Below are 57,671 nucleotides of genomic sequence, written 5' to 3' on the forward strand. Positions count from 1 at the left end.
ATTATTGAATTCGGTGACCGCTTAAGCAATCACCTTTAATTTACGAAAAGCAATTACACAAAATTATTTACAGGCTCCAAAAAAATTCAAATTATAGATAATTTACTCGAAATTGACTTATCAACAGCTACCTCTGGGCAAATGCAAGATGCTCTGTTAAAAATCATTGAGGCTATGCGTAGTAAATAAGATTATTCCATATATTTACCTCTCTCGCTAAGTTAGAGGTAAATCATAAAACCTGATGCTCCAACAGCATCTCCAACCCACTCTCTTTCCCCATAAAACTTAGCCGTTGCTTCTCCGCTTTAAGCTGTTGCTTCACCGCAGATGCATCCGCATCAATCTGCTTATATAAATTAGCAATATTCAATTGTCCTTTGGATTTCTGCACCGCAATTTTGGCTTTATTTGACCAAACCAGTGAGTTAATCAATTCCTGAATTTGATTTTGCAAGGCTTGGCTTTGGGCTTCTAAAGCCTGTTGGTAAAACTTCACTTGCTCCACACTTAAACCTTTATTTGTACCCTGTTTACTTTGTTCTACTTCAAGCTGCAGTTTCAGTAAAAAGAATAAATCTTCCTGTTCATAAGCCGCATTAGCACGTTGTAAAAGTTCAGTCTTTTCTGCTTTCTTAGATTCATCAGGTTCACGGTCAGGGTGAATAATCGAGGTAATTTTTAAATAAACCATTTTAAGCGATTGATTCACCATCTTTTCAGCTTGAGCTTGCTTATCTTGCTGACGTTTTAACTTGGCCTGCTCTCGTACTTGTTGATATTGTTCGCTGTTCCAATTTTCATCATAACTTTCATTTTCAGTATCTAAAGTTTCAGGCACATCAAAAGACGTTTCCATTTTCTTTTTAGATTTCTGCTTAGATTTTTTATTCTGGCTATATTCACTTGCCTGTGCATAGTAAATATACATCTTTTCCACTTCATCTACCTGCATTTGGGTTAACAAATGCGAACCTTGCAACAAGCAAGTGAGTGCCTGAATTTTATCTTCAACAGTTACCGTATCTGACTTACTTAAATGGTAATGACTGAGGCTATTCCACAGCGTCTGCATCTGCTCATACAGCGTGCGATATAACTCACGATAAGCAGGCATCAACGCCTTTTGACTATAAGCACGAATTTCATCTTTGGCATTTTGCCAAGCAAGCAATAACCGTTTTTGCTGTTCAATCTGCTCAATCAACACATTTAGTTTTTTATGCTGTGGTGTAACTTCAAGCACCGTTTGAGGTGTAGCGCTTAATGCAAAAGTCATAGTTAAAATTAAAGTAAAAGGTAAATTGTATTATGCCGTCATGCATACAACTCGCATAGTCACGGCTTGATTGGTTTCTCCCGTAGCAGAGCCACTTATAAACTTCACAAAAACACTAAAAAATGAGTAAGTTAAAGTTGCTACATTGCTAAAAGCATCTTAATGAGTATAACGCATGGACGTGCAGCAGATTTTTATTCACGACACCACTTGGGTCTTTGTTGCCGAATTGATTATTCGTGCCGCACTCATGTTTGGCATGATCATTATATTTTTACGGCTAACAGGTAAACGTGGCGTACGCCAACTGTCTATTTTTGAATTGGCTATTATTTTATCGCTCGGGTCTATTGCTGGCGACCCGATGTTTACCGAAGATTTGCCATTGGTACATGCTTTAGTGGTCATGGCGGTGGTGATTGCCATGTATCGCCTCATTACATGGTTAATGATGAAATACCAAGCCTTTGAAGATTTGGTGGAGGGCAAATCACTTTATATTGTAGAAGATGGTGAACTGGTTTTAGAAAAGATTAAACTGGGCAAAATGTCGCATGATGAATTCTTTGCAGAAATGCGCCAGCAAGGAGTTGAACATTTAGGTCAGGTGCGTGTTGGTTTACTGGAAAGTGATGGCAAATTCAGCATGTTATTTTTTCTAGGCGAAGCAACACGATACGGCTTGCCGTTATTCCCTAAAGCCTACCAAGCCATTCACCGTACAGAACCGCATACCTACTATGCCTGTATGTATTGTGGTCATGTCAGTTTACTCGAACATGCCAATGTCGTCTGTCCACGTTGCAGCAAACAGCAATGGACACAAGCCATTAATACGCCTTATCGCGCTTAGTAGATTCACACGGGATCGGTTTAAAAACACCCATGCGACTTAAGCTGTCGCAGTATTGTCATAATTTAGATTTATACTGTACCCGCTGCTTCGGTGATGCACTGAATGCGCAAATAATAATTTGCATCCATCATAAAAATTTAGTTACGTATCATGCACAATGTAGATGCGTCTTATACTCCAGCGACTCCGTCAGGGTCGCTTTTTTATTGATATTCACTTAATACACATATTTCAGAAGTCAAAACAGGGCGCTGTCATACAACACCCTGTTCTGTAAAAATTTAAAACTTATATTCAAACCCTGTGCCCACCACAGGCTGTTTGGTTTCTGCTGGCCCTTGTTCTAAGGTCAGTAAACCTGCATAAGCATAAGTTTTCAGCTGTTTATTCAATGCATACTCTGCCCCTGCGAATAGTTGCTGTGCATCAAAGTCTGCTTGTGCGCCCTTAAAGCGAGTTGTATTTTGGCTGTATTGTGCTTTCAGTGTCCATGCCTTTATAGCAGACAGATTATATTCAGCACCAATTAACCACCCTTCAGAATCATCAATTGTGGCGGCTCGCGTATCATTCCCCGCAACTGCAGCAACTTCCGAAGTTTGATATAAAGTCTTTAGTACAACTCCATGATTTAAATTCACTCGGCCAATTGCACGTAGGGTATCTGCTGCTGCAAAAATGGCCTTAACTTCCCCAATTTCACCCTGTTTGGTATTTAAAATACCCCCGCCTGCAAAATTGGATGGAATTGCTTTGTCATACCCCACACCAAGCAACACTGTTTGGTTGTCATAAACCAGTGAACTCGAAAAAGCATCTCCTAAACCACGACCTGCTACTTTAGATGCGCCCTTGCCTTTGGCAATACCAGAAGCTTCACCTGAAGCCAATAGTAGCGTAGCTTTTAGCTGTGCATCATTCAGTTTAAATGCAGGCGATTCATAAACCACCACATTATCTATGCGGTTTTCACCTGTAAAAATGCCCGCTACATCGGCTTTGTTATCGACATAGTTATTAACGTTATCTACCGCACCAGAAAGTTGTTTCAGCGGTGTATCAATTTTGCCGACTTTGACCGTCCCCAATTGCGCATCTTTAAGCCCAACAAATAAATTGCGTGGCACAAAAGTATCTGAATTGGATTCTCCATCATCTACATGAATGGTGAATTCTGCCTGATACAGTGCATTTAAACGCTCTGTAACTTTTTCTTCCCCTTTTAGCCCAACAAAAGAGCTATTTGAATTAATTTCCACCACATCACGCTGATTCACCCCTGCCCGATTATCTTCTGACAGATAATCAATCGAGACATCAATCTCGCCATAAAATGACGGCGCTGCAAAGACAGCACTAGAAAAAAGACTAAGCGCAAGCGCTGTTGCAAGTTGAGTTTTCATGTTGTTTCATCCTGAGAAATCATTTGCAACAGATGTTACAGCGCTGTCATATTGATAAAAATAAATTAATTTTTATAAATTTATCTTATATTTATCATTAAACTTGCTGTTCTTGATTGCCAATTTAATCAATAATCAGGATGGGGTAATTTGGCCTTTTTTGACCATTTCAAAATCGGAACAAGACATAACAATGCCACCACACAAATCAGCATCAGGTAATGGGCATAGCCTAAAACATCGCCCAAAATACCGCTCAATGTATATAACACTCCACTGATGGTTGCCATAATGGCCACCTGAAATGTGAAATCTGTGCCTGCGTATTGCTTACGGCTGTATTGCATAATTAAGGTCAGCATGACCACCAATAACATGGCAGAACATAAGTCTTCTGCTGCATTAATACTATAAATGAGCCAGTGTGGAACGTGAGTTTGCTGTTCATATTGCCAAGCCAAATAAGCATAGGCCGCTAAACTCAAAATTTTCAGTACCGAAAAAATCAGTAAGGCTTGCATGCGTGAGTACCATTTCAGCATCAAGCCCGCAATGCCTGCGCCTAACAAAGCCGCTAGCGCACCTAACATGGTCACATAAATACCAATTTGAGAAAAACTTAAACCTAAATCGACCATTAACGGTTTCAGTAATGGGCCAGAAAGACCATCAGCAATTTTAAAACTGAGCAAGACCCAGAGCCATGCGTACAACACAGGTGTTTCTACAAAATATTGTAGATATTCCCGAATAGCAGCAAGACGTGCGCGAAATGACATTTTGACCAAAGGTTGAGCAAGTGCTCGTTTGGAAGCATGCTGTGGTTCTTTAAACAGCAAAATGGGTAAAGTATTTAAAAAAACCAATGCCGCCAAAATCAAAAAAGTTTTTTGCCAGTCTAGCCAGTCCAATGCCCACAGAATTGCACCACCGCCAACAATAAAGCCAAGTCGAGAGCCAACCACCTGAAAAGTATTGCCCCAATGTTGCTGCTTGGCCTGTAAAATATTGACGGCCAAACCATCGGTGGCAATATCCTGCGTAGCACCGACTAAATTCATACTCAGCAAAGCCACAAAAAACACCCACAAATAAATAGGATGATTTAAAGACTCAATGGGTAAAAACGACAGCCCAATCAGTACCAACACGCTAAGCCACTGACAAGGTAAAATCCAGCTACGGTAATGCCCTAGCGGTTGATAACCCAAACGATCAACCAAAGGTGCCCAAAATACCTTAATTGACCACGGCAACATCAATAAACCAAAACCACCGATATGCGCTAAAGACACACCTTGCGCCCGTAAAATAACAGGCAAGGCATGGGTCATAAACCCAACAGGTAAACCCTGCGCCCAATATAAAGAGAACAGTAACAAATAGGTCTGGCGCAAGTTGGGCATGGCTTCTCAATCAAAATATTGGTAATCAATCAAAATAGCGCAGTACTGCACTAAAATTTTGAATCATGGATTGTTATTTTTCATCATTTTCATCATCAGATTTCGACTATTTTGCCAATGAATCAGACAAAGCGAAAGTCTAATATCTTGAATAGATTTAGATGCATGCGTCATGATATGGCATCTACATCGTTGTTCTTTATGCACGTCAGGATGACACTGCCCCCATGAAAATGACCAATCCACTTTCACGTACGACACGGCAATTTCCACAATTACCAGACCAAGTTCCGCAACGTGGTACAGCCTCGAGCCGTGCTGTATTTAAAAATATCTTTTTGGCTCAAGGCTGGCAAATGGTGGGTGAATTTCCAAACTTGCCCAAAGCCGTTGCTATTATTTCTCCGCATACGTCAAACATTGATGCTTGGCACGGTTTCACCGCACTACTTGGTCTGGGTATTCAAATTACCATTTTTGGCAAACATACGTTGTTTGAAACACCGCTCAAACCACTTTTAAACTGGATTGGGGTAATTCCTGTGGTGCGTCATTCTCCACAAGGTCATACGCAGGACATTATTGAAATTGTGCGGCAAAAAGAAAAAATCTGGATTGGTATGGCACCCGAAGGTACACGCAAACAGGCTGAAAATATCCGCAGTGGCTTTTACCATATTGCCCATGGTGCCAACATCCCCATTGTGATGTTCTCTTTTGATTATGCCCACAAAACCATTCATATTTTGGGGGTGTTTCATCCTACAGGGAATTATGGTCAAGATTTAGAAGCCATTTATCAACACTATACCGGTAAGTTTTCGGCTAAAAATCCGCATTGGCTGGCCAAACCGTTACAAAAGCTTTTGAAAAAAGGCTAGTCAAAGTTTTCATTTTTTGTTGAGATGGTCACCAGTTTGTTTGATCTGATTATAATTGGCTGATATGCGATTTCTTCATTATTCTTTGCTGGGCGTACTTGCCCTGAGTTTAGCGGGCTGCGATAAAACGACAAAAACACCACCAAGTACGACACCGATTCAGGCTCGTGAACCTGTCATTGCACTGGCACTTGGTGGTGGCGGTGCCAAAGGTTTTGCCCATATTGGTGTAATTAAAGTTTTAGAATCCCACGGTATTAAACCTAAAATTATTACAGGCACCAGTGCTGGCAGTTTTGTGGGCAGCTTATATGCCAGTGGTAAAAGTCCTTATCAGCTTCAGCATATTGCCCTGACGTTTAAAGAATCTGACATTCGTGATTTAACATTAAGCCGTCAAGGTTTTGTTGCAGGACAAAAACTACAAGATTATGTCAATCAACACGTGGCCAACAAACCTATTGAAAAGTTTCCAATTCGTTTTGCTGCCGTTGCCACACGTTTAGATAATGGCCGCAAAGCCGACTTTATTAAAGGCAATGCAGGTCAAGCCGTTCGTGCATCTTGCAGTATTCCGAATGTCTTTGTACCTGCCACCATTGGCGGAACACAATATGTCGATGGCGGTCTGGTCAGTCCGATTCCTGTAGAAACAGCCAAAGCCATGGGGGCAGACTTGGTGATTGCTGTTGATATTTCAGCACGTCCAACAGGTAATCAACCTGTAAATATGTGGGGTTTACTCGATCAAACCCTAAATATTATGGGGCAGCAAAGTATCAATCAGGAACTGGCTCAAGCCAATATCGTGATTCAACCCAAAGTCGGTCATATTGGCACGCTCGATTTAAAAGCCAGTAACCAAACTATTTTGGAAGGTGAAAAAGCGGCACAACTTAAAATTCGTGCCATCCAGCAAGCGATTCAGAACTTTAAAAAATCACCGGCTGCATTAAAACCAGCACCACGTCCGAAATTTTAAATTTCAGTGATTTTTTTAATATTCAGAAACTTATTGATCTGTTAAAGTGATGAAAGTGCAAAATATCATCTAACCATGATGCCAGCACACATCACACTAACAGTTTCAATTCACAGTAAAAATACGCGAGTAGATGTATGGAATTCGTTCTTGAACCTTGGCACTGGTTTGTACTAGGCGTTCTGTTAATGCTCTCCGAACTCATGTTGCCTGCTTTTGCCGCCTTATGGTTTGGCGTCGGGGCAATCATGGTGGGTATTTTATATTGGATGTTCCCCATGATGAGCACCACCACGCAATTGGTGATGTGGATTATCCTATCGGTACTCTGTACTTTGGCTTGGTTTAAATTTATTAAGCCCCTATCTACCGATAAAACCAAAGCAGGCCTGTCACGCGAAGCCACCATTGGACAAATTGGCATGGTGATTCAAATTAATTTGGAGCATGACCAAATTAAAGTCCGTTTTCCAATGCCTGTACTTGGTTCAGATGAGTGGAACTGCCGTACCACCAGCCCTGTGCAAGTGGGTGACCGTATTCGCGTGATTGATATTTTGGGTAATGATTTAGTGGTGCAGCCGCATCACAGCACACATGACAACGAAAAAGTGAGAAATTAAAATGTCTGGTGGTTCTATTATTGTTTTAGCGATTTTAGCCTTTGTCAGTATTACTATTTTTAAAGGTGTGCGCATTGTTCCGCAAGGTTATAAATGGATCGTGCAGCGTTTGGGTAAATACCACACCACCCTTGCTCCTGGTTTAAACTTCGTCATTCCGTATGTAGATGAAGTGGCTTATAAAGTCACCACCAAAGACATTGTCTTAGACATTCCATCTCAGGAAGTGATCACCCGTGATAACGCAGTACTGCTTATGAACGCTGTGGCTTATATCAACCTGACTACACCAGAAAAAGCGGTGTACGGCATTGAAAACTATACTTGGGCGATTCAAAACCTAGTGCAAACTTCGCTGCGCTCGATTGTGGGTGAAATGGATTTAGATGATGCCTTGTCTTCACGTGATCACATTAAAGCCAAACTGAAAGCAGCCATTTCTGACGATATTTCAGATTGGGGGATTACCCTTAAAACTGTAGAAATTCAGGATATTAAACCATCACACACCATGCAAGCGGCTATGGAAGAACAGGCTGCGGCTGAACGTCAACGTCGTGCGACAGTGACTAAAGCAGATGGTGAAAAACAAGCTGCTATTTTAGAAGCCGATGGCCGTTTGGAAGCCTCACGTCGTGATGCAGAAGCACAGGTTGTCTTGGCTGAATCTTCACAGCGTGCAATTGAAATGGTCAGCTCAGCAGTGGGTGATAAAGAAATTCCTGTAGCGTATTTGTTGGGTGAACAATATGTAAAAGCCATGCAAGATATGGCGAAATCCAACAATGCCAAAACTGTGGTTTTACCTGCCGATGTCTTGAATACCATTCGTGGCGTGATGGGTCGCAACAATTAATTCAATTTATAAATCAATTCAATAGGCAGCTTTTAAGCTGCCTATTTTTATGCAGAAGAAGAAATAAAACTGAAATATTTTTTAATGTATGGTTAAATTTCGCGTTTATTGATGGAAGCAACTTGGTGGATGAAGCGCATGTACAGACCACTTTGAGCGGCTGAGCTGCCCGGCATCACCCTTTGCATTTTTCTATCGACTGTCCAACCCAAAAATGGATACCCTATGAGCGCACTCAACCCCACCATCATTACCTTCCTATTTTATATTATTGCCATGCTTATGATTGGGCTATTGGCCTACCGTGCAACCCGCAACTTCTCCGACTATATTTTGGGTGGTCGTCGTTTAGGAAGTCTGGTCACGGCATTATCTGCAGGCGCATCCGATATGAGTGGCTGGTTGCTCATGGGTTTGCCTGGCGCTATTTATCTGTCTGGTTTGTCTGAAATGTGGATTGCCATTGGTCTGATTATAGGTGCATGCCTCAACTGGCTATTGGTTGCAGGTCGCTTACGGGTACATACCGAAGTGCAAAATAATGCACTGACCTTGCCCGACTATTTTTCAAATCGCTTCAATGACCAAAAGAAAGTGCTGCGCATCGTATCTGCCTGCGTGATTTTAATTTTCTTTGCCATTTATTGCGCATCAGGCATGGTCGCAGGTGCACGCCTATTTGAAAGCATGTTCGATCTGTCTTATAGCACAGCATTGTGGATTAGTGCGATTGCCACCATCAGCTATGTGTTTATTGGTGGCTTTTTGGCTGTCAGTTGGACAGACACCATTCAAGCAGGCCTCATGATTTTTGCGCTTTTGCTCACGCCAATTATCACCCTGCTCAGTTTTTCCGACCTCAGCCAAGTCACACTTGCTTTAGAAGCAGCACGCCCTCAAGCCTTAAATATTATGGGAGATTTAAGTTGGGTCGCGATTCTTTCTCTGATGGCATGGGGTTTAGGCTATTTTGGACAACCACATATTTTAGTGCGTTTTATGGCCGTAGATTCTGTGAAATCTATTCCTAAAGCACGTCGTATTGGTATGACTTGGATGACCCTGTGTTTAGGCGGTGCTGTTGCAGCAGGTTTTATTGGTATCGCTTACTTCCAACAACATCCTGAGCTTGCAAGTGTGGTCAATGCCAACCCTGAAACCGTATTTATGGAACTGACAAAAATTTTGTTTAATCCATGGGTGGCAGGTGTGGTTTTGGCTGCAATTCTAGCAGCAGTCATGAGTACCTTAAGCTGTCAGCTTTTGGTCTGCTCAAGTACCTTAACCGAAGACTTTTACAAATCTTTCTTACGCAAAAATGCCTCACAGAATGAATTGGTTTGGGTCGGTCGTGGCATGGTACTGATGATTGCATTATTGGCCATTTGGATGGCAGGTAACCCTGAAGCAAAAGTACTCGGGCTAGTGTCTTATGCATGGGCAGGGTTTGGTGCTGCATTTGGCCCGCTCATCATTCTTTCTTTGTTCTGGAAACGTATGACGTTAAATGGCGCATTGGCGGGGATGGTTGTGGGTGCAGCCATGGTCATTCTTTGGAAAAACTTAGGCGCAGATACGGATGTTTACGAAATTATTCCAGGCTTTATCTGTTCATGGCTTGCAATTGTGGTGGTGAGTTTATTGGGCAAAGCACCAAGTCAGGAAGTAACAGCGCGTTTTGAACAGGCTGATCAACAATATAAAGAATTAAGTTAAGCTAAATTTATAAACCTAGATATAAAAAACCAGTGCCTTGAACTGCACTGGTTTTTTATTGCTAAGGGGTACTTTAAAACTCAAATCACGTCAATGAATCTGTCGTTTTCTCTACTGACCCTTTCTTTTTCACTTTGCTAAAACGCTTGGCTGGCCAGCTCATGGTAAAACGTGCTCCGCCTAAATTTGGACTTTGATCGACTTCAATTTTACCGCCAAACCAGTACGCAATACGGCTCACTATCGACAGCCCCAAGCCATAACCACCCGATGCACGGGTACGACTGTCATCTAAACGCGCAAAGGCTTCAAAGACACGTGTGCGATCTTGTTCCGGAATTCCTGGGCCATCATCTTCCACACAAACATAGGCCATTCCTTGCGGATTAATACCACCACTGACCAACACTTTATGGTCACAGTAACGCACGGCATTGCCCACCAAGTTTTGCACCACACGATGTAGGTAGCGGCGTTCTGCTTCCACTTCTAAAGTATCTGGTGGGGCAATCAACTGAATATCTTTCTGGGTTTTTAAGGCTTCAGTTTCAGTGGCAACCTGTTCCAAGACTTCCAGTAAAACAATCTTTTCAATTTCTAAAGATGGCATGCCCTGTTCCAGCTTGGCGTATGTCATGATCTCATCAATTAAGGTATTCAGTGCCTCAATATCTTTATCAATCATTTCCATTTGCTGTAAACGGTACTCGTAGTCATCTTCCTCTGCCAGCATTTCCATGCCAAAACGGATGCGTGCTACAGGTGTGCGCAGTTCATGCGATACCGCACGCATCAGCTCACGCTGCGCTTCAATCAAACGCTGAATATGGTCTGACATGCTGTTATAGCTAGATGCCAAACTTGCCATTTCATCGGCACCATCTACGGGTAAACGCATGTTTAAATCACCCGATTTGGTACGGTTTAAGGCATAGTTCACTTCACGAATTTTACGCTGCATTGGCAAAATCAGACCATATACACCCAAACTCAACATAAACATACTCAGTAAGGTAATCCCTGCTGCCAACTGGAATGGCATCCAGTTAAACAACGGTACAGGCCCTAAAACCAGCACTTCTGAGGGTGAGTTCGGCATTGGCGAGACAATTGAAATGGTGGTTCCACGCACTGTGGCATTGTCACGATATAAAATAATGCTATGGTCGAGTCTTAAACGCCCAATCTGTTCAGAATCGAGCGGTAATTCCTGAATATTTTTAATATTGATCGGGTAAGAAAAATGCTGCTGAATCTTGGCCAGATATTCTTTTTCTTGACCTGGGTAATACACCAAATAATCTAAAACAAAAATAGGCAATGCTTTCATTTGCCGTTCTGTAATTTTATCTGCCTTGATGTATAAATAATGATTAGGATCATCTTTCATGCCTAAAATAATATAGGCAATCATATTTTTGGCATCATAGCGCACAGCGGCTTTACGCTCTTTTATTCGTCTCAGCTCTGCGCGCGACAAATCAACTTTGTCTGCCTGCACATAGTAAATGGGTAATTCCAGCAAATCGGAAGCATCAGAAATCCAGTCTTTCTTTTGCTGTTCATTTTGCTGCCGTGCAATGCCTTCACTGATGATATATGCCATACCATCGGTCAAAGATTCACGATATTCCTGCGCACGCTGATAGTTGATAATTTGCACCAATAAGTAGCCCAGAATAGCGACTATGGCGACCAAAATTACCAACCCTGCATAAATACGCAAGAATATACTGTGTTTAAGCACTAAACCCGTCCTATGTGACTTATTTTTATATCTGAGTCAGGGTCTGACTCAGTGAAACGTAAATTACATGCCATTGGTTTCTTTGACAAATAAATAACCTTTACTGCGTACAGTTTTAATACGTTTAGGATTTTCAGGATCATCGCCAATTTTTGGACGAATACGTGAAATACGCACGTCAATTGAACGGTCTTGACCATCATATTCAATGCCACGCAGACGCTCGAAAATATCTTCACGAGACAAAATACGTCCCGCATTCGACGCCAACAACCATAACAGGTCATATTCTGCGCTGGTGAAATCAACCAAATCACCATTCAGTGTGACTGAACGACCACCGTTATCAATCACCAAGTCGTCAAACTCAATACGCTGTGCCACTTCATCTTCAGTGACTTTATCGGTACGGCGTAATAAAGCACGAATACGCGCCAATAACACACGTGGTTGAACAGGTTTTGCGACATAGTCATCTGCACCCATTTCCAGACCAAGCACCTGATCCATGTCTTCGGTACGAGCCGTAAGCATTAAAATTGGTTGATGATAATGTGGACGAACTTCACGACAAATGGTTAAACCATCTGCGCCTGGTAACATCACATCTAGCACCACAAGGTCGGGTTGCTCTGCAATAATACGGCGAATGGCACGGTTGCCATCTGGCTCTACCCCAACTTCCAAACCATTGCGAATTAAGTATTCCTGCGTAAGACGTGCAAGGCGTTCATCATCTTCAACAATTAAAATTTTTGGTAACTTTTCTTCTTGACTCATAACCTATCCCTTTATTGGATTCGACCTATCACTTTTAAAATCTGACAGATAGGTCTTTGTATAATTTGCAATATACACACGTTTACATTGTAAACAAGATGCCATTCACCAAACTGATACATCTGCGTATTATTTTGTTATATTTTTATTAAGCATTGAATTTATAGTATTTTTCTATTTTTAGTGATTTTTGGGCACTTTTAAGAAATATTAAGTTACAAAATGGGTATTTTTTGCACTAGATCAAGCCCTTGCTTGATTTGGAAAAATTATCTCTTAACTTTTCAAGTTATCCACAAGGTTATCTATAAGCAGTTTTTCCGAGCTTTGTTATGCTATGCCCTTGTCTGATAAGGCTTATAGCCAATAGGACAAAATTCGGTATTTTTGAGATAAATTTTAATTCAGAAAAAGTCAAAATTTAAAAAAAAAGTCAATATTGATCTACCCTCAATTTTCCCGTATCTTGTGTTCAATTCAATTTTAAACCACTAAGTCTTGTGTTTATTCCTCAAACACTGTGGCCTAAATTTTGCCCAGTTTAAATGGTCCATAAACATAACAATAGATGACAATGGAGCTATGCTGACATGAGCGTAATCACATCAACCCCCGGTCAATTACAAGTGATTAAACGCACTGGTGATGTTGCCGCTTTCGATGCTGAAAAAATTGCAGTTGCAATTGGCAAAGCGTTTTTGGCTGTAGAAGGTCAACAAAGCGCAGACTCAAGCCGTATTCATGATCGTATCGAACAACTGACAGAAATGGTGCTGAACACGTTCAATCGCCGTTTACCGTCTGGCGGAACTATTCACATTGAAGAAATTCAAGACCAAGTTGAACTTGCGCTGATGCGTACTGGCGAACAAAAAGTTGCCCGTGCTTATGTCATCTACCGTGAACAACGCTCTGAAGCACGTAAGCAAGCTGGTGAAAATCATCACCCAACCTTACAAGTGACCGATGCCAACGGTCAGCTTAAACCACTCGACTTAGGTGCGTTAAAAGCGACAGTAAATAAAGCTGCTGAAGGTTTAGAAGGCATTGATGTAGATGCCATCATTGATGAAACCGTAAAAAATCTTTACAACGGCGTAAAAGAGTCAGACATCTCTACCACCATGATGATGGCGACCCGTACCCGTATTGAACAAGAACCAAACTATACTTATGTGACTGCGCGTTTATTGCGTAATGACTTGGTGGCAACAGGGTTAGAATTCTTGGGCTTATCTGTAGACACTCCAGAAGGCGACGCTTTAGAAACCTTCCTGAAAAAAGGTGTAGCACTTGATTTGCTTTCTGCAGACTTGCTTGAGTTTGACCTTGCTAAACTTGCAGCTGCAATTCAGCCTGAGCGCTCAAACCAGTTTACCTATTTAGGTCTGCAAACTTTATTTGACCGTTACTTCATTCACTCAGATGGCGTACGCTTTGAACTTCCACAATTGTTCTTCATGCGTGTGTCGATGGGTCTAGCGCTCAATGAAGATGACCGTGAAGCACGTGCAATCGAGTTCTATAACTTATTGTCTAGCTTCGACTATATGGCGTCTACACCTACTCTGTTTAACTCAGGCACGCTACGTCCACAGTTATCGAGCTGTTACTTGACTACCATTTCTGATGACCTTTACAACATTTATGGCGCAATGCGAGATAACGCAATGCTGTCTAAATGGGCAGGTGGTTTAGGCAATGACTGGACACCAGTTCGTGCCTTGAACTCATACATCAAAGGTACTAACGGTAAATCTCAAGGTGTTGTGCCATTCTTAAAAGTGGCGAACGATACTGCGGTTGCGGTCAACCAAGGTGGTAAGCGTAAAGGTGCAGTATGTGCTTACTTAGAAACTTGGCACTTAGACATCGAAGAATTCCTAGAACTACGTAAAAACACGGGGGATGACCGTCGTCGTACCCATGACATGAATACAGCAAACTGGGTACCAGACTTGTTCATGCAACGTGTTTTTGAAGATGCTGAATGGACACTGTTCACGCCATCTGAAACGCCAGACTTGCACGACTTAACAGGCGAAGCCTTTGCCGAGCGTTATGCGTATTACGAAAGCATTGCCAAAGAAACCAACATGCTGCATAAGAAACTGCGTGCTAAAGACTTATGGCGCAAAATGTTATCGATGCTGTTTGAAACTGGTCACCCATGGATCACGTTCAAAGACGTATGTAACCTACGTTCACCACAACAACACGTTGGTGTAGTGCACTCATCTAACTTGTGTACAGAAATCACCCTAAACACAAACCAAGATGAAATTGCAGTATGTAACCTAGGTTCAATCAACCTTGTGCAACACGTTCAAGGCGGTGTGTTAGATCGTGAAAAACTAGCACGCACCATTAAAACTGCGGTACGTATGCTCGACAACGTCATCGACATCAACTACTACGCAGTGCCACAAGCGAAAAATTCAAACTTGAAGCATCGCCCTGTGGGTATGGGCATCATGGGCTTCCAAGATGCGCTATATGAAATGAACTTGGCTTATGGTTCAGATGCTGCGGTTGATTTTGCCGATGAGTCTATGGAAGTAATTAGCTACTACGCAATTCAAACTTCAAGTGACTTGGCAGTTGAACGTGGCACTTACGAAACATTTAAAGGTTCATTGTGGGATCAAGGCATCCTACCAATCGACTCTTTAGACATCGTAGCGAAATCACGTCCTGAACGTATGTTTGAAGTTGACCGTACTCAGCGTTTAGATTGGGACAGCCTACGTGCCAAAGTTCAAAAAGATGGTATGCGTAACTCAAACGTAATGGCTATTGCACCAACAGCAACCATTTCAAATATTTGTGGCGTTTCTCAGTCTATTGAGCCGACATTCCAGAACTTATATGTGAAATCGAATTTATCTGGTGAGTTTACGGTAATCAACCCTTATCTTGTTCGTGCATTAAAAGAGCGTGATTTGTGGGATTCTGTGATGGTTAACGACCTGAAACACTTTGAAGGTTCAGTACAAAAAATTTCACGTATTCCTGAAGAATTGAAAGCAATCTTCGCGACTGCGTTTGAAGTCGAACCACGCTGGATTGTAGATGCAGCATCACGTCGTCAAAAATGGATTGATCAGGCGCAATCGTTGAACTTGTATATTGCAGGTGCAAACGGTAAGAAACTTGACCTGACTTACAAAATGGCATGGTTACGTGGTCTGAAAACCACCTATTACCTACGTGCATTAGGTGCGACTTCTGCAGAGAAATCGACCATTAACACAGGTGCATTGAACGCAGTAAAACCTGCAACCGTAACCGCAGCCCCTGTGGCAGCCGTTGCACCAGAAGCAGCTGCAGCAGTTGATGAAGATTTTGCACAAGCAGCGCCAGTGCCAATGGCATGTTCAATTGACAACCCTGATTGTGAGGCGTGTCAGTAATTAACTAAAGGTATCTGACTCAGAAGTAAGGCTACGCCAGTAGCCTCTCTGAACTTTGACGTAAGGCTACGTTGGCAGAGTTATTTTGAGAAAATAATTATGCAAAAAAATATAGATATCTTTGGTTGGAAATACCGACCCTCTCAAAAAGAAATGCAATTAATTCAAGGCATCATTGTTTTTACTGTGATGTGCTTGATAATCCTAAAAGGGTTAACCAGTATTCTGACTCTTAGATTTTGTGGATTAAGTATTTTAGGATGCGTTGCTTATTTCGCTAAAACATTTATAAGTTGAAATTCATTCGTGGGTTTCAACCAATCTAAACATTAAAGGAAATCATCATGCCACACATGACCCACAACTATATGTTAGGACTTGCGGTCTTGCTGATTTCCTTTGTTGTATTGTTTTACGCACCGATTGCTTACTTTTGGGTGCAAGCGGTGAAACAACAGCGAAAGCAAAATAAGTCGTGAGCAGCTTGATCAGAACGTACATTTTTCAGACCAAGATGAGCAAAACTTAATTTTGCTTTCACAAATTAAGCGTATAGTAAGACATCTCAGCGTGGCTGGATGTCCATAAAAGATATAAAGCAACGAAGAGAGAATTGATATGTCTATCCTAAGTTGGGACGATTTCGAAGATGATTCGCAAAAACCGGCTGCTCCTGAACACAAGCCTGCGCCCGTCGAGCCGCAAAAAGCGCATGATCCGCAGATGGTATCTGATGCAGAGCAACCACAGACGCCTGTGGCAACTGCACAACCCGCTGCAACCGTTAGAAGTGGAACAACAGATTCAACCGATCCGTTGGCAAGAGCATCTAACGCTCTAGAACAACTGGATGTAGCTCCAGGTCTTGAAGAGCTGGAAATGGGTGCGTCACGCGTACAGGTTGATGATAAAGCCATGATCAACTGTCGTGCAGACTTAAACCAGCTTGTACCTTTCAAATACGAATGGGCATGGCAAAAATATCTAGATGGTTGTGCAAACCACTGGATGCCACAAGAAGTGAACATGAACCACGACATTGCGTTGTGGAAGTCTGAAAATGGCTTAACTGAAGATGAGCGCACTATTGTAATGCGTTCACTCGGTTTCTTCTCTACTGCAGACTCATTGGTTGCAAACAACTTGGTATTGGCTATTTATCGCCATATCACCAACCCAGAATGCCGCCAATACATTTTGCGTCAAGCATTTGAAGAAGCAATTCACACTCATGCCTACCAATACTGTATCGAGTCTTTGGGTATGGACGAAGGCGAAGTCTTCAACATGTACCGTGAAGTACCATCGGTTGCACGTAAAGCGGCATGGGGCTTGAAATACACGCAATCTTTAAGTGATCCAACTTTCAAAACTGGTACACCTGAAAACGACCAAATTTTGCTGCGCAACCTGATCGCATTCTATTGTGTACTTGAAGGTATTTTCTTCTATTGCGGTTTTAGCCAAATCTTATCGATGGGTCGTCGTAACAAAATGAATGGTGTTGCAGAGCAATTCCAGTACATTTTACGTGATGAATCTATGCACTTGAACTTTGGTATCGACATGATTAACCAAATCAAGATTGAAAACCCTCATCTATGGACAGCAGAATTCCAGCAAGAAGTAATTCAAATGATTCTTGAAGGTACTATGCTTGAAATTGAATATGCACGTGACACGATGCCACGTGGCGTATTGGGCATGAACGCAGGCATGATGGAAGAATACTTGAAATTCATCTGTAACCGTCGTTTAAGCCAGTTGGGTTTACCTGAACAGTTTGCTGGCGTAAACAACCCATTCCAATGGATGTCTGAAATGATGGACTTGCGTAAAGAGAAGAACTTCTTTGAAACGCGTGTGACGGACTATCAGACTGGCGGTGCGTTAAGCTGGTAATTTATTATAAAAATCATCCTGCAAGCTTTGCAGGATGATTTTTTTCAATTTATCACTCTAATTGCTATAGTCCAAAATAATAAATACAACTAACCAAACATCGGCTTTTATTTGAAAAATTTAGGTGTTTTATATAAAACCAAATAAGCACTTTAAAAACGACATTTATATAATGATAAGGCGCTCATCACTAGAGCAATTAGAAAAATTTAGTTAATCCATATCATTAGGCATAAAAAGCTATAAGCATACAAAAATTGTGCTGTTAAAATAACGAATATTTATAGGTGGGGGTTACAAATATGCTAGATCATCATTTAAAACAACACCCTAGAGCGGTGTGGGTACACCTATACAGCAAACACATGCATCTGCTTGAACATCCGCAGCAAAATATAATCACAACTGTACACTCCCATTTGGAGCATGAGCATCCACAAACGCTTATTGCAGATTTTGATGCAACTGTACTCACCCTAAAGACTTTGTTAAAACAAGCCCAACGTCCGTGGTATCAGCCTGCATCTATTCTATTGTTACAAGCCAAAGAACCACTTGATCATCCACTCAGCCATTTAGAAATTCGGGCAATATCAGAAGTTGGTTATGCCGCAGGCGCAAGAGTTGTGCATGTTTACAATTCAGAAGACCATTTACTGAATCCACAACCTAAAGATTCCACCGTGTTTACCCTTGTTCAAGCATCTGCCAAATTATTTTTAGTCTTGGGTTTTTCACTGTTTTTATTTAGTATTTGGATGGATCAATAACTCCCCACAAAAAAAGCGCATATTGCGCCTTTTTTTAGATTGCCTAGTTTTAAGCAGGAATACGCAACACTTGCCCTGGGAAAATGTCATCGGCATTTTTCAGCAATGGGCGGTTAGCTTCAAAGATTTTGTTGTACTGGTTGGCATCGCCATAAAATTCTTTAGAAATTTTAGACAAAGTATCGCCCGATTTTACTGTGTAGAACTTGCTTTCTGGCTCTGGTGTTGCAACAGTGAGTTGATCATCTACTTGTGCAACGTGGTCAATATTACCTACCGCAAGAACAATTTTTTCACGGTCTGCCTGACTATTTACCTGTCCACGCACCGTAGCTAAGTCTGTCGTTGCGTTATAGCTGACCGATAAACCTGTAATTGGCAAACCTAAGCTTTTTACATGCCCCAAAAGTTTGTTGGCAATTTCTTGTGCAGAAGGTTCTGCCGGTGTGCTTGGTGCAGCTTGTGGTTCTGCAGGTGCTGTGTTTTTCTTACCAATCCCTTTTACAAAATCAAAAAGACCCATGAGGTGCTCCTATTTTCTTTTCTGCTGTTATAAAGCGTCACTCATTTGCATGAGCACGATGTTCTCATTTATTTATAACTAAAAAATAAGCCACTTCGGTTGTGATTAGACATTAGCTTGGTAACAAAATGTAAACTGCATCACATATTCAAAAAACAAGCCGTTTTTCATGTTTTATTTTAAAAACTCCAGCACATAAAAAAGCCACCTTGCGGTGGCTTTCATTTCAGCAGTGCTGAAATCAACAATTAACCAAGTTTTTTAGTTACGTAGTCGATTGCTGATTGAACTGTTGTGATTTCGTTAGAATCTTCGTCTGGGATTGTGATGTCAAAATCGTTTTCGAAAGACATTACAAGCTCTACTAAGTCTAAAGAGTCAGCACCTAAGTCATCCATAAAAGATGCTTCGTTTTTGATTTCTTCAGCTTTAAGACCAAGTTGTTCTGCAACCGCTTGTTTAACGCGTTGTTCGATATCGCTCACAGGAATTCTCCTCATTGCTTGTGGCGTTTTTAATGCCGTTAGTTTAATTGAATCTATAAAATTTTGAAAGTTTATACTTGAGCTTAGCTCATGTATAAACCACCATTTACGTGTAACACTGTACCAGTGATGTAACCAGCTTTGTCAGAAGCCAAGAAACTCACTGCATTTGCGATATCTTGTGGATCACCTAAACGGTTTAATGCCACTTGCTCACTCATTTTTTTGCGAATTTCTTCACTTAACTGATCTGTCATTTCAGTTGCAATAAAGCCCGGCGCAACCGAGTTTACTGTAATTTGACGACTGCCCATTTCTTTAGCAAGGCTACGGCTGAATGCTTCAATACCGGCTTTTGCCGCAGAATAGTTCGCTTGTCCTGGGTTCGCAAAATGTGCTACCACAGAACTAATATTAATAATGCGTCCAAAACGTGCTTTGGTCATGCCCTTCAAGACACGTTTAGATAAACGGTAAACTGCCTTTAAGTGAATGTTGAGAATGTCATCCCAATCATCTTCTGACATACGCAGTAACAAATTATCTTTGGTAATGCCCGCATTGTTAACTAAAACCAAAACTGAACCATAGCTTTGTTCAATTTCAGAAACCAATGCATCAATGGCTGCACCATCACGGACATCCAATACTTTACCTGCACCGTTTTCTGCAAAACTTGCCGATAATTTTTCTGCGCCCGCTTCAGAAGTGGCAGTACCTACCACAAAAAAACCGTCTTGAATGAGTTGCTGAGCGATGGCTGCACCAATCCCTCGGCTTGCACCTGTGACTAATGCAACTTTACGTTCTTGTGTCATGCAATTTTCCCTTCTGCCACTAAAATGGCATTTAGTGCATCTTCCATACGACTTTGTGTGTCGAGTGGGAATGCTTTTTCGATATTCGGTAAACGCTTCGCAAGATTCGCCAATACGTTGCCTGGGCCACATTCCACGATATATTCAATACCCTGATCTTGTAGGTATTGCATGGTTTGTGTCCACTGCACCGATTGGTACAATTGCGCAGTAAGTGCCTGACCTAATTGCGCAACATCTGCCGCGATTCCAGCGTTGACATTTTGTATTACAGGAATACGCGGTAGCTCAATGGCAGTTTGTTCCAAAGCTTGTGCAAACTGTTCTGCCGCAGGTTTCATCAATGAACAGTGCGAAGGTACAGATACAGGCAGTGCAATAGCTTTGCCACCATTTTCTTTAGCCAATGCCATCACAGCTTCGACTAAAGTTTTATCGCCTGCAATCACGACTTGGCCTTGCGCGTTGTAGTTCGCTGCTTCTACCGAGCCACGACCTTGCACATTGACTTGTTCACATAGCTCTAGCACTTTGGCATCTTCAAGACCCAAAATAGCCGCCATAGCGCCCTGCCCTTGTGGTACAGCATTTTGCATTAACTTACCACGTAAGTTCACCAATTTGACTGCATCGCCCAAGCTTAGGCTGCCTGCTGCAACCAATGCGCTGTATTCGCCTAATGAGTGCCCTGCCAAGTATTTTGGTGCAACACCACCCAGCTCTAACCACACACGCCATAATGCGATACTTGCAGTGAGTAATACCGGCTGAGTAAATTCTGTTTGGTCTAAACCTTCACCACTTTGTGCAATGTGCCATAAGTCAAAGCCAATTGCTTCAGAGGCTTCTGCAAATGTTTCGCGCACACCGCTAAACTGTTCTGCAAGCTCAGCCAACATACCGGCTTTTTGTGAGCCTTGACCAGGAAAGACAAATGCAGTTTTAGTGGCTTGAGCTGCTTGCTCGAGTCGTTTAGCAGACATAAAAAATCCTTTAATTAAGATGCGCAAATTGTAGTTTTTAGCAGCTACAATCCACACCTTCTCATGTAAGCTCAGTTATGGAGCGAAAATTTAACACTTAATTTTGCTTTTAGTAATTGCCAAATACAACAAAAATCGGGCACAAAAAAAGGGAGCTTACGCTCCCATTTTTTCTACTAAGCTTGACGCTTAATACATCACCAATTATTCAGCATCTGCTGCTTTAGCGAATAATTGACGACCACGGTAGAAACCATCTTTAGTTACGTGGTGACGACGATGAGTTTCACCAGTAGTTTGGTCTACAGTTAATGCATTCTCGGTTAAAGCGTCATGTGAACGGCGCATGTCACGGCGAGAGCGACTTTTACGGTTTTGCTGAACGGCCATGATGGCTCCTTACAAAGATCGAAAAAATGGATCAGAACAAATTGAGTTGTCTTAACTGGAAATTATAACATAATTTTCAGTTAAGTTTACCTTTCAAACTTGCCAAAACATCAAACGGATTATCACGTTTTTCTTCGGCAATGTTCTGAATGGCAGGTTGATGCTTATGCTCGCAAGCGTCATGCTTAGGAGATAAAGGCAACAACAATAACAATTCATCTTCTATAAGTGACAGTAAATTAGCCGTCGCAGGCGAATCATAATCGCCTTTGGTGGTGGCTTCACTTTCACCTAATACAATGAAATCAGCATCCTCATCCAAGCGCTCTATCAGTGACTCATCATCCACAAGAGCTAGATGAAAATCTGAAACGAGGTCTATTTCTACAGAACCCAAGCAGCGTTGGCATTCCATTGGAACTCTCGTTTCAATATGACCATCTAGCCATACAATGCGATGATACGCATCCATTGATAGCTTACAGTCTATGTTAACCAATTGATCATCAATTGATCCAACAGCTTCACGGGCGATACGAGCAAAGCGAGACAATGGCAGGTTACCTGACCATGTAAAGCCCTGTTCAGCCCATTTAAACGGCTCAATCTGTGCCGGAAAGGTATTTGCTGACATAATTAAGGCGGCAATTCTACAAATTCATCAGTACTCTGTCAAAGATTAAGATACAATTTTGTACTTATTTAGACAGACCAATTTTGGGTAACACAGTCATGCATCTGTTGCAGCCGCAAACAGAAGTGAATTTTTCATCACTTGTGAGCACACTTCCAACCACCAATTCTGACACTTCGCCCCCCCAAGTGCAACTCTCGGACTGGGCCAAACTGAATACAGAAGCGGAACAGGTGGACTGGCTCATCTTACACTTTAATCACTGGTTTTCCCACCTAAATGTGAACTTGGTCAAAGGTGACTTTGAACCTGAGTACTTTCCTGCAACAACAGACCAACCTGCACGAATTCAATTTGCGCATGGCTTCTTTAATAGTGCACTGCATGAAATTAGCCACTGGACCATTGCAGGTGAACAACGCCGCCTATTGTCCGATTTAGGCTATTGGTATGCCCCCGATGGTCGCACTCAAGAACAACAAGCCTTGTTTGAACAAGTCGAAATAAAGCCGCAGGCAATAGAATGGCTGTTTGCTCAAGCGTTTGGCCGTAAATTCCGCGTGTCTTTAGACAACCTGACGGGTGAAGGTGGAGATGGCAGCACTTTTAAAGACAATGTCTTTGCACAAGTGCAGCGTTATTTTAATGGCGAAGCCAAATTACCACGCGATGCAAAACGCTTGATTGAATGTATTTGTTACTGCACCCGAGGTGGCAAAACATTACAAATTGAAGAATTTGAACGTAAAAATCTAGATTAAATGCAATAAAGCATGGGGCAATGATTGCAAGTGACATCCATCCCCTTTCATAATGAAGCGACGAACACAATTACGCACTGAGGGAATTCATATGTTGCATTTAAGAGTACATCCTGAAAATCCGCAGCCGCGTCTCATCAGCCAAGCGGTTGAACGCATACGCGCGGGCGATGTGGTGGTTTATCCAACCGATGCTGCCTATGCAATTGGTTGCCAGATTGGTAACAAAAATGCGATGGAGCGCATTTCACAAATTCGTGGTTTAGGTGCCAAACACCAGTACGCCATTATTTGTGCCGATTTATCGGATATTGCCACCTACGCCAAAGTAGACAATGCCATGTATCGTCTACTAAAAAACAATACCCCAGCGGTAACGACCTTTATTTTGCCTGCGACCAGTGAAGTGCCACGTCGCTTAATGCATCCGAATAAAAAAACTATTGGTTTGCGTATTCCAAGCAACCCAATTTGCCGCATGCTGCTGAAAGAGCTGGGTGAACCTTTACTGACCAGCACCCTGATTTTACCAGGTCAGGAAGACCCATTAGATGATCCTTACGAGATTGATTTACAGCTCAGTAAACGCATAGACGTACTGATTGATGGTGGCTTAGGCACACTCAGCACCACCAGTATTGTGGACTTGTCGGGTGACAGCCCGCAAATTATGCGTCGTGGTGTGGGTGATGTGAGTGCTTTTGAATAAGCACTCCTTGATTCACATTGTATTTATTATTTTCGTGACATCATCACCCAAGAAAATACCCCTATTTATTTTTGGCTTTTTTTGACATTTGGTTGTAGAACAGATTTATTTCAACCACGATATCCTTTAGACTAGCCGCTATTAATTTTGTGCTATTTCTCTACCGCTCCTCCTATCTAAAGCGGAAATAGCGTTTGCATGCTTTTGAAAATTCGCGTGGCCCAATACTGTAATGAATCAATCCCTCCACAATGCGATGGAACCTGCCCAACACATTCGTGTGTTAGATGAATGGCAAGAGTCGATTCCAGAGGATTTATATATTCCTCCTGCAGCATTTGAAATTCTGTTAGAGCATTTCGAAGGACCACTCGACTTTCTGATTTACCTGATTCAAAAAAATGGCTTCGATTTACTCCAGTTAGATATTGCCCCTATTGCATCGCAATATCTGTCGTATATGGATGCTATGAAATCACTGAATATTGAGCTCACTGCTGACTATATGGTGATGGCTGCACTATTGGCCGACTTAAAATCACGGCTGTTATTGCCAAAAGCACCAAGCGCCAGTGCAATTGAGAAAGACCCAAAACAAGAGCTGATTGACCGCCTAGAAACATATTTAAGAGTCAAGCAAGCGGCGGAACGCCTTGGGCAAATGCCAGTTTTAGAACGTGATACCTTTGCCACCAATGTTGGCTTAGGACACACTGCTGTGAATAATGTCGGCTATGCGGCCGATCAATTACGTGATGCGTTGTTCTGCATTTTTAACCGTCCTGAACCTGTGACCCATCAAATTTTGCAAGAACCTGTTTTGCTCGAAGAACGAATTGCGTTTATTGAAGCTAAACTCGCCTCGGGTGAAATTCTCAGTTTTGATGCGCTACTCAAGCCAAGTCAGGGGCGAATGGGTATGGTGGTGACGTTTATGGCTATTTTAGAACTGACTCGCCAGCAGAAGGTATGCATTGTGAGCAGTGGTATTGAAGCACCATTGAGTATTCAAGGGGCGCAGGCATGAACTCAGAACAGATTGTTTCAAACCTGTCTGAAGGTGAGCAACAGCATGAATTGCTAATGCAACTTGAAGCTATTATTTTTGCCAGTGATAGCGCAGTGTCTTTGGCGCGCCTAAAAGAAGCCTTTCATGACAAATATAGCAAAACACAATTACGTCAGTTTTTACAACAACTTGCCATGCTACAACATGGTCGCTCGATTGAACTGATCGAAACCGCTCAAGGATTTCGTTTTCAGGTACGGGCAAAGTATCGTACAATTATTACACAGGTGTGGCCTGAACGTCCGACTCGACTGTCACCCTCTATGCTGGAAATATTGGCCGTGATTGCCTACCACCAGCCTGTGACCCGAGCAGATATTGAACAAATTCGCGGAGTGTCAAACAATAGTCAAATTTTACGTACATTGTTTGACTGGAACTGGATTAAGGAATCTGGCTTTCGAGAACTCCCAGGAAGACCTGCGTTGTTAGTTACAACGCCCCAATTTTTAAATGCGTTTGGCTTGAATTCCTTAAGCCAATTGCCTCCCCTACAGGATGCCAAGGAAGCTTTCATGGCACTCGATGCATCTGCGTCTGTGTCTTGAATAGGTAAACTGTTGATGATCATTTCTAAGGTTGTGCTGTCATGAGTGAAAAGTTGCAAAAGGTACTCGCACGAGTAGGCTTGGGTTCTCGCCGTTATATGGAAGAAGTCATTGCCGCTGGTCGTGTGAGTGTCAACGGCCAAGTTGCCCAAGTGGGTGAACGTATCGAACCAGGTGATGAGCTTCGCATCGATGGTCGTAAAGTTCAGTTCCAAATTGAAGATGAAATTCGTCGTCGTGTTCTGATTTATTACAAACCAGAAGGCGAAATTTGCTCACGTAATGACCCAGAACAGCGCCCAACTGTATTTGACAACCTACCTGCAATTGCAAATGATCGCTGGGTGATGGTGGGTCGTCTGGATATTAACTCGACAGGCTTATTGTTATTTACCAATGACGGTGAACTCGCCAACCGTTTAATGCACCCATCTAACGAAATTGAACGCGAATATGCGGTTCGTGTTATGGGTGAAGTGACACCACAACTGAAAAACAATATGTTACGCGGTGTCGTGCTGGATGACGGCCCTGCCAAGTTTGAATCTTTCTCTGAAATTGGCGGTGATGGTATTAACCGTTGGTATCAAGTGGTGGTTAAAGAAGGTCGTAACCGTGAGGTTCGCCGTATTTTTGAATCACAAGGTTTGAAAGTCAGCCGCTTATTACGTACTCGTTACGGTACCGTGATTTTACCGCGTGAATTGCGTACAGGTCGCTGGATGGAATTAGATAAAAATGACATCGACAACCTTGCCAAAGCGGTAGAACTTAAACCACGTCAAGGCACAGGTTTGTATGGCATGGCAAAACGCCGCAATGAACGTATGCAGGAAAAACCATTAGCAGCACGTCGTGGTGGTTTCTTGCGTCAGCAACGCCGTGACACCGAAGAAGCTGCGCAAAATACAGGTTTTGTAGCACCGCGTGAACGTCGTCAAGATGGCAATAGCTATGCAAACCGTGAACCACGTCAGGATGGTAACAGCTATGGCAACCGTGAACGTCGTGAAGGCAACCAATATGGTCAGCGTGAACGCCGTCAGGATGACAACAGCTACGGTAACCGTGACTATCGTCAAGAAGGTAATAGCTACGGCAACCGTGAACGTCGCCAAGACCGCAACAGCTACGGCAATCGTGAACAGCGCCAAGACGGTAACAGTTTTGGTAACCGTGAACGCCGTGACGAAAATGCGCCACGCAAACCTTTTGGCAATAAAAACTTTAAAAAGTTTTAAGCTTTCAATATCAAAACTGAAAACTTAATACGCAACAAAAAGCCACTTTCACAGTGGCTTTTTGCATTTTGGACTGAAGTACATTCAGACTGCTGTTTAAAGCTTTTCAAATCAAAATTCAGCAGCTGCTAATACAGGAATCTCAATCCACTGTGCATTCGGGAAGCTATGAGCCAAATAATTTTTTAAATACTTGGCAGTATCCTGCGAAATTAAAGGGTCTTGCAATTCATCATTTAAGTTATAGGCCAGTGCATACAAGTTCAAACCACGTGTTTTTAAAGCTTCCAAACTGAGCAAAGTGTGGTTGATACTACCCAAACGCCCAGAACTCACCAAAATAACAGGATATTGTTTTTGCTCAATATAGCCGATGGTGAGTAAATCTGTGGTCAGCGGCACCATTAAGCCACCTGCGCCTTCTAGTAACACCGCATCATACTTGGCTGCCAATTGTTCAGTTGCCGCTGCAATTTTGGCAAAATCAATCTCTCGACCATCAATTTGTGTTGCCAAATGCGGTGAAGCAGGATAGCTAAAAATTTCAGGCATGGTCAACTTGTCATCATCTTCAGGTAACCATTCACTGCCCATAATTTTACGGTGCTGCTCAATATCTTCAGAAATATGCTGATTGCCCGTTTGAATCAATTTTTGAGTGATGGTACGGATGCCTTGGGCATTCATAGTCTTGGCCAAATAACCTGTAGCATAGGTTTTACCAATACCTGTGTCTATACCACTGACAAAGTACACTTGGGCGGTCATGGCATTCTCCGTGCAAGACAATAAATAGGATGGTAGGTCAATGTATAGCTTTTTGGCTGGGTGAGATGCTGCTGACTAAATTGTTCATAGCCCTGATAAAAATTCATTAAACTGGCTTTGCTCCAACGCTGACCTTGCGCGGTGCCTGTCACCCCTGTGGCTTTTAAATGCTGCAAAACTTGTTTGGGATGCTGAAAATTCAGTTGCTGTAATTGTTCTGAACAATGTAGCACTTCAAAGCCTTGCTGTTGCAGCAGCAGTTGTAACTCAGCTGTACTGAAATAGTCTAAGCCCTGCCCTGTTAGTTGCTTCATTTCCATCAAGTTTTGAGGGCCAAATGTCGAAAAGCACAAATATCCATGTGGTATTAACGCTTGATGGGCCTTGTGTAGTAAAGCAGCTAGGTCTTCAACCCATTGCAGGGCTGAACTGGAACAAATTAAATCCAACGACTCAGGAAAAGCCAACTGTTCAATATCGCCAATTAAACCGTGAATGTGTGTTGTTGTATGCGGCAAGTGCAGATAAGGCTGTAAAACTTCAGTATATAAGTCATTTAAAGTCAACTGCTGAATATCAAACTTGCTTAACAACAAGTCAGTCAAATTGCCTGAACCACAACCGATTTCAAGTACATGCGATAGTGCTGTGCAAGGCTGTGTATGACTTGAGTGCTGCACAAAACATTGCTGCATTTTAGTGATTAAATGCTGACAAATTTGCTGCTGTACCACCGCATGCGATTTATAACTTGCATGTGCCCGGGCAAAACGCTGTGCGACCTGTGCTTTATCTATACTCATGCCAAGATACTCAAAGCATGCTCAGCAACGGCGCTAAGTCTGTTGTTTCAAATTGCGTATTTAAACAAATGCGCAAACGTGAACTGCCTTGCGGTACGGTGGGTGGGCGCACAGGCATCACATAAAAACCTGCGGCCTGTAATTGTTGAGCTTTAGTTACGGTTGCACTGGAGTCGCCGATAATCACAGGAACAATTTGTGAGCTAGATGGACACGCAAAGCCTTGTGCACGAATCCCCTGCTGCATATATTGGCTCAAGGCAGCCAAATGCTGACGCTGTGCCTGCATTTGCACAATGTGCTTGAGCATGAATTGTGTCCATGCCATACAAACAGGTGATTGTGCGGTACTGAAAATTAGTGGACGCATCCGATTAATTAAGTAATCACGGATAATCGGATCACAAATCAAATATCCCCCAATCGAAGCAACGGCTTTACCAAAAGTCCCGACCAGAAAATCAATTGCATCAATCACGCCATATTGTTCAGCACAACCTAAACCTTGCACGCCACGTACGCCAATGGCGTGTGCTTCATCTACATATAACATGACTTTGGCAAATTGCTGTTTAAGCGCCACTAAAGCAGCTAAATCAGTTTCATCGCCATCCATACTAAAAATGGATTCGGTCACCACAATAATGCGTTCATAATTATCATCGGCATGATATTGGCTGAGCAATTGCTGCAAATGTGCCAAATCATTATGGCGATAACGCAAATATTTGGCAGATGACAAGCGAATCCCATCAATCATGCTGGCATGTACCAGTTTATCTGCCAAAATGAGCGTTTTTGCATCTGCTAAGGCGGGTAAGATACCAATATTCATGTGATAACCGCTGTTAAACAGCAAGGCGGCACGTCCATGAAATAATTGACTCAGCTCGGCTTCAAGCTGTTCATAGGCAGGGAAATTTCCTGTTAACAAACGTGATGAAGATGCACTCATCAAGCGTTCAGTATTTGGCGTTTCATCAAAAAACTGTTCACGCAAGCGCAAGTCAGAGGCCAAACCCAAATAATCATTGGAAGATAAGTTCAGCATGTGTTGTTGCTGAATTTCAATCATTTTGCCGTGTTGCTGATTACTGCGAAATTGACGAAAATTACCTTGCTGACGAAGTTGATCGAGCTGTTCTGCGTAGTGGTCAAGTAAATTCATGCGTCTGCTTCCTGCATTTCACACACTACGGCTACCAGCTGCTGCAACAACGTATCCAACTCTTGTGCTGTAATTACATACGGTGGCATCACATATACCAATTTTCCAAATGGACGTACCCAAATACCACGTTGCACGAATTGTTGTTGTAGACGTTGCATATCTACCGCATGTTTCAACTCCACGACACCAATAGCACCAAGTACCCGCACATCCTGCACCCATGCCAAATTCGCTAATGGCGTTAAATGCTGTTCAAGTTGCTGCTGAATACGTTGAATATTGGCTTGCCAGTCTTGTGACAATAATAATTGAGTGCTTTTTAGCGCAACCGCACAGGCCAATGGATTGCCCATAAAGGTCGGGCCGTGCATAAACACACCTGCTTCACCTTGCGAAATCGTTTCTGCCACCTGTTTTGTGGTCAAGGTTGCAGACAAAGTCATATAACCACCTGTCAGCCCTTTGCCTACGCACATAATATCGGGTTCGACCTGTGCATGTTCCCAGGCAAAGAGCTTGCCTGTACGCCCAAACCCTGTAGCAATTTCATCAAAAATTAGCAGAACATTATATTGTTCGCAGAGCAATTTAGCCTGACGCAAATATTCGGGATGATAAAAGCGCATACCGCCTGCACCTTGCACAATTGGCTCAATAATCATGGCAGCAATATTGTGATGCTGGTCTGCCAAACTTTGCGCCAGCTCTGCAATATCGCCAGGATTCCACTCTTGATCAAATGCGACTTGCGGTGCGGAAACAAAATAACGCTGTGCCAGACTTGAGCCAAAAACCTGATGCATCCCTGTGACAGGGTCACAGACTGACATGGCATTCCATGTATCGCCATGATAGCCAGAACGAGTGGTAATAAAGTTGGTTTTTTCAGGCTTGCCTTGTGCAGTCCAATATTGCACGGCCATTTTCAAGGCGACTTCTACCGCAACTGAACCTGAATCTGCATAAAAAATTTTATCTAAACTTGGTGGCGTGATTTGCAGTAACAAACGCCCAAGTTCAATGGCTGGGCTGTGAGTTAAACCACCAAACATGATATGTGCCATGTTGTCGAGTTGTTCTGTGACAGCACGGTTCAGTTCAGGATGATTATAACCATGAATCGCGCACCACCACGATGACATACCATCAATCAATTGACGGCCATCTTCAAGTTCAATGGTGCTGCCAAATGCCCGCTTTACTTTGAAAGTCGGCAGCGGCTGAGTCATAGAGGTATAAGGATGCCAAAGATGTTCACGATCAAAAACCAAATCCATCTGTTCTGTCATCCTGTCCTCATCCTTGAAATTACAAAACTAAGCTGTCGTAAATCTTAAACCTGTCTGCCTGCAAAATAAATTGCGAGATTTGTCACTTATCCCTGAGTTGACGGATTTTTCTGTAAATATTGGCAGATTTTGCTAGTCAGCTCATCTGCATGGAACAATGGCAGCCCATGCGAGCCTGATATAACATCTACACTTAAGAACTTTGCAGCTAAATTTTGAAGTTTAGTAGCAACTTTGCAATCAACTAAAACATCTTGCTCGGCAAAAATATGGTACTGCTGACCTACATACTGTTGTAGCTTATTCACCAAGTTTAGGTTTTCCAGTAAAGCCAAACCGTGTTTGAGTAAAGATTGAGGCTGTGCCTGCACCAAACTTTGCAATTGCAGCAAATCGGTTTTACTGCTGCTGACACCCTGACACACCATAAAACCAAATCGCTTTAACGTCAGAATTGGGTCTTGTTCAAAAGATTGTTTAAATTGAGCAAAAGTCGCTGAAGGCATGGCGGTATCCCACCCTGCGTGTGCCACAAAACACGGATTAGACGCAATCGTGATTAAGGTTTTATATTCTGCATATTGATGGGCAATCGCATCGACCAGTAGTGTTGCCAATTGACCGCCGAGTGACCAGCCCATAATCACATCAAACTGGCGTGCCAATTCCACCTGTTGCTGTAACACTTGTGCATCGGCAGCGTTAAAAATATTGATCAGTTCAACCCGAAAACCTTGTGCAATCAAAGCTTGCTGCAATGGGTTCAATAAAGCAGTGCCACCGCCCCAGCCCGTAATCAATAAAATTTGTTGTTGCACGCTGCTTACTCTCAAATTGAAAAATAGCTTCAGTATACCCAATCTGCTCAGCCATCATAGCTTGTTCAATTTAAAACACAGATAAAAAAGCCCGATCTGAATAGATCGGGCTTTGGGGTATTTGTTTACATCACATTTGCGATTGAATGTAGTTTTGCAAACCAATCAGCTCAATTAAACGTAATTGTTTTTCTAACCAGTAAGTGTGGTCTTCTTCGGTGTCGCTCATTTGCTGACGCAACATATCACGGCTGACATAGTCGCCTTTTTCTTCACACAATTTTACGCCTTGCGCCAATTTTTCACGCACTTCGTATTCCAGTTTTAAATCGGCTTTTAAGCAAGACACCACATCTTCGCCCACATCAACATCATCACGTTGCATATTCGGTGTGCCTTCAAGGAATAACACACGGCGAATCAAGGCATCTGCATGTTGCGCTTCTTCCTGCATTTCATGGTCAATGCGCTCAAAAATTTTGCTTAAGCCCCAATCTTCATACATACGCGAATGAATCAGGTATTGATCGCGAGCAGCCAGTTCGCCACCGATCAACATATTTAGATAGTCTACGACTTCTGGATTGCCACGCATTTTCTTCACTCCCTTTCTTGATCTAGTCATTATGGACATATTCGGTTTAAATTGCAAAAGTTAATTATTGTAAACCTATGATTTTTATAAAATTAAAATGAGAAACATACGCATTTTCAATTTAGTTTAAAAATTCCCATATATAAAACAAACGCTTGGAAAAACGGTGCAATAAAAATGACAACACAATGATTTTGCATCATTTTGTAAATACAGAATGAAAACTCATTTTGACGTTCGGGTATTGTGAAAAATACCCGAAAAGCGGATTTTAAAACCCAGCTGCATTATCATAGCCACAAGTTCCATCACTTACGTAAAATAATGACAAATCTAAATCCCTCTGCACCCATTTTAGTCACAGGCGCAACAGGCTATATTGCCAGTTGGGTGATTAAAAACTTATTGGAGCAAGGTCATCAAGTGCATGCCACAGTCCGTGACCTCAACAAAACCCACAGTTTTCAGCACCTGACCGATATTGCAGCCAACAGCACTGGCAGCTTGCAATTATTTCAGGCCAACTTACTTGAAGATGGTGCGTTTGATGCCGCCATGCAGGGCTGTGAAATTGTGCTGCACATGGCTTCACCCTTTGTGGTCACCAATTATAAAGACGCAGTAAAAGACATTATTGAACCTGCGGTGATTGGCACCGAAAATGTTTTAAACAGTGTTAACCGTACTGCATCGGTAAAGCGTGTGGTGGTCACCTCTAGTATTGCCGCAACCTATGGTGATGCGATTGATATTTTAAAGACTGCACACAACCGTTTTGATGAAAGCCATTGGAATACGACCAGTAGTCCTGAACATCAGCCTTATCCTTATTCAAAAGTAGCAGCAGAACGTAAAGCTTGGGAAATGGTACAAGCACAGCAACGCTGGGATTTGGCCTGTATTAACCCTGCTTTGGTGCTCGGGCCATCCTTAACCAAAAACACGCAATCGGGCAGCGTGGAGGTTCTCTTGCAATTTGCCAATGGCTTAACGCTAGCAGGTGTGCCAGCCATGTGGAATGGTATTGTAGATGTACGTGATGTTGCCGATGCCCACATTCAAGCCGCTTTCAACCCTGCAGCGCAAGGTCGCTATATTATTAGTGGTGGTACATTCAGCTTACTGGAAATGGGCAAAATTTTGGCACAGCATTTTGGACGTAAATATCCGTTCCCACGTAATCAGTTACCTAAATTTGCCTTTAAAGCCTTTGGTCCTTTACTTGGTTTTTCCCGTAAATTTGTGGAACTGAATATGGGCTACCCAATTTATTTTAATGCGGAAAAAAGTCAGCGTGAATTGGGCATGCACTACCGCAATATTGAAACCAGTTTGATAGAGCACTTTCAGCAATTGATTGATGACGGGATTGTCAAAAAACGCTAAATCATCAACTTTTCTAATAAAACAAAGGCACTTCATCATGGAAGTGCCTTTGTTTTTAAGCAGATAAAATGCGCATGAATCATGCTTATTCAAGCACACCATATTCTTGCATGAGCTGAATAAACTCAGCTTCATTCATCACTTGCACACCCAACTTCTCGGCTTTTTCTAGCTTTGAGCCAGCTTTCTCACCAGCCACAACACATTTGGTTTTGCCCGACACACTGCCGCTGACCCGTGCACCCAACGCTTGCAATAATTGGGTTGCTTCATCGCGTCCCATTTGGCTTAAAGTACCCGTAATCACCCAGCTCTCACCATTTAACGGCTGGCGTGTTGGTGCTATCGGAGCATCCCAATGAATGCCTGCTGCCAATAATCGATCCAATACTTCTAAATTATGCGGTGCTTGGAAAAAGTCTAAAATCCATTCTGCGGTAATGTCTCCCACATCTGGAGTTTTCTTTAATGCTTCTAGGTCAGCTTTACGTAAAGCCTCTAAAGTCTGGAAAGTATTGGCAAGCATGCGTGCTGTGGTTTCACCCACACCCCGAATCCCCAAAGCATATATAAACGCTGCCAATGTGGTTTTTTTACTATTTTCAATCGAGTCAATCAGGTTCTGAACTGACTTTTCACCCATTTTTTCAATGCTGAGCAAGGCATCACGGTGTTCATGCAAATGATAAATATCCGCCACATTTTGCAGTAAGTTCAGGTGCAGCAAGGACTCGACCCAACGATCGCCCAAACCTTCAATATCCATGGCTTTACGTGAGACAAAATGACGAATCGCCTCAATACGTTGTGCGGCACAATACAAACCACCCGAGCAACGTGCCAGTGCCTCACCCTCAGGCATCACCACAGGTGAATCACACACTGGGCATTGCTCTGGCAAATGGACTTCCTGTGCATCTGTAGGGCGGAATTCTGGCCAGACTTTTTCCACTTTCGGAATCACATCACCACTACGGTAAACGCTAACAGTATCGCCTAAACGCACATCTAAACGATGGATTTCACCAATATTATGCAAGGTCACATTAGATACTGTCACACCACCCACTGCGACTGGATTTAAACGCGCTACGGGAGTTAGCGTACCAGTACGACCTACTTGCCAGTCAATATTTTCAATAGTAGTTAAAGCCGCCACGGCAGGGAATTTATAAGCAGTTGCCCAACGTGGTTCACGACTTAAAAAACCCAATTGCTGTTGCTGTTTCAGCTCATTGACCTTGACTACCATGCCATCAATTTCAACGCTTAAATTCGGGCGTTCAAGGTTAATTTGTTCATAAGCGGCTTGAACTTCCTGAATGCTCTTGCAAACAAAATGACGTTCGCCAATTTCAAAACCAAACTGTTCCAACCACGTTAAACTGTCTGACATGGTACTTTGCCCATGATGCGGCACACATTGCGCAATGCCATAAGCATAGAATGCCAAAGGTCGCGATGCGGCAATATTTGGGTCTAACTGACGTAAACTGCCCGCTGCTGCATTGCGTGGATTGGCAAAAGTTTTTTCACCTTTGGCTGTATTGGCAGCGTTAAATTTTTCAAAGCCAAGTTTTGGCATCAGCACTTCGCCACGCACTTCCAAAAATTCAGGAATGGTAGTTGTATCCGCACTCAAGACTTTAGGCAAATTACGGATAGTTTTGACGTTGTGGGTAATATCTTCTCCTGTTTCGCCATCACCACGGGTCACACCACGCACCAATACCCCATGCTCATACCAAAGCGAAATGGCCAAACCATCAAATTTGAGTTCAACATCGTATTCAATAGTTTGGTTAGGCAAGCGCTCTTCAACACGTCGTGCAAAGGCAAATAATTCTTCCTGATTAAAAACATTGCCTAAAGACAGCATCGGTACAGTGTGGGTCACACTGGTAAATTTTGCCAAAGGCGTACCACCAACTTTATTGGTTGGGGTATCAGGCTGCACCAAATCTGGATATTGCTGTTCTAGCGCTTTGAGCTGATGGAAAAGCTGATCATATTCACTGTCTGCAATTGTCGGTTGATCCATCACATAATAGGCATGATTGTGCTTGGCAAGCAGTTGAATCAATTGACGCATTTGCGTCACGACAGTTAAATCTACAGACATATTTTCCACCATAAAAAAGGGCGGTCTTGTTCCGCCCTTCTGTTTCTATGTAGCCGAGGCTACCATTTTGCTGACAGCATTATAAAAATGCCTACCACAAGTTGCAATTTATCTCAGATCACTTTGATCAATAATACTCTACGCAATTAAGCTTACACTGCGCAAAAATGCAGCATGTTAGCTATGACTTGCCTGACCCGCACGATAATCAATCGCTTGATGACGCCAGTGCTCACGTAATTGTGGGGTAAATTCCAAATGGTTTTGGTCATAGACCGTACCATCAATTTCACGGGCAATCAGTCCCGAAATACTAACCATGGTGTCAAAAGCATTTTGCACATCGCTATGCGGTAAAGCGAGGAAAAATGCCAAACCTTTAACCTGTTCAGTCGATAGCGTTTCTAAATCAAAGCCATCTGCGCCTTCATCATTAATTTGTAGCACAGAGAATAATAGCTTAGTGCCATCTTCGTTATAACGATGGAAACATGACATTTCACCAAAACGCAAACCGTATTTCATCAATACTTTTAAGGCCTTATCACCCGAAAGTATGCGACGCTCTGGGAATACATTCAGCGCAATAAAAGATTCCGCTGTGGCCAAAGCACTTTCTTCATCCATGATTTTTTGTTCATGCAAGTGCGAATCTAAAATGCTACTTTCTTCGTTAAATTCTGAAATTTCCGCAGTTTCAATGTGTTGATTCAGGCTGTATTCATTTGATGTTTTGGCCTGTTCACTGGTGTTTGGCTCAGTTTCTGCGATTACCTGTTGAATTTCATCTGACAATGAATATTCGGTCGTGTTAGATGTGGTCGATACTGTTGCAGTGCTTGGCTCAGCGACATCGGCAGTTACTGGCGCTGTTTCAGTCGTTACCTGAGCAGTCGTTTCAGAGGCATCTTGAGCTGACACATCGGTCTGTAGATTTGCCGTAGATTGAGTCGCTTCAGTACTTTTATCTGCAGTATCATCAGAAAATGCCTGTGGTTCAGTCTTGGCAGAAACTGGGGGTTCATGAACGGCATCTGCAGTCAAAGTCGGTTCTACCCGAACTGGAGTGGCGTCGCTCTGCAATTGATCACGTACATGCCGTGGAATAATTGGTTTTTGACTATCTGCATTAAACTGCAATTCAGAGTCCAATGACGGCGCTGAATCTGCTGGTTTTTTCAGAATCATTTTTAAACCAAACGCCATGATAATAATAGCGATGACAATTCCAACGATTGTGGTGATTTCCATATTATGCCTCCGCGACTAGGCCGTATTCTGCGGCTTCTTCTAAATTTACGGTTACTAATTTTGAGGTTCCCGGTTCAGGCATGGTAACACCTAAGAGGTCGGTTGCCATCGTCATAGCAAGTTTATTATGTGTAATGTAAATGAATTGGACTTGTTCAGAAAGTTCTTTTACTAAATTACAAAAACGTCCCACGTTGGCATCATCTAGCGGTGCATCAACTTCATCGAGCACACAAAATGGCGCTGGATTTAAACGGAAAATTGCAAAAACCAATGCCAACGCAGTCAGTGCTTTTTCACCACCAGAAAGTAAAGCTAAGGAACTGTTGCGCTTGCCTGGCGGACGTGCCATTAATTTTACTCCAGACTGCCAATCATCTTCCAAACTCAAACTCGCTTCACCGCCATTAAAGACTTTTGGAAACAGCTCCTGCAATTCGGCATTGATCTGATCAAAAGTACTCATAAACAATTTACGGGTTTCTTGATCAATACTTTTCATGGCCGCCTGCAACTGCGACACAGTATTTTCCAAATCTTCAATTTGATGGCTTAATTCTTCAAAACGGGCAGATACTTCTTCATATTCTTCCGAAGCTGCCAAATTGACTGCACCCAATTTATCAAACTGCTGCTGCGCTTTGGCCAGCTTCTGCTGATGTGCAGTCACATCAATTTGTAAACCAGTAATGATTTCACTGTTTAAATCTTTTAACAGTTCAGAATAATGCTGATAGTCCGACTTGGCCGACTGCCACGCCAAACGCTTTTCTTCAAGCTGTGCACGTAGCTGCTCATCTTGCTGCTGCTGTTGCTGGCGCTGTTCGGTCAATTGCTGCTGTTTGGACTGCACACTGTTCAATTCTACTTGCCATTCCTGCCAAGTTTTTTGCAGTTTTTCAGTCTGTTGCTGCTGCTCGCTAAACTGCGTTTCCAGCGCAGGTAATTCCAGTTGGACTGGATCAACAAACTTTTTGGCTTGTTCCATTTGCGCCACAATCTGTTGATATTGTGCTTTTAAGAAGGTGGCATCTTTTTCCAATAATTCAGTCTGCTGCTGGGTTTGCACCGCTTGACGACGCAGCAACTCTAGCTCTTGTTGCTGCTGCTGAAATGATTGTTGTGCTGTATCAAATTGCTCGTTTAGCTGCTCGACCTGAAATTGCAAGGTTTTATACTGCGGCAAGGCCTGCTCAAGTTTAAATGCCAAAGCATGCAAATCAATTTCCAGATCGTCTTTTTGCATAGCATCTTCTTCGAGCTGCTCATCTAACTGTGCCAATTGATTTTGCAACTGCTGTTGCTGTACAGCAAAGGCCTGCGCTGCACTTTCGGCTTTCGCAATTTGCACATCCACGGCCTGTACAGCCTGTTGCTGCTGTTTCAATGCCTGCTGTTGCTGCTGTAATTGCTGTTGTATGTGTTGCTGTTGTTGCTGCAATTCGGGTAAATGCTGTTCTGCTTGCTCACATTGTGGCAGTTGCAGCACCAAAGCCTGCTCAATTTCATCCAAACGAATCCGATGGCTGAGCGCCCCTTGCCCAGCCTGTGCGGCTTCATCATAAAACACCCCAATCACCCAGTCAGGGCCAACATGATAACCATCTAAACTTAAAATAGATTGCCCTACTTGCAATTGCGTTTGCAAAGCCAAAGCCTGTGATAAATTTTCTGCAATCGCAACCTGCTGCCATAAAGAACTTTGTGGTGCAGTAATCCAGTCACTTAAACATTCACAGCCAGACAATTGCATGGCCGATGTTTGGTGATCTGTAACAGCATTTACTTTTAACTGACGTGCGCAGCTGTCTTGAAAGGCGCTATTTAAATCGACCAACTGTGCAGATAGCCATTTAGATAAAAACTTTTCAATCAAACTGGCATGTGCTTTGGCTGTATCTGCAAGTTGTAATACTTGCATCAACTGCACTACATCGTTTGCCACTTTGGGACTTTGCTTAATGAGCAATTGATTTAGATTTTTCTGCTCAGACTGCAAAATCTGAATTTCGGATTTCAGCGCTGCACACTGTGTTTGATGCGATTGATACTGTGCCTGCAATGTACTCAGTTGCAGCGTAGTTTCCTGAATAAGCTGTTCTGAAACGCCCAATTCCATCTGCAAACGCTGCTTTTCATCGTGTAATTGCTGCAGGTTGTCTTGCCCATCCTGCTGCTGAATCTGAGCAAATTGCTGAGTCAAGGTTTGTTTTTGCTGTTCAATGCGGCTGATATTTTTGGCAAGCTGCTCACTTTGTGCCTGCATTTGCACATGTTTTTGTTGTTGTTGCTCTACTTGTGCCTTGATTTGTGCATACTGCTCGGTTTGACCACTTTGCTGGGCTTTTAAATCCTGCAACTGCTGTTGATGTTGCTGCGCTAACTGATCTTGCTGCTGCACATTACGCTGCTGTTCATCTTGTTGATCGGACAAAGTCTCTAGCTGCAATTCAATTAACTGCAAACGCTCTTTGGTTTGTGCTTTTTGTTGTTCTAACTGCGATAAGGTTGCAGTATTTTGCTGAAACAGACTTTGTTTTTGTTCCAGTGTCATTTTGAGTTCAGCCAGTTTTTTTTCTGCCTGCTGCCATTCTTGCTGCAACGGTGTCGATTGCTGAATTAAACGCTGAAATAATTCACTGGTTGCAGTTAAATCATGTTCTAAAGTAGTCAGCTCCGAACGTACCAGTTTAAAGCTTTCCCCAAGTTCATTCATACTCAAGGTATATTCTTGCTGTAAGCGTGCACTGTGTTCGCATTGAAAAGACAGTACTTCCACTTTAATGGTACGAATTTCACTCTCAAGTGCTTTATACTGAATGGCTGTTTCGGACTGACGTTTTAAGGTCTTCAGCTGTGATTTGAGTTCGGCAGCAATATCTTCCAAACGCGCAAGGTTTTGTGTGGTGTGATCCAAATGCAACATGGTTTCACGACGACGCGCCTGATAACGTGACACGCCAGCTGCTTCTTCAATAAACACCCGCATTTCTTCAGGTTTGGCATCAACCAAACGGTTGATCATGCCCTGTTCAATAATTGCATATGAACGTGGGCCTAGACCTGTGCCTAAGAAAATATCGGTAATGTCACGACGGCGACATTTGGTACCATTTAAAAAATATTCCGACTTGCCATCACGGTTGACCTGTCGACGGACTGACAGTTCATTATAGGCATTATAGGCACCGCCTAATTTGCCGTAGGTATTGTCAAAACGCAGTTCAACACTGGCCACGCCCACCGGTTTACGCTTGGCGGTTCCCGTAAAAATGACATCCTGCATACTGCCACCACGCAGCTGACGTGCGCTGGACTCGCCCATCACCCAACGAATGGCATCAATCACATTGGATTTACCACAGCCATTTGGCCCCACCACAGCGGTACGGTTGGCTTTAAAATGTAAGGTCGTATTGTCGGCAAAAGATTTAAAGCCAGAAAGTTTTAAGCTGCTTAAACGCATAATGTCCCAATTAACGGCGTGAACGTCTTGCCCAGGCAAGCTCGATCTGTTTCATACGGGTCAGAGATTCCAACACCAAGTTGCGCAAGTGTCGGCAAAAATCTTCCATAAATAAAGTGGCTTGTTGTGATTTTCTGCTTAAAATTGCATCACTCACCAGTTTAAATAATTCCAAAGATTCTTGTAACTCCCGACGCGAGGTATTTAAGGTTAAAAAATAGCTACGTCTTAGTGAAGGCAACAATTCCTGATAAAACTTCATCAAATAGATATTGCCAACCATGTCGGGCTGCTGTGCCAAATATTGAAATATTAAATCATAAAATTTTTCGGTATTGCCCAAACGACATTGCTCTGCCAACTGCAGCAAAAGCTGCTGTAAGATTTCAGCTTCATCTATGCGCCACGTATCGGCAATGCGTTGCACAATATAGCCCAACAGCAAACTGCTGCTATCAAATAACGCCCGCACTTGCTGTGCCGACATTTCTGTCACCATTGCCCCACGGCGCGGAAAAATTTCAATTAGATGGGTACGTTCCAATAATAACAACGCTTCACGCACTGATCCACGGCTGACATCTAGCTCTTTGGCAATGCGCAGTTCCTGAATACGCTCACCCTCAACCAAATCGCCACTAATAATTTGCTCGGCAATATGTTGGGCTATTTGTTCCGACAAACTCTCTGATTCTTGTTGTTGCATACTGTTCCTATCTTGTTTTTATAAGATGCAGCGATGAAGTTCAGGACTGTATGATTTACAGCTACAGCATAAGTATTGAGCAGCAAACTTACTGTAACACCACAGTCCCAAACGAAGCATCTGACTTTTTTACTGCGAAACAGATCACATAACCATGACATTGTCTGACAATTTCATGGCGCTATAGCCAATTTTACACGGCTTAAAATAAAGAAAATAGATAAAAAATAAAGAATACTGCCCGCAGAAATTAGAAAAATGCACGCAGCCCCTGATAGACAAAGTAACATCCGACTGTGGTCAACAAACAGGCGAAACATTTTTTTAGCATTGCTGGCGATAAGCGATGTGCGACTTTAGCGCCTACTTTTGCCGTAATAAAGCTCATCACACTAATACCAATAAAGGCATAAATATGAATATAACCAATGGTATTCGGTACAGCGACTTCTGCTTGCTTACCAAACCAGATAAAACCCAATGCGCCTGCAATTGCAATTGGCAAACCACAAGCTGCTGAAGTTGCTACAGCTTTTTGCATCACGACACCATAACGGCTTAAATACGGCACAGTTAAACTGCCGCCGCCAATACCAAAAATCGCAGAGGCGATGCCAATTCCACCGCCTGCCATGACTTGCATTGGTGTAGATGGCAAATGATGAGATGGAGCTACTGCAACATTTGCCCCTCTAAACATTTTAAAAGCGACCCACAACGCAAAAGCACCAATGAGTAACTGTAAGCCTTGACCAGAAAGAAAATCGGCAATGCCGGCTCCCACAAATGCACCAACCACCAAACCCGGTGCAAGATTACGGAACACAGACCACATCACCGCACCTTTTTTATGATGCGCACTGACTGAACTAATTGAAGTCACAATAATGGTCGCCAACGAGGTTCCCACGGCCATGTGCATTAACACCGAAGGATCATAATTGAGTTGAGTGAACACAATATATAAAATTGGCACAATAATTAAGCCACCACCGACACCAAACAGCCCTGCTGTAAATCCGGCAATTGCACCAATCAATAAATATATGATTAACTCCATAAATATATTCCACTATTTGTAAATTCGTATGGATGTAGAAACCCGACAACTGCAACAACAACTCACAGAAGCAGGTCAGCTTCCAGAAGTACTCATCCTGAAGCCGATTACCACGTCTACCAATGATGATGTACGGGAAATTGCACAAAAAGGTGTGCAGAGTGTCTTGGTCTGTAGTACCAGACAAACGCATGGTCGAGGACAACGTCAACGGCAATGGGTATCACCCGAAGGGAACATCTATTTAAGCACATTGCTAAATTTACGAACACCTGTAAATGGGTGTTTAGCTTTAGAAGTTGCGTTAAATATCTTGCAAATGCCGAGTCTAGAGGCGCTTGATCTACAAGTAAAATGGCCGAATGACTTATACAGCCCACAAGGCAAATGGGGCGGCATCTTAATTGAGCCAATTTCGGCTCAGCAAGTAATCGTCGGTGTCGGACTCAATCTTTCACCTGTCAGCTCACCCGTCATTGATCAAAAAACCACATCTCTGACCGAGCTTGGTTTAACCTCAATAAACCGTGTCAGTTTAGTTGCAGAACTTTATCTTGCTATCCAGCAAGCCTGCGACTGGTTTAATCATGATTGCTACAATTTAGCATCCCGCTTTAATCACTATGCAGCATTCAAACAACAAAAGGTGGAATTTGAACACTTCAAAGGCACATGTGAGGGTGTTTTTTTAGGTATTCAGGATGATGGTGCGGTGCAAATTGAAACCACACAAGGTATCGAAGTTTTTTATCAAGGTCGGTTACGTCCGCTCAATTCAGCCACCGAGTCAACATCATGAAAAATTTATGGCTAGATATTGGTAACACCCGCCTGAAGTACTGGGTAACTGAGAATGAACGTGTGATCGAGCATGAAGCAGAATTGCATTTGCAATCCCCTGCCGATTTATTACTTGGTTTAATTCAACATTTTAAAAGCCTAAATGTACATAAAGTCGGCGTGTCATCAGTACAAGATCAGAAGAACAACCAACGCATTCATTTGATTTTAAAGACTCTGAATGTACCTGTGATTTATGCCAAAGTACATGCAGATTATGCAGGCTTGCACTGTGAATATGACATCAAGCAACTTGGGATTGACCGCTGGCTGCAAGTACTTGCTGTCGCCAATGATCCACAAGAAAACTACTGTGTCATCAGTTGTGGTACAGCTTTGACTATTGATTTAGCTGATGGATTAACTCATATAGGCGGCTACATTTTACCGAATCTGTATTTACAACGTGATGCGCTCATTCAAAATACCAAAGGCATTAAAATTCCAGATGCGGCCTTCGATGAACTCACCCCTGGTCGCAGCACCATCGACGCGGTTCATCATGGTATTTTATTGGGTTTACTTAGCACCATTGAACATGTAATTCGACAATCGCCACGCAAACTAATTTTAACAGGTGGCGATGCCCCGCTCTTTGCCAAGTTTTTGCAGCAATATCAACCACAAGTCGAGCAAGATTTATTGCTAAAAGGTTTGCAGCGTTATATTGAATACGCACCTATGGCAACAGAATAGACGCCCTAAAGCGTAGCAGGCTCCAAGTTCACAAAATGCGGAAAGTGCTCTGCATAATGCAAAGCACTCATTTTTAAACGCGCTGCAGCCGACTCATCTAAAGTTTTCACGACTTTACCTGGTGAGCCCATCACCACAGAATTATCTGGAATGACTTTGCCTTCAGGAATTAAAGCATTGGCACCAATAATACAATTTTTCCCAATCACAGCATGATTCAACACCACAGCATTAATGCCTATCAGGCTATTATCACCCACGGTACAACCATGTAGCATGGCCTGATGCCCAATGGTGACATAATCACCAATATTCATTTCAATGCCTGCATCGGTATGCAAAACCGCATTTTCCTGCACATTACTAAAATGCCCGATTTTGATTTTGCTGTTGTCGGCTCGAATCACCGCGCCAAACCAGACACTAACTTTCTGTCCAAGCTCTACCTGACCAATCACTGTGGCATTATCGGCCACCCAGCCATCCCATGGTTGTTGTAAGGCTTTAGGTGCATAACCTTGAAATTTATACAGCATGATTCCTTCCTTTGAGTGTAAATGTCGGTATTTGTTATAAAGTCAGCTTATTTTTTAAATTTGGGTGAGTTCAGTAAGAACGGCCATTCTTTACGATAATCCAGACCGTATTCAAACAAGGACACCAACATGCGCGCAGTTAAACCCCAAACCACTTCATCTTCAACTTGCATACTCGGAAAGTATAATTTTTGTTGAGCAAAATTCACCTCATAAGGCATGGGTGGTGCTTCCATCAAATGCTGCAACGATGCAAAAAAGATTCGATCAATTTCTGAAGGTTGTGGAATTAATTCAACTTCTGGAGAGATGAGCCCCACCACAGGTTTAACCAACATCCCATTACGGGCTTTTTGCATAGGCAAGTCGCCGATCAATTGCACATCAAAGGGATTTAACGCAGTTTCTTCCTGTGCCTCGCGCAATGCCACCACAATATTACTGGTATCTTGCGGGTCGCGTTTCCCCCCAGGAAAAGACACTTCACCTGCATGGTTATTTAATAAAGTAGAACGGCGTGTTAACAGTACTTTAGGATCATGCTCATCTGTAATTGCAATCAATACCGCAGCATGCGCTTCTCTTAGTGTTTTGGAAAAGCGCAAACGTTGCTGTAATAGATGCGTGAGCGAATGATCAAACATACTTTATTGTTCTCCTTGTTTTATTATTTCATCATAGCTGAAATGCACGAGCAATAGATAGAGAGGATGCCAAAGTCGAAATTTTCAGTTATTCTGAGAACTCCCTTCGGCAATGACGATCAATATGAACTTTTGTGGCAATTGTGGGCAAAAAACAATAACTAAAATACCGCTTGGCGATCAACAACTACGTCAGGTATGTCGTACCTGTGGCACGATTCATTACGTCAATCCTAAAGTCATTTGCGGTGCCTTGGTCACTTGGGAAAATAAAGTTTTGTTGTGCCGCCGTGCCATTGAGCCACGTTATGGTCTATGGACTTTACCTGCGGGCTACATGGAAATGTTTGAAACCATGGAACAAGGTTCAGCACGTGAAACCCGTGAAGAAGCCGAAGCAGAAATTGAGATTGAACAACTGTATTGTATGTACAACATTCCGCGTATTGGACAAATTTATGTGCTGTTCAAGGCGCAATTGTTGAATGGTCAATTTGGTGCAGGTGAGGAAACCATTGAATCACGCCTATTTAGCGAAGATGAAATTCCGTGGTCAGAACTGGCTTTCCCGAGTGTAGAAAGAACTTTGCAACACTACTTTGCAGATCGAAAGAACAATCATTTCACCACACATTTAGAAACATTAGGTTCTCGTACCGATCATACGGGTTAAGTATGAAAGCTTTAATTCCACAGCGAGTAACAAACAGTTAAAAAATAAGCCCATCGTCAAGATGGGCTTATTGTTTTCAACATGATGAAGCGATTAGGTACGGACTTTATTTGCCTCCTGATCGCAACTTGCCACCGCCATACTTACGGTACCACCTTGAATTTTACTTAAGGCCTGATCAGCTTCAGAAGCTTGATTTGTGCTCTGATTCACGTAAGTCGCTAACTGTGCATTATAAATATTACTCCAATGCACCGTAGAACCACTAAAGTCTGACAAGGTGATATGAGTCGAATTTCCAGCCACCAAATTGCCAATATTGGCACGAGCCCCACCCACTACGATACTTTGATTGCTAGTCCCTTCCACCTGTTCAATTTTGGTATTTAAACCAATCACAGCTCCATCCAATTGCTGAAAACGTGAATTGGCCAATATCATACGCAACGTTACGGCCTTATTATCTACATCAGCTGTACCTAAAACTCCAATACGATGTTGAGTGATACCATTTGTATCTACCAAATTTGCTTCAGATTGACTCAGAGTTGCACACTCACCCGACATGTCTGTTTCCGTTGCATTTGCTCCAATATCTGTCCGAATATTGCCATGTTCATCCAGCACAATTCCCAGTTTGACTGGCGTAGCCGTGCTATTCGCAAAATTGAAAGTTAAGGTCGCATATAAAGGGAAAATATAAGACTTTCCAACATTCACATTTTTCACGGTTTTAAAAACACGATTATCTAAAAAGTTCACTGGAAAAAATTTATAGGCATCAAATGAACCATTAAACTGATCCGTCCCAATAGTTTGCTGCCATTGACCATAATCTGCAGGATTTGCTGTTGTAGATTTGGTCAATAATTTATAAAAACCTTCCGTACCCGCAATTAAATAATCATTGAACACCTTACCTTGGGTAATTTTAAAATCATCAGCCGCATTGTCATTCACACTAAAATGAAATGGCCCCTGAATACGTTTATTCAATGGGTTGACCCATGTAGTTTGTGGTGCTGCCACCATACGATCAGGACGAACTTTCCGAATCAATTCACCGCTCACAGTTAAAATTGGGTTAATGGTGTTTGCAGACACTGCACCTTTCCACTGCATACCATATCCAAAGGTATATCCTGAACGGTCTGTGATCAGTTGATACTGCCCAATGAGGTGTTTCAAATCTGCGACCGTAGATTTACAGTCTGCCAAATTACAGCCATATAAACCTTGTGGCAATTGTGAATCTTCTTTGGCTAAAATTGGATAGTTAGCTTGATAAGATGCCGAGTTATTCATGTAAACCAAGGTGTTTAATGCTTGATAAGCATCATCTTGAGATACCTGTGACACATCTACCCACGGGCGTAAAATACTGGCATAAGCCCCTGAACGATAGTCACCAACCTCAACGGACTCAGCAATATTTGCCAATTGTTCTTTTTTGAGTGTCGTAATCGTTAAAGGCTGAATATCACCTGCAATGGTTCCTCCACCTTCAACAGAAAGTGCTTGTAGCAAGCGTACAATTGCAGTCGCGACCTGTATCGTTTCGTCACTACTACTTAAACTCGTTGCTTGGCGTCCTGTTAATCCACGTGCCATATCTAACACACTTAAACGTGGATAACCCGCACCTGCAGTACTGACCATTCCAATATCAGACAATGATACTGTCCCTAAATCAATATATTGATTGGTCTTTTCCTGAATAAAGAAGTGGACTTTATCTCCTTCACTACATTTACCTGTTGCCGCATTACTTTTCGGCTCAATCATGGTGATGTAGGTTTTACTGGTATCACTGCTACAGGTAAAATTCAAACCATCCACAGGATAATCCAACGCAAACTCGACACAGTCTGTAGTATTCGAGGCACAACTTCCATTCACGTAGGCTACAGTGTTTGGTTCTGGATTAATGTTGGCACTTTCTCCACCGCAACCACTTAAAGCTGCCAGCAATGCCGTACTCGCAAAAGGTAAAATCTGTCTAATTTTCATCCTGAATTCTCTTATTTTTGTTAGCGTATCGCAATGAGTTTTAATTGTCCTTGGTTACTGAGCGCTCGATGTTCCATATCTACCGCAGAAGCCAATGGGGTTAAGAGTAAATAATGACTGTTTGCAGGCAGCTGAATAATACCTTCAATAACCTCATGGCGTAATCCATTGCTGGCAGTATCCTGATTTCTAAAGCCGCCTGCACCTTCAATCACACAACCTTTCTGATCTAGAAATACCACAAATGGCCAATAAAAAGTCGGGTTATTTTGTTTAGTCGCATAAGAGTTGATTTGTATGTTCTGAATTGAATCGGATACTTTGACCAACTCATAATCAAACTTTTCAGTAAGTGGCGCGCGCGGCCATAAGTTTAAATCCTGTTGTGCTTTTAAAACTTTGGCTTTGTTTTTTTTAGTTTCAGTAAAACAACTTTGCCCCAAACTAGCTACTGCTTCTGCATGGGACACACGATAATAGTCTGCTGCTAAAACAATTGCTTGTGGCTCAATTACTGGTTTCTTTTGGAAAATTTTTTGTAGAACAGAACGATTCACACCTCGTTCACGCTCAACCACCTGCATACGTGCACCACCACCATGCTTCGTATCAATTACCCCTTCAGGCATGCTGTAAAAACGCTTTTTCCCTTCTAAATTAAATTCTTGGTCTTCTAAATATTCACTCTTGACATATTTCTCACCCGCCATCTCCATAAAACCTGATGATGTCGCATCTGTTTCAGCTTTCGCCTCAACCACAATTGCAGACTGAGAAAGAGGTGATGCAGAATTTTCTTCCAAGCCGATTACACTCGATATTTTTGGCTTGGTTTTCGCAACATCTACGCTAGATGCTTTTACAAGCTTCTGTGTGCTTGAGGTTATGTCAGTTTTCTCTGCAATTAAAGATGGCTTGGATTGTTCAACATCTTGAGTTACGAGTACTTTTTGCTGCTGTTGCATCGTTCTTGCTTGCTGAACAACAACTTTAGAGCTTGGTGCAGTTTCTTGTATTTGCTCTTTGAGAGTCTTTTGAGCAGCATTTTCCGATGCACTTTTAAGTTGTGGTGAGGTGGCTGGTATCACTTGTTGTGTAGGCACAGCTTGAACAACGGGTTGAGCCAGTTTTTGCTGCTCTTTCTTTTGTTTTTGTGCTGTTTCCAGCTCGGCTATGGTTTTCTTTTTTTCTGCGGCATTACGCTGCACCACAATCGGACGACCATCTGGCCCAATAATGGTGTAAAACTGATTGGCGTAACACACCGATCCTGTGCTGGCGAGCAGCAACACAATCGACTTTGAAAATAAAGTCCGTTTTATTTTCTGTACTGAACTTACCATCGTGTTCTATAACTCAATCCAAGAATTGTAATTTTGGTATCTGTTTTTACGTTTAGCCCCGCATAAGGGTTTAATAATAAGTTATTCACGCCTTCTTTGTTGGCTAAGCTACTGGTATTAGCAGGTATTTTGTCCTTACTCTGTAAAAAGCCAATCGATAAATCTAAATCTGTATCTGCATCAAAACGATAACCTACGCCCAAACCAAACAAACGCGCATTGTTGATAGGTACCATGGTGTTACGTTTATTATCAGGAATGGCACTGCCACGTGGTTCATAACCCGCACGTAGTTTTAAGCGATCGGTTGCTGAATATTCAACACCAATTCCCCAACTCCATGGCGACTGAAACTCAAGCGGCAAAGCCAAAGAGCTATCAGAAACATGCTCTGAAAGTAGTTTTGCAATTTTAAGGGCAGAAATTTGACGATCAAACTCAAATTTAAATTTATCCCAAGCTTTATAATCTGTCCAACCGACATCAAAATTCACCTGTAAATCAGGCATGACTTTGTATTTAATCCCCGCCTGAAAGTGCGCAGGATATTCAAAATCCATAGATACCAAACCAGATTCACTGGCTGGAATATAGCTTGGAAAGCCAAGAATCGCCGCTAGAATTTGCCCTGTCGGAGATGACATCAAACCATTGATTAACTCTCGTGGTGCTTTAGAGTTATCAATATGATATTTGCCTTTTAAACGCATTTTAGCGGCACTTTGGTACACCATACCAAAGCTAAAATCTTCAGTTGGTTCCCATAGAATCCCCAAGTTATAACTTGGGCTCAGACTCTGTTCGACTGCCAGTTGCATTTGTCCAAAGCGAGAAAAAGGGTTCATCCCTTCTTCAGCATTACAAATACCGAGCAATAAAATATCAGTAATAATGTCTGAGTTTTCTTTAAATGGGGTACAAACGACCTCATCCACCATACGCAACATCCCGATCAACTCATTCGGGAAACGTAAATCGGTGTTCATGGCAATGGCTTGATAAGACATACCAATGGAAGCCCCAACCGACAACTCATCATTCACTTGATAAGCGATGGATGGTGACAAATAAGTAATACGCTCTAGCGCAACTTGCTGCCCCATAAAATTACCTGGGTTACCATCTTCTGCGCCAAAGCCTGCAATTAAAGGCGCATACAGTGCCGTGGCAAAAGTCACTTTTGACCCTGGAGGGTTATAGGCAATCCCATTGGTTGGAGCTGCCAACGGCATGCCCTTACCCAAATCCACAAACTTTTTCAGAATAGGCACATAAAGGGTCGGATACTCTACATCTGCCTGTACTGTCCCCTTAAAGTCGGTACAGAAATCTGCCATGATCTCTGGCCCATCATTACACACGACAGGGTCATCAGAGTATCCAAAAACATCATAACCAGCAGGTACAGAAAGCTCGCGCTGCACATCAAAATGTGCCAATACCCCTTGCACATCAGTTTGTAGACCTTCAATTTTAGTCAGTGCTGCAGGGTTAAAGTGAATAGCGCTAATACCAGGTGGATCGGCAGTAACTGCATTCCCCATGGTTAAAGAGCGAATATCTACAGATAAGTTTTGCCCAAGCTGCGCAAATGCAGCGCCCGAACAGCCCGATAGTAAAATAGCGGTCACTAACGGGCGAAGTCGTATCATTTTCATGCGACTAGCCTCTTAGCGAATTTTTTTACCAAAACCGAGAATATCTAATGGGAAAGACAAACCAAGTGACACGTCTGGTGCATCTTCAGTCAAACCAATACCCACCGTACCATTAACGATGGTTTCTGGTGATACACGCACCCCGAGTGAAATTGCTAAAGTTGAACTGGTTTGATCGGCTGGTGAATAACTTTCATCACCTTCATAAAAAAATTCAGAACCAGTATTAAAGCTTTGCTGATATGACATAGTCATAGACACATCGTAATTAAACGAGTAGGCAAAACCAAATGCAAAACCACCGCTAACACCCGGTTCAAACTCTTCAATAATGCGCCCACCACGAATTTGGTTTAAGCCACTTTCTTTTAAACCATAGTTGGCAGAAGCTGAGGCAAACAAGACCACAGGATCAATATATTTACGGGTACTTGCCCCAAAACCGACCGAGTAATAACCTTTCCCTGTAGCCAAATCTTTGATGGGGTTAATTTCATACGGGCTATCACCAGTCTTGGTCGAAAGGTTGGCAAATAAAATTAAAGGCAAACGACCTGCTTTAAGTGGGAACGGCTCCCAACGTGCGCCTAATGAAATATCCCCTAAACCTGCAGCTGTAGTATCTTTTAATAAATCTGTTTTTGCCACTAAAGGTAAAGATGCCGACAAGGTCAAATTGTCACGCAAGCCATACTGTGCAGTAAAGGTATTGGTTAAAGCGTGAGTAGCATTCTCTTGAACACGTAATTGATATAATTGACCCTGTGCCATTTCAAGATCAAGTTGGGTATCACGATAATAGGTATAATCAATGTCGTAGTAAGATGAGATTTCACCCTGTTTCATCAATGAATATTGACGTTCATTTGAGGTAAAGACTTCTTCTAAGTTTGCCTCTTTGGTTGCATCACCCTCTTGTTGCTGCAATGCTGAAGATACGGCCTGCTGCCCATTTGTTGGAGTCTCTACCGCCTCGGTACTGTTTGTTTCAGCTGTTGTGGCGGAAACTTCAGCTGTTGCTTCTGATACTTCAGCCTGTTGTTCAGCTGTTGTTTCATATTCCCCTAGCTGTGGCTCTTCTGCAGCATACGCTACCCCAATTATCATTTGGATACTAAGCGCCAATAAGGTTTTATTCATCCATTTACGATCCATGATTTACCCCTTCCATTTTTTATTTTTGTATGTTGTGAACAATGCATTATTTGTTTTTGTAGTAGAGTCTTAAATAGCGATGCTCATACTGTCCATAATTCTCAGAATCTTTATTTAAATTACGCTCTAAACGTATAGTCGATGCTTTATCGGCAATTTTTTCCATGGCAAATTGTGGATATTGAATATCGACAAAGGCATAGCGATTCACGGTAGTATCTTCAACATGACGCAAATCTTTTTCATGTAATGCCAACATATTTTGTCGATGCTGAGGTGCTACATTAATTAAGAACAGGGTGTTGTTTTCCCAAACGTCCTTAAAACGTTCTTCATCAAAACTAATATTGCCCAAAGCTGGGTCAGCCACATAAACCCGCCCATTTTTATAGGCTTTATACACCACAAAATGTTTAAAACCTGCATAAGAAATTGGCACAATTGCAGGCTGCCCTTGCTTAACTAAATCTTCAAATTCACCACGATACCCCCCACTCTCTAGCCCCAAAGCAGCAACAAAGCGCTTCATATCTAACAATGAAAAACTACGACGCTCGATAATTCGCTCATACTCTCCATAACGAAGTAAACCACTCATGGTCTGTTGTTCGTTCAGTTGTGTGCCAACATAACCATTGAGCAAAGTCGTTAATGCTGCAGAACCACAGCTATAGTCATAGGCTTGGCGTACAATGCCACGGAATTGATCTTCTAAAGCAGGTTTAATTTGCACAGGTTCTCTATGCATACGGGTAAATGAATTATTTCTAGAATCCAAAGTTTCTGTATAGTGCACAGCTTCTGGATGCTGTTCTTTTAAATCAAAGGCTTGCGTGGCAGCGTAATAGATCAATGCCGAGCCCAAAGCGATCTCTAACATATATTTTTACTTTTTAGTTCTCGGCAATACCTGCCTGATATTTTTATTTTAGAGCTTTCACTCTACTTCCTTGTATTTAGAAAGATACTCGTTTTATAGAAAAAAAAACAGTGCTTTCTTTATTTTTTTGCGTACTCATGAGTTTATTTGTAAAAAAAAGCGCGTGAATTCACGCGCTTTTTCAGTGTTTAAATTAGTGACCCGAAATGGTGATTTTTGCACCTTGCTGGTAACCTGCACCACCCATCGCTGCAGGTGCGCCATAATAAGTTTGCAAGCCTTGGATTTCCATGTCACCAATTGAAGTTGTTTGTACAGCACCAGCGGTACGATCATAACTACCTAAATGAATACCTTTAATATAGTTATCTTTAGCACCGCCATGGCTAATGATTTGAATATAGCCATTGCTAGCATCGTCTTTACCAATGATACTAATATCTTGTTTTAACGTTAAGTCTTTTTTAGTTGCATCAGTAACTTTAATGCTTTCAATAAAGATTTCACCTGCAGCACGGTCAGCTGATTTCGTTGAGTTATCTAAAATACCTAGGTTTTTAATTTCTAAACCGCCCACCATTGTGGTATCAAGTTTAATCATTGCCCCTTGTGGCGCTGCACCTAATTGAATATTGGCATCCATTTTACCTGTTTTTAGAGTTAAACCAGATAGGATTGCGTTATAATTAGTATCAACACCACCACGACGAATTGAATCAGCATTATCACCAACACCTTGCTCGCCCGAAGCAGTTACACCAATTTCACCAATTTGAATATCTAAACCAGATACTTGTGCTGCAACGTTGATAAATGCACCATTGGCACCTGTACCCGCATCTGTATCAATGACCAAGTCTGCTAAGTTACGAGAGTCTAATAAATATTTACCAGCATCGTCATAGTTTGCGCCGATCACGACACCTTTAGTGGCTGTATCCCCTTGACCATTACCCTTAATAACAATTGCACCAGCTGTTCCTGTGCCACCAAAACCTAGGTCACCAGCAGCACCTTTTGCAGCCAAACCATCGTTATCGTGAATAAAAAGCTTTTCGATCTCTACTTTAGAAATACCAATCCCGATGCTTAAACCATCTTGACCAGTAGTTGCGCTTAATGCAGTATCGTCCATTGCCTGCATTGCCATAGCATTTGTAGTTAACGCAATTGATGATACCAAAGCAAGTTTAGTAAATTTTTTCATCTTGTTACTCTCCCGAGAGTATTATTTTTTTGGTTTTACCACTCAGTGCTAGTAATTGTTTTTTTATTTGATGAGGACAACACTAACACACATTCCTTGAGTAGTCGGTTTGCACATACAAAGGTATATCTGAGTTGTTTTTTGTTCAACTGCTGTTTGTCGCAATACTCGGCTTACCGATAAACGGTTATTCAGTTTTTATTCTCAACAATGATGTAAAATAGCAGTTTTAATCTCTCAACCATTCTGCTTTATGTCCTATCCTCTTCATTTTAAAAAATTATTATGTGATGCCAGTTTTTTAGCGGAAAGCATTTTGCAAGCACTTGCTGGGCTTTCACATAGTATTTATTTGCAAAATAATGGACAGTCACGAATTGCTTTTTTGGCAGATGCTTATTGTATTCAACAAAATCAGCGGCTTGAATTCTATGAAAAAACAGCATTAGACCAATATATCCGTAGTGCCAATACACTAGATTTAACTGCGCATCTTTCTTCATCAGCAACAGATACATCGGCTTTATGTAGTGTGATGGGCTTTGTCAGTTATGATGCGGCCGCCCAACAACATATTAATTTTCAGGCACGTCAGCAACCCACATTATTTTTAGGTCAATTTAAAAGTTATTTACAACAAGAAGCGACTGGTTGGTTTTTTTATAGCTCAGATGAATCTGCTGCAGAAATCTATGATTTTATCGCATACCATATACATCAAACAGCCTCGTCAAAACCTTTCCTTCTCATGACGCCTTGTCAGGCACGCTGGGATTTAACCGACTATCAACAAGCTTTTAAGCGTGTACAAGGCTATATCGTGGCGGGTGATTGCTACCAAATCAATCTGACACAAGAGTTTACAGCCCAAGCTGAGGGCCAACTTTTAACAACTGCCGCAGAATTCTGGCAACTGACCAATGCGCCTTATGCAGGTTATTTACGCATCCATGATTTTGAAATTCTAAGCTGCTCACCAGAGCTATTTATTGAATTTGAAGCAGATCGGAAAATTACCACCAAGCCCATTAAAGGTACCACACCACGCTATGATGATCCGCTTTTAGATCAGCAATCTAAACTTCAATTACAAACGTCCCAAAAAGATCAAGCTGAAAATGTCATGATTGTGGATTTATTACGTAATGATTTAAGTGTTTATGCCGAAACTGGTAGCGTAAAAACACCTAAATTATTTGATATTGAATCTTTTAATCAAGTGCACCACATGGTCAGTGAGATTACTGCAACCTTAAAAGCTGAGATTAATCCTTTTAATGTGTTGATGTCGGCCTTGCCCGGTGGCTCAATTACAGGTGCCCCTAAAATTCGGGCCATGCAAATTATAGATGAACTGGAAGGCGCGCCTCGTGGCGCATATTGTGGATCGATGGGTTATTTTGATGCCGATGGCACAGGTTCTTGGAATATCCTTATTCGTTCTATTCAAAAATATCAGCAAGATGTTTCATTATGGGCGGGCGGTGGCATTACCATTGCTTCAGATTATGAGGCAGAATATCAGGAGTGTTTTGACAAAGTTTCAGCTATGCTCAACCTACTCAACACATGGTATACACCTGCCAAATAATACAACTCAATTAAAAAGCTGAATCAACAAAAAAGCGAGTGGATAATTTGATCCACTCGCTTTTTATAATGTAAGTAATTAAGCCAAAATATCTTGTTTTAAGGTGTCGACCAAGCGCTGATTTTGTTGGTCTGTACCAATGGTAATACGTAGATATTGGTTGATTCTTGGCTTATTAAAATAACGCACAATAATGCCACGTTCACGTAATGCTGTAGCCAATTCACCTGCATCATGTTCAGGATGTGATGCGAAAATAAAGTTGGCACTTGATGGCAGTATCTTAAAACCCAGTGTTGTTAAATCTGCAACCAATGTCTCACGGCTAGCAATTACTTTGTGGCATTGTGCCTCAAAATAAGCCTGATCTTCAAAGGATGCTACGGCAGCGGCTATCGCAAAACGATCCATTGGATAAGAGTTAAAACTATTTTTTACGGCTTCCAATGCGGCAATTAAATGTGGCTGTGCAATGGCAAATCCAACACGTAAACCCGCCAAAGAACGTGATTTAGAAGTCGTTTGACAGACGACTAAATTGTCGTACTTTTCTACTAATTTCACTGCGGATTCTGCACCAAAATCGACATAGGCTTCATCAATAACCACTACAGAATTTGGATTGGCCTGCAACACCTCTTCTATGGCAGATAAACCTAAAGCAATACTGGTTGGTGCATTCGGATTGGTAATAATAATGCCGCCATTGGCTTGCTTATAATCGGCGACTACAATTTCAAAATCATCATTTAGCGGTAGTACTTTGGTTTTTACCCCAAAGAACTGACTGTAAACAGGATAAAAACTGTAGGTGATGTCAGGATAAAGTATCGGCAACTCTTGAACAAAAAATGCTTTAAAAATATGTGCAAGAACCTCATCGGAACCATTGCCCACAAAGACATTTTCAACAGCCACATGTTGCTGTTTGGCAATAGCTTGCTTTAGCTCGCTTGCATCTGGGTCAGGATATAAACGCAGCGCATCTGCCGAGTTTTCTAAAACCTGCTGTACCGCTTCCACCACTTTAGGTGAAGGCGGATACGGATTTTCATTGGTATTCAATTTTAATAAATTTTGGATTTTAGGTTGCTCACCTGGTACATACGGCTCAAGCTCACGTACGTCAGGGCTCCAAAATCGCATTTGTTCTGTAGTGATATTTGACATCTTTATTCTCTTATTTCCCCTCTCCCAGAGGGAGAGGAATCTCCCATAACTTACATATTGCTTTAGCAGACAACTAATTCTTTCAATGTAAGTTCTCTCTCCTGAGCAAATTTTAAAGCACTGCTTTAAAATGAAGCGCAAGTGAGGGTTAGGGAGAGGTTGGCTCTTTATTTATGGTTGATAACGATAACGTGCTGATCTCGCATGCGCATCCAAGTTTTCCTGTTGCGCCAGAATATCTGCAGTACGTGCCAAAGATTTCACACCATCTGCTGAGCACATAATCAGGCTTGAGCGTTTTTGGAAATCATACACGCCAAGTGGTGATGAAAAACGTGCTGTACCCGAGGTTGGCAAAACGTGATTCGGCCCTGCACAATAATCACCAATCGCTTCAGGCGTATAACGCCCCATAAAGATTGCACCTGCGTGACGGATTTCCTCAGCCATCACTTGTGGCTCATCCATACACAATTCCAAGTGTTCAGGCGCAACTTGATTAATCAGTTCAATCGCTTCCTGACGATCTTTTACTAAAACCAATGCCCCACGATTTGCAATAGAAGTGCGGGCAATTTCTGCTTTAGGCAAGTTCGCTAAGTGCTGTTCAATCGCTTGCTCGACCTGATTCAGCAATTTTTCATCTGGCGTAATAAAAATAGATTGCGCCACGGTATCGTGCTCGGCTTGAGATAATAAATCCATCGCCAACCATTCAGGGTTATTTTCCCCTTCTGCATAAACCAAAATTTCAGATGGTCCTGCAATCATATCAATACCGACTTGACCAAAAACAGCACGTTTCGCAGCTGCCACAAAACGGTTACCTGGCCCTGTAATTTTATCTACAGATGGGATACTTTCTGTACCATAGGCCAAAGCTGCAACGGCTTGTGCTCCACCAATGGTAAAGACACGGGTAACTCCTGCCAAATAAGCTGCAGCTAAAACCAGTGGATTCAGTTCGCCATTCGGTGCTGGTACAACCATAATAATTTCAGGCACACCCGCCACATGTGCAGGTACTGCATTCATCAACACCGAAGATGGATAAGATG

At 42.3% G+C, this 57,671-nt stretch carries 51 protein-coding genes and 1 pseudogene (1 of these 52 running past the window's edge); 20 read left to right on the forward strand and 32 right to left on the reverse strand.

What is annotated here, in order from left to right; genetic code table 11:
- Window positions 1–232 precede the first annotated feature (232 nt).
- Entirely contained in the window at window positions 233–1,279 is a 1,047-nt protein-coding gene (locus tag HHA41_RS07485) for a molecular chaperone DnaJ (protein ID WP_168461205.1), read from the reverse strand.
- Window positions 1,280–1,454: 175 nt separating this feature from the next.
- Between HHA41_RS07485 and HHA41_RS07490 the strand changes: the two genes are divergently transcribed.
- Window positions 1,455–2,132, forward strand: coding sequence for a YetF domain-containing protein (locus HHA41_RS07490; protein ID WP_168461206.1), 678 nt, complete (start codon window positions 1,455–1,457; stop codon window positions 2,130–2,132).
- 284 nt (window positions 2,133–2,416) lie between these two features.
- Here HHA41_RS07490 and HHA41_RS07495 read toward each other — a convergent pair whose 3' ends face one another.
- Entirely contained in the window at window positions 2,417–3,538 is a 1,122-nt protein-coding gene (locus HHA41_RS07495; protein ID WP_168461207.1) for a porin, read from the reverse strand.
- A 128-nt stretch (window positions 3,539–3,666) separates the two neighbouring features.
- A complete protein-coding gene (locus HHA41_RS07500) occupies window positions 3,667–4,944 on the reverse strand; it encodes an MFS transporter (protein WP_168461209.1) in 1,278 nt (425 codons plus the stop codon).
- Between the two features lie 227 nt (window positions 4,945–5,171).
- Between HHA41_RS07500 and HHA41_RS07505 the strand changes: the two genes are divergently transcribed.
- From HHA41_RS07505 to putP, 5 genes are all read left to right on the forward strand, one after another.
- Window positions 5,172–5,825 carry a 1-acyl-sn-glycerol-3-phosphate acyltransferase gene (locus HHA41_RS07505; protein ID WP_168419334.1) on the forward strand — a complete coding sequence of 218 codons (654 nt, stop codon included), beginning with the start codon at window positions 5,172–5,174 and terminating at the stop codon, window positions 5,823–5,825.
- Window positions 5,826–5,889: 64 nt separating this feature from the next.
- Window positions 5,890–6,807, forward strand: a complete 918-nt coding sequence (locus HHA41_RS07510) for a patatin-like phospholipase family protein (protein ID WP_168461210.1) — start codon at window positions 5,890–5,892, stop codon at window positions 6,805–6,807.
- Window positions 6,808–6,944: 137 nt separating this feature from the next.
- Entirely contained in the window at window positions 6,945–7,430 is a 486-nt protein-coding gene (locus HHA41_RS07515) for an NfeD family protein (protein ID WP_168419336.1), read from the forward strand.
- A 1-nt stretch (window position 7,431) separates the two neighbouring features.
- Window positions 7,432–8,286, forward strand: a complete 855-nt coding sequence (locus HHA41_RS07520; protein ID WP_168419337.1) for an SPFH domain-containing protein — start codon at window positions 7,432–7,434, stop codon at window positions 8,284–8,286.
- Window positions 8,287–8,511: 225 nt separating this feature from the next.
- Window positions 8,512–10,002: a sodium/proline symporter PutP gene (gene putP / locus HHA41_RS07525; protein WP_168419338.1), complete on the forward strand. Its 1,491-nt coding sequence runs from the start codon at window positions 8,512–8,514 to the stop codon at window positions 10,000–10,002.
- Window positions 10,003–10,087: 85 nt separating this feature from the next.
- Here putP and bfmS read toward each other — a convergent pair whose 3' ends face one another.
- Entirely contained in the window at window positions 10,088–11,749 is a 1,662-nt protein-coding gene (gene bfmS, locus HHA41_RS07530) for a sensor histidine kinase BfmS (RefSeq protein WP_323126422.1), read from the reverse strand.
- A 63-nt stretch (window positions 11,750–11,812) separates the two neighbouring features.
- Window positions 11,813–12,529, reverse strand: a complete 717-nt coding sequence (bfmR, locus tag HHA41_RS07535) for a response regulator transcription factor BfmR (protein ID WP_168419339.1) — start codon at window positions 12,527–12,529, stop codon at window positions 11,813–11,815.
- A 590-nt stretch (window positions 12,530–13,119) separates the two neighbouring features.
- Here bfmR and HHA41_RS07540 point away from each other — a divergent pair.
- The 4 genes from HHA41_RS07540 (at window position 13,120) to HHA41_RS07550 (ending at window position 18,614) form a co-directional block, all read left to right on the forward strand.
- Entirely contained in the window at window positions 13,120–15,942 is a 2,823-nt protein-coding gene (locus tag HHA41_RS07540; RefSeq protein ID WP_168419340.1) for a ribonucleoside-diphosphate reductase subunit alpha, read from the forward strand.
- A 344-nt stretch (window positions 15,943–16,286) separates the two neighbouring features.
- On the forward strand, window positions 16,287–16,421 hold the full coding sequence (locus HHA41_RS13195; RefSeq protein WP_265087825.1) for a hypothetical protein: 135 nt from the start codon (window positions 16,287–16,289) through the stop codon (window positions 16,419–16,421).
- A gap of 139 nt (window positions 16,422–16,560) precedes the next feature.
- Window positions 16,561–17,844 carry a ribonucleotide-diphosphate reductase subunit beta gene (locus tag HHA41_RS07545; protein WP_168419341.1) on the forward strand — a complete coding sequence of 428 codons (1,284 nt, stop codon included), beginning with the start codon at window positions 16,561–16,563 and terminating at the stop codon, window positions 17,842–17,844.
- A 302-nt stretch (window positions 17,845–18,146) separates the two neighbouring features.
- A complete protein-coding gene (locus HHA41_RS07550) occupies window positions 18,147–18,614 on the forward strand; it encodes a hypothetical protein (RefSeq protein WP_168461211.1) in 468 nt (155 codons plus the stop codon).
- Window positions 18,615–18,663: 49 nt separating this feature from the next.
- On the opposite strand, the gene lysM is transcribed toward HHA41_RS07550, so the two are convergent.
- From lysM to HHA41_RS07580, 6 genes are all read right to left on the reverse strand, one after another.
- The gene (lysM, locus tag HHA41_RS07555) at window positions 18,664–19,137 is read right to left on the reverse strand and encodes a peptidoglycan-binding protein LysM (protein ID WP_168418821.1); all 474 of its coding nucleotides are present in this window, start codon (window positions 19,135–19,137) and stop codon (window positions 18,664–18,666) included.
- 248 nt (window positions 19,138–19,385) lie between these two features.
- The gene (gene acpP / locus HHA41_RS07560) at window positions 19,386–19,622 is read right to left on the reverse strand and encodes an acyl carrier protein (protein WP_001279871.1); all 237 of its coding nucleotides are present in this window, start codon (window positions 19,620–19,622) and stop codon (window positions 19,386–19,388) included.
- An 83-nt stretch (window positions 19,623–19,705) separates the two neighbouring features.
- Window positions 19,706–20,440 (reverse strand): 3-oxoacyl-ACP reductase FabG, encoded by a 735-nt coding sequence (gene fabG, locus HHA41_RS07565; protein ID WP_004972328.1) that lies wholly within the window; start codon window positions 20,438–20,440, stop codon window positions 19,706–19,708.
- Window positions 20,437–21,423 (reverse strand): ACP S-malonyltransferase, encoded by a 987-nt coding sequence (fabD, locus tag HHA41_RS07570; RefSeq protein WP_096902067.1) that lies wholly within the window; start codon window positions 21,421–21,423, stop codon window positions 20,437–20,439. The genes fabG and fabD overlap by 4 nt, the downstream gene beginning before the upstream one ends.
- Before the next feature lie 204 nt (window positions 21,424–21,627).
- A complete protein-coding gene (gene rpmF, locus HHA41_RS07575; RefSeq protein WP_004723964.1) occupies window positions 21,628–21,813 on the reverse strand; it encodes a 50S ribosomal protein L32 in 186 nt (61 codons plus the stop codon).
- Between the two features lie 76 nt (window positions 21,814–21,889).
- On the reverse strand, window positions 21,890–22,447 hold the full coding sequence (locus tag HHA41_RS07580; RefSeq protein ID WP_131260705.1) for a DUF177 domain-containing protein: 558 nt from the start codon (window positions 22,445–22,447) through the stop codon (window positions 21,890–21,892).
- Between the two features lie 98 nt (window positions 22,448–22,545).
- Here HHA41_RS07580 and HHA41_RS07585 point away from each other — a divergent pair, with 98 nt between their 5' ends.
- The 5 genes and pseudogenes from HHA41_RS07585 to rluB form a co-directional block, all read left to right on the forward strand.
- Window positions 22,546–23,208, forward strand: coding sequence for an elongation factor P hydroxylase (locus HHA41_RS07585; RefSeq protein ID WP_104853112.1), 663 nt, complete (start codon window positions 22,546–22,548; stop codon window positions 23,206–23,208).
- Window positions 23,209–23,299: 91 nt separating this feature from the next.
- A complete protein-coding gene (locus tag HHA41_RS07590) occupies window positions 23,300–23,917 on the forward strand; it encodes an L-threonylcarbamoyladenylate synthase (protein WP_168418820.1) in 618 nt (205 codons plus the stop codon).
- Window positions 23,918–24,149: 232 nt separating this feature from the next.
- Window positions 24,150–24,944 carry a ScpA family protein gene (locus HHA41_RS07595; RefSeq protein WP_178319277.1) on the forward strand — a complete coding sequence of 265 codons (795 nt, stop codon included), beginning with the start codon at window positions 24,150–24,152 and terminating at the stop codon, window positions 24,942–24,944.
- Window positions 24,941–25,534 (forward strand): SMC-Scp complex subunit ScpB, encoded by a 594-nt coding sequence (scpB, locus tag HHA41_RS07600; RefSeq protein ID WP_168418819.1) that lies wholly within the window; start codon window positions 24,941–24,943, stop codon window positions 25,532–25,534. The genes HHA41_RS07595 and scpB overlap by 4 nt, the downstream gene beginning before the upstream one ends.
- 41 nt (window positions 25,535–25,575) lie before the next feature.
- Window positions 25,576–26,448, forward strand: a pseudogene (rluB, locus tag HHA41_RS07605) (23S rRNA pseudouridine(2605) synthase RluB); the annotation flags it as partial.
- Between the two features lie 438 nt (window positions 26,449–26,886).
- On the opposite strand, the gene bioD reads toward rluB, so the two are convergent.
- The 6 genes from bioD to bfr form a co-directional block, all read right to left on the reverse strand.
- Window positions 26,887–27,543 (reverse strand): dethiobiotin synthase, encoded by a 657-nt coding sequence (gene bioD, locus HHA41_RS07610; RefSeq protein ID WP_168418817.1) that lies wholly within the window; start codon window positions 27,541–27,543, stop codon window positions 26,887–26,889.
- On the reverse strand, window positions 27,540–28,346 hold the full coding sequence (bioC, locus tag HHA41_RS07615; RefSeq protein ID WP_168461214.1) for a malonyl-ACP O-methyltransferase BioC: 807 nt from the start codon (window positions 28,344–28,346) through the stop codon (window positions 27,540–27,542). The genes bioD and bioC overlap by 4 nt, the downstream gene beginning before the upstream one ends.
- A gap of 10 nt (window positions 28,347–28,356) precedes the next feature.
- A complete protein-coding gene (locus HHA41_RS07620) occupies window positions 28,357–29,514 on the reverse strand; it encodes an 8-amino-7-oxononanoate synthase (protein WP_168461216.1) in 1,158 nt (385 codons plus the stop codon).
- On the reverse strand, window positions 29,511–30,806 hold the full coding sequence (gene bioA, locus HHA41_RS07625; RefSeq protein WP_168461218.1) for an adenosylmethionine--8-amino-7-oxononanoate transaminase: 1,296 nt from the start codon (window positions 30,804–30,806) through the stop codon (window positions 29,511–29,513). Before bioA ends, HHA41_RS07620 begins: the two co-directional genes overlap by 4 nt.
- 86 nt (window positions 30,807–30,892) lie before the next feature.
- The gene (locus HHA41_RS07630) at window positions 30,893–31,624 is read right to left on the reverse strand and encodes a hydrolase (protein ID WP_168461220.1); all 732 of its coding nucleotides are present in this window, start codon (window positions 31,622–31,624) and stop codon (window positions 30,893–30,895) included.
- A gap of 130 nt (window positions 31,625–31,754) precedes the next feature.
- A complete protein-coding gene (gene bfr / locus HHA41_RS07635; RefSeq protein WP_168418812.1) occupies window positions 31,755–32,219 on the reverse strand; it encodes a bacterioferritin in 465 nt (154 codons plus the stop codon).
- A gap of 324 nt (window positions 32,220–32,543) precedes the next feature.
- On the opposite strand from bfr, the gene HHA41_RS07640 reads away from it, so the two are divergent.
- Window positions 32,544–33,605 (forward strand): aldehyde reductase, encoded by a 1,062-nt coding sequence (locus HHA41_RS07640; protein ID WP_168461223.1) that lies wholly within the window; start codon window positions 32,544–32,546, stop codon window positions 33,603–33,605.
- 85 nt (window positions 33,606–33,690) lie between these two features.
- Here HHA41_RS07640 and ligA read toward each other — a convergent pair whose 3' ends face one another.
- The 5 genes from ligA to HHA41_RS07665 form a co-directional block, all read right to left on the reverse strand.
- The gene (ligA, locus tag HHA41_RS07645) at window positions 33,691–35,727 is read right to left on the reverse strand and encodes an NAD-dependent DNA ligase LigA (RefSeq protein ID WP_168461225.1); all 2,037 of its coding nucleotides are present in this window, start codon (window positions 35,725–35,727) and stop codon (window positions 33,691–33,693) included.
- 177 nt (window positions 35,728–35,904) lie between these two features.
- Entirely contained in the window at window positions 35,905–36,978 is a 1,074-nt protein-coding gene (locus HHA41_RS07650) for a cell division protein ZipA C-terminal FtsZ-binding domain-containing protein (protein WP_168461227.1), read from the reverse strand.
- A gap of 1 nt (window position 36,979) precedes the next feature.
- The gene (smc, locus tag HHA41_RS07655) at window positions 36,980–40,444 is read right to left on the reverse strand and encodes a chromosome segregation protein SMC (RefSeq protein WP_168461229.1); all 3,465 of its coding nucleotides are present in this window, start codon (window positions 40,442–40,444) and stop codon (window positions 36,980–36,982) included.
- Window positions 40,445–40,454: 10 nt separating this feature from the next.
- A complete protein-coding gene (locus HHA41_RS07660) occupies window positions 40,455–41,150 on the reverse strand; it encodes a GntR family transcriptional regulator (protein WP_168461231.1) in 696 nt (231 codons plus the stop codon).
- Between the two features lie 250 nt (window positions 41,151–41,400).
- Window positions 41,401–42,210 carry a sulfite exporter TauE/SafE family protein gene (locus HHA41_RS07665; RefSeq protein WP_168461233.1) on the reverse strand — a complete coding sequence of 270 codons (810 nt, stop codon included), beginning with the start codon at window positions 42,208–42,210 and terminating at the stop codon, window positions 41,401–41,403.
- Between the two features lie 28 nt (window positions 42,211–42,238).
- Between HHA41_RS07665 and HHA41_RS07670 the strand changes: the two genes are divergently transcribed.
- Entirely contained in the window at window positions 42,239–43,009 is a 771-nt protein-coding gene (locus tag HHA41_RS07670) for a biotin--[acetyl-CoA-carboxylase] ligase (RefSeq protein ID WP_168461235.1), read from the forward strand.
- Window positions 43,006–43,746 carry a type III pantothenate kinase gene (locus HHA41_RS07675; RefSeq protein WP_168461237.1) on the forward strand — a complete coding sequence of 247 codons (741 nt, stop codon included), beginning with the start codon at window positions 43,006–43,008 and terminating at the stop codon, window positions 43,744–43,746. The genes HHA41_RS07670 and HHA41_RS07675 overlap by 4 nt, the downstream gene beginning before the upstream one ends.
- Window positions 43,747–43,751: 5 nt before the next feature.
- Here the strand turns inward: HHA41_RS07675 and HHA41_RS07680 are convergent, their stop codons facing one another.
- Both HHA41_RS07680 and HHA41_RS07685 read right to left on the reverse strand, forming a co-directional pair.
- A complete protein-coding gene (locus HHA41_RS07680) occupies window positions 43,752–44,282 on the reverse strand; it encodes a gamma carbonic anhydrase family protein (RefSeq protein ID WP_168461239.1) in 531 nt (176 codons plus the stop codon).
- Between the two features lie 47 nt (window positions 44,283–44,329).
- Window positions 44,330–44,926, reverse strand: a complete 597-nt coding sequence (locus tag HHA41_RS07685) for a CoA pyrophosphatase (RefSeq protein ID WP_168418802.1) — start codon at window positions 44,924–44,926, stop codon at window positions 44,330–44,332.
- A gap of 124 nt (window positions 44,927–45,050) precedes the next feature.
- On the opposite strand from HHA41_RS07685, the gene HHA41_RS07690 reads away from it, so the two are divergent.
- Window positions 45,051–45,599 (forward strand): NUDIX hydrolase, encoded by a 549-nt coding sequence (locus HHA41_RS07690; protein ID WP_168461241.1) that lies wholly within the window; start codon window positions 45,051–45,053, stop codon window positions 45,597–45,599.
- Between the two features lie 93 nt (window positions 45,600–45,692).
- Here the strand turns inward: HHA41_RS07690 and HHA41_RS07695 are convergent, their stop codons facing one another.
- From HHA41_RS07695 to HHA41_RS07720, 6 genes are all read right to left on the reverse strand, one after another.
- Window positions 45,693–47,609, reverse strand: a complete 1,917-nt coding sequence (locus HHA41_RS07695) for a flagellar protein FilF (RefSeq protein ID WP_168461243.1) — start codon at window positions 47,607–47,609, stop codon at window positions 45,693–45,695.
- Between the two features lie 20 nt (window positions 47,610–47,629).
- On the reverse strand, window positions 47,630–48,952 hold the full coding sequence (filE, locus tag HHA41_RS07700; protein ID WP_168461245.1) for a putative pilus assembly protein FilE: 1,323 nt from the start codon (window positions 48,950–48,952) through the stop codon (window positions 47,630–47,632).
- Entirely contained in the window at window positions 48,946–50,610 is a 1,665-nt protein-coding gene (locus HHA41_RS07705; RefSeq protein ID WP_168461246.1) for an outer membrane protein transport protein, read from the reverse strand. Before HHA41_RS07705 ends, filE begins: the two co-directional genes overlap by 7 nt.
- Window positions 50,611–50,622: 12 nt before the next feature.
- The gene (locus tag HHA41_RS07710) at window positions 50,623–51,765 is read right to left on the reverse strand and encodes a hypothetical protein (RefSeq protein WP_168461248.1); all 1,143 of its coding nucleotides are present in this window, start codon (window positions 51,763–51,765) and stop codon (window positions 50,623–50,625) included.
- Between the two features lie 46 nt (window positions 51,766–51,811).
- On the reverse strand, window positions 51,812–52,645 hold the full coding sequence (locus HHA41_RS07715; protein WP_168461250.1) for a C39 family peptidase: 834 nt from the start codon (window positions 52,643–52,645) through the stop codon (window positions 51,812–51,814).
- Between the two features lie 193 nt (window positions 52,646–52,838).
- Window positions 52,839–53,852: a DUF6160 family protein gene (locus tag HHA41_RS07720; protein WP_168461251.1), complete on the reverse strand. Its 1,014-nt coding sequence runs from the start codon at window positions 53,850–53,852 to the stop codon at window positions 52,839–52,841.
- 253 nt (window positions 53,853–54,105) lie between these two features.
- Between HHA41_RS07720 and HHA41_RS07725 the strand changes: the two genes are divergently transcribed.
- Window positions 54,106–55,443 (forward strand): anthranilate synthase component I family protein, encoded by a 1,338-nt coding sequence (locus tag HHA41_RS07725; protein ID WP_168461252.1) that lies wholly within the window; start codon window positions 54,106–54,108, stop codon window positions 55,441–55,443.
- A gap of 78 nt (window positions 55,444–55,521) precedes the next feature.
- Here HHA41_RS07725 and hisC read toward each other — a convergent pair whose 3' ends face one another.
- The gene (hisC, locus tag HHA41_RS07730) at window positions 55,522–56,613 is read right to left on the reverse strand and encodes a histidinol-phosphate transaminase (protein WP_168461253.1); all 1,092 of its coding nucleotides are present in this window, start codon (window positions 56,611–56,613) and stop codon (window positions 55,522–55,524) included.
- Between the two features lie 171 nt (window positions 56,614–56,784).
- Window positions 56,785–57,671: the 3' portion of a histidinol dehydrogenase gene (gene hisD / locus HHA41_RS07735; protein WP_168418793.1), read on the reverse strand. Its footprint extends 418 nt past the window's final position; only the last 887 of its 1,305 coding nucleotides appear in the window; the start codon falls outside the window, past its right edge; the stop codon is at window positions 56,785–56,787.

Origin of the sequence: Acinetobacter sp. A1 (genome assembly GCF_012371315.1) — a bacterium.
GTDB lineage: Bacteria > Pseudomonadota > Gammaproteobacteria > Pseudomonadales > Moraxellaceae > Acinetobacter.

Excerpts from the sequence above, each read along its gene's own strand:
- HHA41_RS07580 (WP_131260705.1), bottom strand. The coding sequence starts at position 22,447 with ATGTCAGCAAATACCTTTCCGGCACAGATTGAGCCGTTTAAATGGGCT.
- HHA41_RS07490 (WP_168461206.1), top strand. The coding sequence starts at position 1,455 with ATGGACGTGCAGCAGATTTTTATTCACGACACCACTTGGGTCTTTGTT.
- HHA41_RS07705 (WP_168461246.1), bottom strand. The coding sequence starts at position 50,610 with ATGAAAATGATACGACTTCGCCCGTTAGTGACCGCTATTTTACTATCG.
- rpmF (WP_004723964.1), bottom strand. The coding sequence starts at position 21,813 with ATGGCCGTTCAGCAAAACCGTAAAAGTCGCTCTCGCCGTGACATGCGC.
- lysM (WP_168418821.1), bottom strand. The coding sequence starts at position 19,137 with ATGGGTCTTTTTGATTTTGTAAAAGGGATTGGTAAGAAAAACACAGCA.
- HHA41_RS07640 (WP_168461223.1), top strand. The coding sequence starts at position 32,544 with ATGACAAATCTAAATCCCTCTGCACCCATTTTAGTCACAGGCGCAACA.
- HHA41_RS07695 (WP_168461243.1), bottom strand. The coding sequence starts at position 47,609 with ATGAAAATTAGACAGATTTTACCTTTTGCGAGTACGGCATTGCTGGCA.
- HHA41_RS07620 (WP_168461216.1), bottom strand. The coding sequence starts at position 29,514 with ATGAATTTACTTGACCACTACGCAGAACAGCTCGATCAACTTCGTCAG.
- ligA (WP_168461225.1), bottom strand. The coding sequence starts at position 35,727 with ATGTCTGTAGATTTAACTGTCGTGACGCAAATGCGTCAATTGATTCAA.
- bfr (WP_168418812.1), bottom strand. The coding sequence starts at position 32,219 with ATGCGTGGCAATCCAGAAGTCGTAGACTATCTAAATATGTTGATCGGT.
- bioA (WP_168461218.1), bottom strand. The coding sequence starts at position 30,806 with ATGACAGAACAGATGGATTTGGTTTTTGATCGTGAACATCTTTGGCAT.
- putP (WP_168419338.1), top strand. The coding sequence starts at position 8,512 with ATGAGCGCACTCAACCCCACCATCATTACCTTCCTATTTTATATTATT.
- HHA41_RS07595 (WP_178319277.1), top strand. The coding sequence starts at position 24,150 with ATGAATCAATCCCTCCACAATGCGATGGAACCTGCCCAACACATTCGT.
- HHA41_RS07690 (WP_168461241.1), top strand. The coding sequence starts at position 45,051 with ATGAACTTTTGTGGCAATTGTGGGCAAAAAACAATAACTAAAATACCG.
- fabD (WP_096902067.1), bottom strand. The coding sequence starts at position 21,423 with ATGTCTGCTAAACGACTCGAGCAAGCAGCTCAAGCCACTAAAACTGCA.
- HHA41_RS07725 (WP_168461252.1), top strand. The coding sequence starts at position 54,106 with ATGTCCTATCCTCTTCATTTTAAAAAATTATTATGTGATGCCAGTTTT.
- HHA41_RS07720 (WP_168461251.1), bottom strand. The coding sequence starts at position 53,852 with ATGAAAAAATTTACTAAACTTGCTTTGGTATCATCAATTGCGTTAACT.
- HHA41_RS07685 (WP_168418802.1), bottom strand. The coding sequence starts at position 44,926 with ATGTTTGATCATTCGCTCACGCATCTATTACAGCAACGTTTGCGCTTT.
- HHA41_RS07715 (WP_168461250.1), bottom strand. The coding sequence starts at position 52,645 with ATGTTAGAGATCGCTTTGGGCTCGGCATTGATCTATTACGCTGCCACG.
- HHA41_RS07545 (WP_168419341.1), top strand. The coding sequence starts at position 16,561 with ATGTCTATCCTAAGTTGGGACGATTTCGAAGATGATTCGCAAAAACCG.
- HHA41_RS07650 (WP_168461227.1), bottom strand. The coding sequence starts at position 36,978 with ATGGAAATCACCACAATCGTTGGAATTGTCATCGCTATTATTATCATG.
- HHA41_RS07590 (WP_168418820.1), top strand. The coding sequence starts at position 23,300 with ATGTTGCATTTAAGAGTACATCCTGAAAATCCGCAGCCGCGTCTCATC.
- HHA41_RS07680 (WP_168461239.1), bottom strand. The coding sequence starts at position 44,282 with ATGCTGTATAAATTTCAAGGTTATGCACCTAAAGCCTTACAACAACCA.
- HHA41_RS07585 (WP_104853112.1), top strand. The coding sequence starts at position 22,546 with ATGCATCTGTTGCAGCCGCAAACAGAAGTGAATTTTTCATCACTTGTG.
- HHA41_RS07510 (WP_168461210.1), top strand. The coding sequence starts at position 5,890 with ATGCGATTTCTTCATTATTCTTTGCTGGGCGTACTTGCCCTGAGTTTA.
- HHA41_RS07660 (WP_168461231.1), bottom strand. The coding sequence starts at position 41,150 with ATGCAACAACAAGAATCAGAGAGTTTGTCGGAACAAATAGCCCAACAT.
- HHA41_RS07500 (WP_168461209.1), bottom strand. The coding sequence starts at position 4,944 with ATGCCCAACTTGCGCCAGACCTATTTGTTACTGTTCTCTTTATATTGG.
- hisC (WP_168461253.1), bottom strand. The coding sequence starts at position 56,613 with ATGTCAAATATCACTACAGAACAAATGCGATTTTGGAGCCCTGACGTA.
- HHA41_RS07665 (WP_168461233.1), bottom strand. The coding sequence starts at position 42,210 with ATGGAGTTAATCATATATTTATTGATTGGTGCAATTGCCGGATTTACA.
- HHA41_RS07505 (WP_168419334.1), top strand. The coding sequence starts at position 5,172 with ATGAAAATGACCAATCCACTTTCACGTACGACACGGCAATTTCCACAA.
- HHA41_RS13195 (WP_265087825.1), top strand. The coding sequence starts at position 16,287 with ATGCCACACATGACCCACAACTATATGTTAGGACTTGCGGTCTTGCTG.
- scpB (WP_168418819.1), top strand. The coding sequence starts at position 24,941 with ATGAACTCAGAACAGATTGTTTCAAACCTGTCTGAAGGTGAGCAACAG.
- HHA41_RS07670 (WP_168461235.1), top strand. The coding sequence starts at position 42,239 with ATGGATGTAGAAACCCGACAACTGCAACAACAACTCACAGAAGCAGGT.
- fabG (WP_004972328.1), bottom strand. The coding sequence starts at position 20,440 with ATGACACAAGAACGTAAAGTTGCATTAGTCACAGGTGCAAGCCGAGGG.
- HHA41_RS07515 (WP_168419336.1), top strand. The coding sequence starts at position 6,945 with ATGGAATTCGTTCTTGAACCTTGGCACTGGTTTGTACTAGGCGTTCTG.
- HHA41_RS07485 (WP_168461205.1), bottom strand. The coding sequence starts at position 1,279 with ATGACTTTTGCATTAAGCGCTACACCTCAAACGGTGCTTGAAGTTACA.
- HHA41_RS07550 (WP_168461211.1), top strand. The coding sequence starts at position 18,147 with ATGCTAGATCATCATTTAAAACAACACCCTAGAGCGGTGTGGGTACAC.
- bioC (WP_168461214.1), bottom strand. The coding sequence starts at position 28,346 with ATGAGTATAGATAAAGCACAGGTCGCACAGCGTTTTGCCCGGGCACAT.
- filE (WP_168461245.1), bottom strand. The coding sequence starts at position 48,952 with ATGGTAAGTTCAGTACAGAAAATAAAACGGACTTTATTTTCAAAGTCG.
- HHA41_RS07675 (WP_168461237.1), top strand. The coding sequence starts at position 43,006 with ATGAAAAATTTATGGCTAGATATTGGTAACACCCGCCTGAAGTACTGG.
- bioD (WP_168418817.1), bottom strand. The coding sequence starts at position 27,543 with ATGACCGCCCAAGTGTACTTTGTCAGTGGTATAGACACAGGTATTGGT.
- HHA41_RS07495 (WP_168461207.1), bottom strand. The coding sequence starts at position 3,538 with ATGAAAACTCAACTTGCAACAGCGCTTGCGCTTAGTCTTTTTTCTAGT.
- HHA41_RS07520 (WP_168419337.1), top strand. The coding sequence starts at position 7,432 with ATGTCTGGTGGTTCTATTATTGTTTTAGCGATTTTAGCCTTTGTCAGT.
- bfmR (WP_168419339.1), bottom strand. The coding sequence starts at position 12,529 with ATGAGTCAAGAAGAAAAGTTACCAAAAATTTTAATTGTTGAAGATGAT.
- smc (WP_168461229.1), bottom strand. The coding sequence starts at position 40,444 with ATGCGTTTAAGCAGCTTAAAACTTTCTGGCTTTAAATCTTTTGCCGAC.
- HHA41_RS07710 (WP_168461248.1), bottom strand. The coding sequence starts at position 51,765 with ATGGATCGTAAATGGATGAATAAAACCTTATTGGCGCTTAGTATCCAA.
- HHA41_RS07540 (WP_168419340.1), top strand. The coding sequence starts at position 13,120 with ATGAGCGTAATCACATCAACCCCCGGTCAATTACAAGTGATTAAACGC.